The following is a 57,671-nucleotide window of genomic DNA, read 5'->3' on the forward strand; positions in this document are numbered from 1 at the left end:
GCGATGGCAGCGTGTGGGTGTTGGCGGCCGTCGGGTTGGCGATACCCGGGCTGCGGCGTCGGGCCGGTCGGTTGGCGTTCGGCTGGCACGGCGAGACCGCCGACCTGGACGCCGAGCTGCTGACCGGGTTCCTGGAACGGCTCCACACCATCGACGTCGACGCGGCGAACATCTGTAGTCGGCTGCTCGATGCCGGAGCCCGCGCCGTCCGGCGTGTCCGGACCTGCGCGCAGGACAACGACGCGATCCGGGTCCAGGACGCGTGGGGGCCGCCGCCACCACGGCCATGGGATCACCCCGACTGGGTGCTGACCCGTGCCCTGGCCGCCGCGGTGATCGATCCTGACGAGTGCCTGCTCATCAGTGCGACAAGACTGGACGACGTCCCGCTGAGTGTGGCCGCCGAGCGGCTGGGCATCTCCCTCGACCTCGCCTCTGCCTGGCGTCGCGCGGGTGAGCAACGCCTGGTTGCGGCGCTGCGCGCCGGAGAACTCGATTGGGTTGGCCTGTCCCCCAGTCGCTGACACCCCTCCCGGGCTGGTTGGCCAACGGTTGACCGTGCCCGTTCCGGCGAGACCTTCAGTTGGCCAACGCAGCACCCGTGGGTGAGCGGAACCTGTTCCCTGCCCCGGGACCGACCTGCCCTCCACCAGACCCGGGTCGGGCTTCTGGTTCCGGTGCCACCGCGTGGCGTGAGGACGGAGCCGTGGCCGGTGTCCGTGTTCGCAGCCCGCACCGCCAACCCGCTTGTCCTTCGAAGGGAGGCGCGGGTCTGCCCGAATCCGCCGAATGCCCGCGGTGGCACCCCCGACAGGCACATACAGAACACCTCCGCGAAGGGCAGGTGATCGACGTGCAGCACTGGTCCAGCGCCGTCTCGGCGACGGTGATGGTCGCTGATCTCCCCACGGTGATCAACAATGCGACGGCCTGGGTGGTCGGGATTCTGGCCACTGGCGACGTTCACCTCACCCTGGGCGGCCTGCGGTACATGGCTGCCGAGGGCAATCCTCGGATGTCGAGCGCGCCAAGAGTCGCTGCGCTCGGCGGGGATCGGGTATGCGTTGGCGTTGTTGGCGCCGGTGGTGTTGACGGTGCTGAAGAAGATCCTTGGTGTCTGATGATCGGCTGGATCTTCGATCAGGCCGTGGCATGGCTGTCGGCGTTCGCTCGCGAGAGCCTGAACACCATCTGGCACCTGTTGGCCACCACGCTGTTCCACCTGCCGGACGTCACCGGCCTGCCCCAGATCGCCGCACTGTCCGCGCGGTCGTTGACGGTGGTGAACACCGGCTTCGTGCTGGCCCTCATGGCCGCGGCGATCGTGGTCATGGCCGGCGACAGTCTGCCGGTCCGGTATGGCGTCGCGGATCTGTTGCCGCGGTTGGTGATCGGTCTGGTCGCGGCCAACTTCGCCACCCCGTTGTGCCGGGGCATCATCACCACCGCGAACACGCTGGTGGTGGCGTTGACCGGTGAGGGCATCGCCTCCGAACGCTCTCTGGGGCAACTGTTCCGCGTGGTCACCAGCGCGTTGACCAATCCGGTCTCGGCCCTGCTGACCACCCTGGTCGGTCTGATCATCAACGTCCTGCTGGCGATGTTGCTGGTCGGCTGGATCACCCGGTTCGCGGCCCTGATCGTGGCCGTCGGGATCGCCCCGGTCGCGTTGGCGTGCCACGCCCTGCCGTGGACCGAGGTCATCGCGCAGGCCTGGTGGCGCACCATGACCGGGCTGGCCGCGACCGTCGTCCTGCAGGCCGTGGCCCTGCACACCAGCCTGGCTATCTTCCTGGACCCGGCCGCGAACCTGCCGTCCTACGGTCTGCCCGCCGACCCCAGCGGTCTGCTGAACCTGATCATCGTGGCGGTCCTGTTGTGGGTCACCGTCCGCATCCCCGCGCTGATCCGCCGCCACCTCACCCACGCCAGCACTCGCCCGAACCTGGCCGCGGCCATGGTCCGCCTGGTCGTTGTCCACCAGATCACCCGTGGCCTCGGCCACGCGATGAGCAGAGCTTTCGGACGCCGCAGCGCAGGCGCCGGACCTGCCGCACCCGGACCTGCGTCACCGGGTCCCGGCTCAGCTGGCGCCGGTGGACGCCGCGGCGGTGGTCCCTTGCCAGGTCGTCTGCCCGGGGGTGGCTTGCCGCCACGGCCGCCGGCACCACCTGCTCCTGGGCCGCGCCCATCGGGCCGGCCACCTGGTCCTCTCCCGGGGCGCGGCCCAGCGCCGGCCCCAGCACCTCCGGCTCCCGCGACCCCGCCGCACCCACCGGCACCGTCACCTCCGTCACCGAGCCCGCGGCCCGCTCCGGGCACGCCCCGCACCTCGGGTCCGGCAATCCCTCCACCCACCACGCCGACCCGGACGCCGCCTCGGCGTCCACGTCCCGGGTCGTTACCGCCGCGACCGCTGCCGCCGTCCGTCCGTGGCTCGGCGCTGGCCTGAGAGGAGACCCTGATGAGTCGATCCCTGGCAGCTGATGCGTTGGTGCGGGCTCGGATCCCGGCCGATCTGGACACTCCCGACCGGGTGGTGATGGGCCTGACCGTCCGCCAAGCGGCCATCCTTGCCGCGGCCGCGGTGCCGATCTACCTGACTTGGCACCTGCTCGCCGGCCGTCTCCCGCTGCCCGTGCTCGCCGCCGCGACCGCGCCCCTGGCAGCCGTCGCGACTGCGGTCGCGGTGGGACGTCGCGACGGGATCAGCCTGGACGCCTGGCTGCTGGCAGCCATCACCCACCGCCGCACCCCGCGTCGCCTCGTCCCCGTCGCGCCGACCCGGGACGCCGCGCCCTCCTGGGCACCCGCCCACACCCCCGCCACCACGACGGGCCACCTGGGTGTGCTGCGGCTCCCCGCCTCCGACATCGACGGTGACGGTGTCCTGTCGCTCGGGTCGAGCGCGGTGGCGTTGGTTGCGGCGTCCACGATCACCTCGAACCTCAACACCGGCGCGGAGCAGGCCGCACAAGTCGCCGCCTACGGCCGCTGGTTGAACGCGTTGCCGGGGCCGGTGCAGATCGTCGTCTCGGCCCGCCGGGTCGATCTCGGTGAACGCGCGGTGCGGATCGCCGACGCCTCCCACGCGTTGCCGCACGAAGCGCTCGCGACAGCGGCGGTCGATCATGCCTGGTTCCTGCTCGACCTCGCCGACGCCCACGACCCGCTCGAACGCACCATCACCATCGCCTGCACCGCGACCACCCCCACCCCGACCGGCGACCGCCGAACGTCACCGCGGGTCGCGATCGCCCGCGAGGCCCACCGCCGAGCCGCCGCCACCGCGCAGGCGCTGGCCGACATCGGATCCCGCTGCCGGGTCCTGGACGCCGCCGAGGCCACCGCCGTCCTGACCGCCGCCACCGATCCATTCACCGCCACCGACCCCCGCACTCCCCGGACCCCACCGACGACACCGGTCACCGCACCGGACACGAGCTGGGACGACGACGCCACGACCGACCGCCTCGAGGAGGAGGACCCCTGGTGAACCCAACCACCTGGCGCCGCAAGGCATCCCGCCGGACCACACGCCGTCCCCACGACACCGCTCCCGCCACCACTCCACCCGAACCGCCGCTGGCGTCGGTGGTCGGCCCAGCCTCGGTGGTGACCGCACCGGGTTTCCTGCGGATCGGTGACGGCTATACCGCGACCCTGATCGTGCACGGCTACCCGGCCGAGGTCGGGATGTCCTGGCTCGAGCCGTTGCTGGCGTGGGCGGGCCGGCTGGACGTCGCGATCCACATCGACCCGTTGCCCACCGACCTGGCCGCGGGAAGGCTGCGCCGGCAGCGTGCCCGGTTGGAGTCCTCGCGGCGGATCGGCGCCGACCGGGGACGCCTCGACGACCCGCTGATCGAAGCCGCCGCCGAGGACGCCGCCGACCTGGCCGACCGGCTCGCCCGAGGCCAGGCCCGCCTGTTCCGGGTCGGGCTCTACCTGACCGTGCACGCCCCCACCCGGGCCGCGTTGGCCGACGCCGTCGCCGAGGTCCGGGCCGCCGCGGCCTCGGTCCTGCTCGACACCCACCCGGCGACCTGGCGCCACCTGCCCGGCTGGTGCTCCACCCTGCCGTTGGGTCACGACGGCCTCGGCCACCGCCGCATCATGGACACCGACGCCCTGGCCGCCGCGTTCCCCCTGGCCAGCCCCGACCTGCCCGGAGCCTTACCGGGCGAGGGACCCGCCCTCGGCGGGGTGCTGTTCGGGGTGAACACCACCAGCGGCGGCATCGTCTGGTGGGACCGTTGGACCCAGGACAACCACAACGCCGTCGTCCTGGCCCGCTCCGGCGCCGGCAAGTCCTACCTGGTCAAACTCGACGTCCTGCGCAACCTCTACGACGGCGTCCAGGTCGCGGTCATCGACCCCGAGGACGAGTACGCCCACCTCGCCGACGCCGTCGGCGGCACCCTGGTCCGCCTCGGGGCACCCGGCGCGCGCGTCAACCCATTCGACCTGCCACCCGGTGACCACCGAGGCGACGCGCTCACCCGCCGCGCCCTGTTCCTACACACCCTGATCGGGGTCCTGCTCGGCCAGCAGCCACCCCCGACCGAACGCGCCGCCCTCGACAAAGCCATCACCGCCACCTACACCACTGCGGGCATCACCCACGACCCCACCACCTGGCGCCGCCCCGCCCCCGTCCTGGCCGACCTGGCCGCCGCCCTCACCCGGGACGACGCGAACCCGGACGCCGCCACCCTCGCTGCCCGCCTGACGCCCTGGACCACCGGCGCGTTCAAGGACCTCTTCGCCGGAGCGACCACCGCCCACCCCACCGGCCACCTCGTGGTCTGGTCCACCCGCCACCTACCCGACGAACTCCGGGCCGCCGCGATGCTGCTCGCCCTGGACGCCATCTGGCGCGACGTCGACCTACCCGACCCGCCCGATGCCAACCGGCGCCGTCCCACCCGCACCGAGTTGGCCAACCCGTTGCCCAACCAGCACCACCCGGCACCCAACCAGCCCACCGACGACCACCGTCCCTGTCACGAGCCCGGGACTACGCCCGCTTCGACGACCCACCCCCCGAACCAGTACGCCGACTGGTCGTGGTCGACGAGGCCTGGACGCTGATGCGCGAACCCGACGGCGCCCGGTTCCTGGCCCGCATGGCCAAATCCGCCCGCAAACGCCACGCCGGGCTCACCGTCGTCACCCAGGACGCCGCCGACCTACTCACCTCCGACCTCGGCCAGATCGTCATCGCCAACGCCGCCACCCAGATCCTGCTCCGCCAAGCCCCCCAAGCCATCGACACCATCGCCGACACCTTCGACCTCACCAACGGTGAAGCCCGACTCCTGCTCACCGCACCCCGCGGCGAAGCCCTCCTCATCGCCGGAGACGCCCGCGTCGCCTACCGCGCCACCGCCTCCCCCACCGAACACCACCTGATCACCAACCCACCCCCCAACACCGACCCCGACGACCCACGATGAACCCGCCTCCCCTGCACCAGGTCCCGCTCCCGGCAGTCGAGCTGCTCGCCGTCCTGACCGCCCTCGCCGTCCTGACCACAGCCGGCGGACTGGCGCTGCACCGAAGGGTCCGTCGATGGCGGCACACCCAACTCCTGGACGGCGCGCAGCAGGTGCTGATCACCCCGCCCGCGCAGGTCGACCCGGACGGCGCCCGAGCCTGCTGGACGAACCTGCACGGCCTGCTCACCCGGACGCTGGCGGCGACTGCGCCAGGGCACACCGCACCTGGCCCTCGAATACCGCTGGACCGGACGCCACCTACAGATCCTGATCTGGGTCCCCGGCACCATGCCCGCCGGACCGATCGCCGCCGCCGTGTCCGCCGCCTGGCCCGGCGCCACCACCGTCATCGAACCCGCCACCCACCCGGTTCCGTTGGCGACGAGACCCTGCGACCGAGCCAGCACCGAACCCGAGCCGTCGATCAGCGTGGACGGCGGAGCCCTGGTTCTCGCCCGGCCCGACTGGCACCCCCTGGCCACCGACCACGACACCGACCCCCACCGCGCCCTGCTCGGTGCCACCTCCACCCTGAACGCGACCGAGACGGCCTGCGTCCAGGTACTCGCTCGACCCGCCACGCCCCGCCAACTCGCTCGGCTGCGCGCCGGAGCCGCCGCGCTCAAGGCCGGCCGCTCCACATCGACTGGGCTCCCCGAACGAGTGCTGACCTCCCTGATAGGTGCCTTGACGGCCATGCTCAGCTCTACCCGCACCTCGGCCCCCACCGGCACGCGCCCGGTCGGTGACCCCCACCGCGACCGCGACGCCACCGCTGCCCTGACCAAGACCACCACCGGACCGCACTGGGAAACCGCCATCCGCTACGGCGTCACCCACGCCACGGCCCGCCCGTCCCGGGCGATGCACCTCACGCGGAAGGCCTCTCGGCTGACGTGGCGGCGACGGCTGACCCACCGTGAGCTGGACGCCGCCACCCGGCGTCTGATCACCGTCTGCCACGCGCTCGCGTCAGCGTTCGCCGTCCACACCGCCGGCAACCGCCTGCGCCCCATCCCCGCGGCCCACCCGGACCAGCTCTGGCGAGCCGCCAAAGCGGCGCGGATTCCTGCTCACCACGACGGAACTGGCCGCCTTCGCCGGGCTGCCCACGGACCTGGCCGTGCCTGGGTTGGATCGGGCGCGCGCGAGAACCGTCCCCGCACCGATCACCGTGCCCACCGGTGGCCGGAACACCAAGGTCCTCGGTCGGGCAGCCGTCGGTGGCCACACCGTTGCCCTGCCCGTGGCCGATGCCCGTCACCACCTGCACGTGATCGGCTCCACCGGCGTCGGCAAGTCCACCTTGCTCGCCCAACTCGTCCTCGGCGACATCCGCGCCGGCCGCGGCGTCGTCCTGATCGACCCCAAGGGCGACCTCGCCCTCGACGTCCTGGCCCGCCTACCCGAGGGCATAGGCGACCGGCTCGTCCTGATCGACCCCGACCAGCCTGAGCGCAGCGCCACCTTCAATCCGCTGCAACGCCGCGGCACGGACGACGACCTGGTCGTCGACAACATCGTGTCGATCTTCGCCGCGATCTTCCAACGCCACTGGGGACCCCGCATCGACGACGTCATGCGCGTGGCCTGCCTGACCGTCATGCGCCACCCCCGCCCCACCCTGACCACCGTGCCGCCGCTGCTGAACGGCAAGCAGTTCCGGGCACCGTTCACCGCCGGCCTGGACGACCCCGAAGGACTCAAAGGGTTCTGGGAATGGTTCGAAGCCACCCCACCCGCGCTCCGCGCTCAGATCACCGGACCCGTCCTGGCCCGGCTGCGCTCGTTCCTGCTGCGCGACTTCGTCCGCGCCACCATCGGCCCCCACGAATCCAGCTTCGACATGACCCGCATCCTCGACCACGGCGGCGTCCTCATCGCCCGACTACCCAAAGGCCAACTCGGCGAGGACACCTCACGCCTCCTCGGCTCCCTGGTCTTCGCCTCCGTCTGGCAAGCCGCCACCCACCGTGCCCGCCAACCCGAATCCCGGCGCCGCGACGCCACCGTCGTCATCGACGAAGCCCACAACATCCTCAACCTCGCTGGCTCCGTCAACGACATGCTCGCCGAAGCCCGCGGCTACCGACTCTCCCTGGTGCTCGCCCACCAGCACCTCGCCCAACTCCCCGCGACACCCAACTCGCCATCTCCGCCAACGCCCGCAACAAGATCTACTTCACCTGCTCCCCGAAGACGCCCACCAACTCGCCCGCCACACCACCCCCGAACTTGACGAATACGACCTCACCCACCTCGACGCCTACACCGCCGCTGCAATCCGACGTGGTCGCGGCCGCGAGACCACCGCCTTCACCTTGACGACCAATCCCCTGCGGTGACCGTGAAACCACCTGAGAGCTCGTCAGGGACCAAGGTTCGCCACGCTGCGAATACCTTGGGCACGGCACCGGAAGGCTGGCATCATGTCTGCGCGCTTGGTTCGGTTACCTCCACACCGAGGAAACGGCACCGATGGTGAGTCTCGCCTCGAACGGATCGTCCCAACATTCGCCATGGGCTTACCCCGGGGACTGCACTGGCAGGGGCTGGCCGACTGCCGCGGTGGTCACGACGATGCTGGTCGCGGCATTCAGCTGTGCGCGCCGACTCGCGCTGACGACGCGAGGCGGAATTGCCACCGTCCTCGTGACCCGGTAGAACGAGGTCAAAGGCGGCCCGACTGCGAACGTGCGGTATCTGGCTGGACCGGTGGGCCCCCAGGCACTGCTGGATCGACTGCCGTCGCCACCACCCCAGGTCAACCGGTCGATCGAAGTGCGGTACGACCCGCGGAAACCCGACTCGGTTTCGGCCTCGGGCGTCGGGCTGTTCCGCGGGGGCACGGTGGCCATCGCTGTCGCGTTCGTCATCATCGGCAGCGTGGTGTTGCAGCAGGTGGCGGCCCTGGCGACGACCGCAGGCGGGAGCGACTGCCCGGCTCTGCAGCCACTCTGAGACCAGAGACGTGAGAGGAGTACGACGCCAAGCGACTCAGAACGGATCGATGCTGATCAGGATCGTCCCCGGGCGGTGACTGGTCCGGAAACCACGAGACAGTGACCCTGCGAATGATCCCTTCAGATTGTGCATCCGACGACGAGCACCCGAAGGCGCAAGGAGTCAGGACGTGGACTGGACGAATGTGGTGGCTCTCAGCGGGTCGAGCCTGCACTCCTAGGCGTCGCGATGGGGAGCTACTTCTCCGCTACCACCGAGCGGCGACATCGGTCCTACGGGCCAGATCGGCGCCTGCACGGCATTCTTGGCCGAGTTACGCCGCTGTCTACCTGGCGTACGCGAAAGCCGTGGGAACGCCTGCAGCGCTAGAAGCGCACCACTTGGGCTTCGTTAACTGGGACCCTTCAACGAGCGCTCGAGGTGCTGAACCTCAAGGCTGAAACGCACATCGTGCAGGCCGCCCACGACGCAGACCGGGCGCTTTGGGAGGTAGGCCTACGACCAGCACACGCTCCCCCGAAGACCAGTGGAAGGAAGCTCGCGCGTCCCTTAGGGCTGCCCGCCTCGCCTTTGTCAACGCCGTCGGAGGAACAACTGGGACAACGTGGTGCACCGCTGCGGTCGTTGCGACGGCAGACACAGCGCGACGAGGTCGTCGGCGGTGAGCTTGCGTCGTCCGGACTCGACGTCGCTGACTGAGGACCGGGGCCAGCCAACGCGCTCACCGAGCTCGGCTTGGGTCCATCGGCGGCGTGCGCGTTCGGCCCGCACGTTGGCCGCGATCACGTCTCCAATGGGCGCCATTTCCTCATCATCGACATGATCCCGGCACCCAGCGATAGACCGACAGCATGACGCCGTACATGCGTCGTCGTGCCGAATATTCGACATGATGACGCCGATCCGGTATCGTCGTTCGTGCTGGCCGGGTCGGGGTCGATGGACTCCCTCCCCCGCTCGGCCAGCATGCAGGCGCCCGGTGCGTCGGGAGAGCGTTGAGGGTTCGAACCGAAGCCAGCCGGGGCCACTGCGGTCCCCCTGGGGCCTCAACTCCCACCGCGGGGGCCGCAGTGCGCCTCCATCCCGACGCTGCCATCCATCTCGAGCCTCGGGCCAGACCTCCCCCGAGTCCGCCCCGATCCCCGCCCAACGCTCGCCCCACCGCCGACGCCCTCACCGCGCCGGCCGTTCGGTGCCTTGCCCAGGTAGGAGGCCCCAGCATGCCCAATCCCGAACCCGTCAGCCGACCCCGACAAGCCCCTCAGGGGCCTCCTCCCTGACGGGGGCCACCCGCAGCCCAACGCTGACCATGCCTGCCCGTCCTCACACTCGGACGCCCCCTCGCCGCCGGGATCATCAGGATCTGCTCACCGTCGTCCAGACCCTTCAACCACGCGACCAAGTACTGGCAGCGCTGCTCGTAGAGCACCGTGCACTGACCACCGCGCAGATCGCCGCCGTGCTGTTCGACTCCCTCGCCACAGCCAAGCGACGGCTGTACCGGTTGCGGCAGCTGGGCTGGGTGGACCGGTTCACCCCGATCCGCCCCGGACGGCCCCGCCAGACCCACTGGGTCGCCGGGCTGCTGGCAGCCCGGTTCATGGCCGTCCACCACGCCGCCCCACCGCCCACACCCCGCGCCTGGCGTGACCGGGTGGAGGCCATCGCGGCCAGCTCGCACCGGGACCACTCCGACGGCACCCACGACGTGTTCATCGCGTTGCTCACCCACGCCCGCCGCCACCGGCACACCCGGCTCGCGCGGTGGTGGGGACCAGCCCGCAGCGCCGCCGCCGTCGGGCAGCGCCTGCATCCCGACGGGCACGGCGTCTGGACCGAGCACCACCGCCAGGTCGGATTCTGGCTCGAATACGACACCGGGACCGAACCCCTGCACCGCCTGGTCACCAAACTCGACCCCTACGCGCGGCTACGCCGCGACGGCGGCCCCGACTACCCCGTGCTGTTCCGGCTGCCCAACCCCACCCGCGAGTCCCACCTGCACCACCGCCTGCGCGACCACGCCCGCGACCTGGGCACGACCGTCGCCACCACCCACCCGTCCCTTGCCGAGCAGGACGACGGCCCCGCCGGACCGATCTGGCAACTCACCACCGACCCCCCTGGGACCCGCCGTCGGCTGATCGACCTGCCCAGCGATCCCGGAACACCCGGCCCTTACCATCCCGGCCCACCCACCCCCGACCAGGACCCCCTGCACCTGCTCGACCCAAGCCCGGACGGCGCCAGTTGGGTTGGCACCCAACCCAACTGACCCAACCAGCCCAGACATACCCCCTGGCCCGGTTGGGTCCGAGCCATACGGTCGAGACCTCACATCACCACCACAACGCTCCACACCCCGCACAGGGCACCGGCCGGCGCGGCCCCCGCGTCCGAACCCCGCCCACCCGCCTACCCAGGCCGGTCGGCACGGACCAACCGCACCCACCACGCCCACCCCCAGCGGCCACCGCCGCCCAGCACTCCCGCGCGTTTCCACCGACGCGCATTCCCTTGGCCGGCTCTCGCCGTCCAGCAACCAGTTCGCACACCCGCGCCCGGGTGGGACGCCGTCCCACGCCGGCGCATCCGCATGCCCGCACCACCCACACCATGAAGGAGAACCGATCATGACCACACCCACCTGGCCGCCCGCGCCCGACGCCGCGTTCGAGACGGTCCAACTACGCAGCGAGGCCGACCTGCTGACCGCAGTCCCATTCCTGCTGGGCTTCCACCCCGACCCCGGCAGCATCGTCGTCATCGCCCTGCACCAGACCGGGATCGCCGTCACCATCCGCATGGACCTGCCCGCGCCCGGGTCCAACCCCGACGACGGCTGGACCAAACTGCTCGGCCCCCTGCTCGAAGTCGAGGCCCAAGCCCTGGCCGTCATCGGCTACGTGAGCCCCGACGACCTCGGATTCCTGCTCGCCCTGGCCGCCACCGCCCCGCTACCCGTCTTCAGCCTGCTGCGCGTGGAGGGCGACCGCTGGTGGTCCCTCGACCACCCCGAATCCCTCGACGGCCCAGGCCAACCCACCACCCCGACACCACCATGGCCGCCGAACGCCTTACCACCATCGGAGCCCCCGCCACCTCCCGCGCCGACCTCGCCGCCTGCCTACAACCCGGCCCCCGACCCCTGCTGGACGACGTCGCCCAGCACCTACCCATCGACCCGAAACCCGGCCCCGCCGACCTACGCCGAGCCCTCCAACAGGCTCACCACCAAGCCGCCGACGGCCCCCAAGCCCTGGCACCCGACCAGGCCGCATTGCTGCTGCAGGCCTTGCGGCACACCGCCGTCCGGGACACCTGCGTCGGCTGGCGCGACGACGCCGCGATGTGGCTGTGGACCGATCTGCTGCACAACGCCCCACCCGGCTGGATCGCCCCACCCGCCGCGATGCTCGCCGTCACCGCCTACCAACGCGGCAACGCCGTCCTGGCCACCCTGGCCGCCGAACACGCCCTGACCGACAGCCCCGGCTACGGCCTGGCCTGCATGGTCCTGGCCATGACCCACGCCGTCATCCCCCCGGACAAGTTCCGCGACGCCATCGACCACGCCGTCCAAGAAGTCACCCGCCAACACCCCGACCTGGCCCAGGACCCCACCACCGCCGACCACCCCCGGCACGACCACGACGAAGGTGACACCGATGAATGCCCGCCCCACGACCCCGCCCGCCGTCACGATCACCCCGGACGGCGCCATCTCGATCAGCACCGCCGCCTGGATCGCCCACCGCAGCCGCGGGATCCACACCGCCCTCACCGAAGACCTCCACCGGTGGGGACGACGCCCCACCCGCTGCCGCCTCACCCGCCGCCCGAACCGGCCATCGCGCCGCCCGAACCACTGGCCGGACCTGGCCCAGGCCTGGTGCCTAGCCCGCCGTCACCGCATCCGCCGCCCCGGCCTGATCGTCCACGCCCACACCCGCCTCGACACCCGACTGTGGGTCCTGCCCGCCGCCCCCGCCGACGGACGCGACATCGCCGTCATCGGCCACGCCCATCGGCCGCCCACCGTGCACGCCGACGGCTGCCCCGACCCCTGGACCTGGCACGACGCCGACAGCGTCCGGATCACCTGCCCCACCGGACACGCCTGGACCTGGTCCACCGGACGCGAACTGCTCACCAGCGCGGGACTGGCCACCACCGTCAGCGCCGTGTTCGGCCCCGACCTCGACGCCCCGTTCACCCCCTGCCCCACCTGCCGAGACACCAGCACCGATCAGGCCGCCTGCCGCTGCGACCACGACCCGTGGATCACCTGCCCGATCTGCGGACACCCCTGCACCCTCACCCTGCCCGACACCTGACCCACCACCCGACGACACACCCGCCGGCCCACCACCCCACCCCGGGGACGACGTGGCGCCGGCTTCTGCATGCCCCCGCAGCATCCCGAATTCACCCGCTACCCACCCCGGGAAGCGGCCACATCCCCACCGAGAGAAGGAACACACCGTGAGTCACGAACTGGGAACCATCAACGGCCGAACTGCTTTCGTCACCGCCCGCGTGCCGGCCTGGCACCAGCTCGGCACCATCACCACCGACGCCATGACCGCCCATGACGTGATCACCACCGCACTGCTGGCCAACTGGAACGTCCGCAAGATCCCCGTCACCGGCCACGAGACCACCGGCACCACGGCGACAGGGATCAGCGACCACACCATCGCCGCCCCCGACAAGGCGATGACCGTGCGGACCAACCCCGTCACCGGCACCACCGACTACCTCGGCATCGTCGGCCGCGACTACGTCCCCGTCCAGAACGAAGCCTGCGCCGAACTACTCGACCTACTCATCGACGCCTCCGGCGCCCACTTCGAAACCGCCGGCTCCCTGCGCGGCGGACGACGCATCTTCATCACCATGCGCCTACCCGACCGCGTCACCATCGCCGGCATCGACGACCTCGACCTCTACCTGGCCGTCTCCACCAGCCACGACGGATCCATGGCCCTGCGCGTGGACGCCACCCCCGTCCGCGTCGTCTGCGCCAACACCCAACGCCTCTCCCTCAAGCGGACCGTCGGTCACTACACCTTCCGCCACACCACCAACATCAAGACCAAGATCGCCCAAGCCCGGCAAGCCATCGGCATCAGCTACGACTACACCGACGCCTTCACGGCCGAAGCCGAACGCATGCTGAACACCACCCTGGCCGAGCAGAACTTCCGCGCCGTCTGCGAACAGATCTGGCCCACCCCACCCACCGACGCGCCAACACGAACCCGGACCAACCACCGCCGGCGCGCCGACACCCTGGACTACCTGTTCACCGACGCACCCACCCAAGCCAACATCCGCGGAACCGCCTGGGCCGGCTGGCAAGCCATCACCGAGTACCTCGACTTCTACGCCCCCGCCCCCAACCAGACCCGACGCGCCGAACGCACCCTCACCTCGGCCACCACCGCCGTCGTCAAACAGAAGGCGCACGACCTGCTGACCGCCGGCCGCTGACCCAGCTGCACCACCCCATCGGCACATCCCCGCGCGGGACAGACCCCCCGAGTGACATGCCGTCGGCACCACCGAGAAACATCACGCGGCGGGGCCGACAGGCCCCACCGCGGCCACCCACCCGGACGCCGCCGCGCACCTTCGCGCCCCCGCGGCGCTCTCCCGCGCTCGTAGCCGGTCACACGCGACCGGCCCTTTCTGCGTTTGGAGCCACTCCACGAACCGCGCCCTCACCGCTGCCCTCGCAGCCATCCTGGTCCCCCTGCTCAGCTTCGCCCTCGGAACCGGAATGCTCATCAGCGGCACCGCAACCGCCTGCCCCACCCTCACCGGCACGACGCCAACCCGGACGACGCCCAGCCTTGCCATCCCGGCGCACACCGCCATCAGCCCCACCCCCGACGGCGAACGCAGTCCGGCCGCCGGTCCCGGCACCGAGGCGATGCCCATCGAGCTCCGACGGCTCGCGGCCAACCCCGACTGCCTCACGGGAGCGGGCGACGGACTACCCGACGTCACCGCAGCACCTGTGGCGTCAAACCAGGTGTTGCCCCCCGACACGCCATCCACCATCCAGGTCGCGATCGCCTGGGCACGCGCCCAACTCGGGACGCCCTACTCCTACGGCGGAGACTGCACCGCCCCCCACTCCGGGAACCCCGCCCACCAATGCGACTGCTCCAGCCTCGTCCAACAGGCCTACGCCCACGCCGGTATCGGGATCCCCCGTACCACCTACCAACAAGTCAACGCCGGCGCACCGGTCACCGATCTCATCAATCTCCGCCCCGGCGACCTCATCTTCATCCCCGGAGCACATGGCACCCGAACCCGACCCGGACACGTCGGCCTCTACCTCGGAACCGCATTCATCATCGAAGCCCCCCACACCGGCGCGGTCGTTCGGATCACACCACTACGGAAATGGGGAAGCAGGTCACAGCGCGCCGGCTTGTCGCAAGCTTGTAGAGGGGTTAGCGCAATCGGGAACACCGGCGCGCCTGTCTCACGGGATTCCTCACCCTCAACGCGACAGCTGCGGGCGTGTGCACGACCGGACACGACGCCGGGGAACATTGCATTATCTGCCCGGGCAGATGCATTCATGACGACCAGTTGGGCGTTGAACTCGATTGGGCAGAGATTGAGAATAGACTCATGCATCCTCGTGCGGATGCCGCAGGTTCTCGGGCAGGGGGAGTTCGTACTTCTCGGCGAGGCGGAGTGTCTGGGCGTACAGCCGGGCCTGATGCACAACATCTCCGAGGATGTACGCGTTGGTACCAGCCCCGACAACGACCGCAATAACAGGGATCCCCTTCGCAACCTTGCCGATCGGAACAGCCTTGCCGTGGGCAGCCTGTTGCATCAGATTGTCGACCGCAGCCAGGATTCTGTGATCGTGGAGCAGCCTCTCGCTGCGACGCACCCGTTTCTTGGCCGCATTGAAGGCAGCGTTGGCTTGGTGGACGGCCCGCGCCTTTGGAGCCTGATTGAGATAAGCGCGACGAGCCATACGATCGACGGCATGCCTCACCGCCTCGTCCTTCACGTCAAACCCGTACGAGTAGGCAACCCTCGTCGCAAGGGCGGTGCTGAGAACGTGCATGACCACCATGTCGGCCCCGACAGCCGCGACGCCTCCCGCAACCGGCACCATCGCCAGCGCGCCCATCGCGCCGCCCTGAATCGCTCCGCTCGTCCTCCATTTCAGCGCCATGGTCCGCGTGAAGTCGTCGAGTTGTTCCAGATCCAGATCCCTGAGATCCGCGAGTTGCGCGACGTCCCGTCCCGCTGCCCGATGGTGCTCCAATACCTTCTCGAAATCCGTCAGTTCGGTGGTCCAGTCGGTCACGAGGTCAAGTAGGTGGACCGCTGCCTCAACCGCAGGAACCAAGGTCGCGTCGACCGCTCGCTCAAGCCCTTCCTTAACAGGTGTAGGCGTCACGGCCGAGACAGCCTCACCCGCCTTCCGCGCAGCAGCCCTGACTTGCCTCCCCGCTCCACCAAGCGCCGATCGGGCCTTCGGGGGAAGGGCCTGGCGGCGCTGAGCCTTCGTCGCCCAGTGCTCCTGTAGCTCTCCCCACCGCCGCTCCTCGTACGACGACATCAACGGGGCCTTCTCGCAACCTTCGGTCACGCATACCACCCCTCCGACCAGCAAGACCCACCGGGACTGAACCAGGGGACGACGATCACGACGAAGTCCGTTTCTCTTTGTCACATCGGTCGCTTTCGGCTCCGTCTGAACCACAGAAGCCGTCTCACCCGCGGATACGCCCAGGCCGTCATCACTATGTGTAACCAACGTTGCGCGAGTGAACGATCTTCGGAGGGCGGTACCGTGCGCCCCGCACGGACAGCGGCACGTCCGGAAGTCTGCACCCGGGGCACAAGGCGGGGCCATGGGTAGCTAGCATTGCCACCAGGTCGACCTTGGGGGTGCAGATGGACGCCGCGGTTGCCGCTCAGGTCATCACTGCAGTATCGACGTTAACGGGTGTTGTACTGACTCTCGGGGCGACGTCGTATCTGGAGCGGCGTCGAGCTGAGGACAACCGAGAGCTTGAGCAAGCCCGGCTCGCGTCGGAGCACACTACATGGCTCCGGGACCAAAGACTCAAGGCATATCAGGAGCTTTCGCGTGCGGGCGAGGACGGTGTCCAATTCGTACGCCAGACACTGCGGTCGGGACTATCGACTGATTCTTCCAAAGCCCTCGAGGAGGAATGGCGTGACTACTACATCACCATCCGCAAGGCATACAACAAGGTCATTCTCATAGGTACCCAACAGGTCCGCGCCGCAGCGGAGGCGCTCATGGAGGCGGCGCAGCACCGCACACGCGGTGTCATTGATCGCATGCAAATGGATGACTTGGCGGGGATCGACGATGACATCCGAACCCTTGGGCGTGATCTCGGCCGGCTCGGGGACGCTTTCCTTGATGCTTGCCGGTCCGACCTCCAGCACCCTGCATACAACTGATGCCTCTCTTCAATGGATCAAGCACCGGCAGCCGCCCAACTGCGGCCAGAGGGTGCGGGTCGCGCGCAGGGGCGGTATGAGTGAGGTGTCGCCAGGCGCAACCTTGACCGCAGGACACGTACTGTCGCTGGTTTGTTGCACGAACTCTGGGGTGAACCCCATGACGAAGGCCATGCTCATCGACCGCCTCGCCAGTCAATTCGGCGCCCAGGCAAGGGCGTTGCCGTCCGCCCGTGCCCGGCTGGTGTGGAGTGCCACCTATGCCAGCCACTTCGAGGCCATGACTCTACTACAAGCACCAGGGATGGGAGCGCTTACACAAACGCACAGGAGGTGGATCACCAGACTTACGCCGATTGGGCTGCAAGGAGGGGGTCTATAAGCCCGGATGTTGGCGCTGAGTACACCATTCAGGCCGTGCTGCTTTCAAATTCTGGAGCAAGCAAGATGAGGGCCGAGGTTGCGGCGCAGCAATCAAGCGGTTCGGTATTCCTGAACGTAGACTACCCTTCCGGGATCATCGCGATCGGAACTACCCGGGTTCAAGTTTCTAGATAATCATACTCCGCTTCCCATGCCGCTCCTCAAACATGGCGATCATTCGAGTGTCTGGGACTACACACTCATCTCGTCATGAGCGGGTGCGAATCTTTCATCCTTCTGCCAGCGGACCAACTCAAGGCTGCGCTAAATCGTATTTTCCGCTTCTGCGTTGGCTGGCTGGCATCGTCGGTGGATCGACTTGCAGATTGCATTCTCGACCAGAGCGACCGTGTCCTCCGAGAGCGCTTCGCCGATGTTTCCAAGGGCTGTGCGCAGCCGACGCAGCTGATCTCTAATCGCCTCGGCATCCCCTGTTCGGACGTGCGCTCGGATGGCCTGTTGGGCGAGGTCCTCGTTGGTGGGGTCCATGGCGGCGGCTGCCCTGATCAGGGTGGTCGCACGTTGAGGTTCAGCGTCCGAGAGCATGTCGGCCAAGCGAAGGTGTGCGTGGATGGCCGCGCGACGCGCCTGTTCCCTTACGGGTTCGAGCCAATGGTAATCGCGCCGGGAGCAGAGCTCTTCCGTGGCTGTGTCGATTGCGCGCTCCAGCGCCCGGATGCCGACCTGGAGATCCGTGGAGTTCCGGGCATCTTGGAGGTTGCCTTCGAAGGCCCAGAGGTCGACGTCCATGACGTCGGGGTTGAGGTGGTAGCGGCCACCGGTGTTGACCACGGCTGGGCTCGTCTGGTCCGTGGCGCCTTGTCGGAGGCATCGGCGTAAGTTGCCGACCTCGGTCGCCAGTCGTTCGGCGGCGCGGCGGACGGGGGCGTCGGGCCAGAGGGCTTCGAGGATGTCGTTCTTGTCGGCGCCTTTGCGGTAGATGGCGAGGTAGGCGAGTACGCCACCGGCGTGCTGCCGCAGACCTGGGATCGGCTGATCAGAGCCGTCCAGGACGGCGATCTTGCCGAACAGTCGAACGCGGATCTTGTTCCCTGCCTCCAACGACAGCGCCTCTATTCCAGGCGCTGCTACCTCCGCCGCAGGAACGGCTACAGATATCGGGCCGGCTCGAGACGGGCCTTCAACCTCCGGTGGTTCCGAGCGCGGGTCTGAGTCCGGTTGCGCTTCGCGCGCCACCTCAAGTAGTTGCGCGGCGGTGTAGGGATCGAATGTTGCGAGGCGGCCAGTCCAGTCCCCCTGTCGTACGTGCCCGTCCGTGCGGACTTCGACCGTCGCGCCGTCCGGCCATTCGCCCAGCAGGACAGCCGTGATCTCGACGGCATGACCTTGCTCGAGGACGGCGACCATGCGGGCACGAAGTCCCCCGGGCGGGATGTCCGTCACCAGCACCATCGGCGGCACCGGTGGGGCGGCGGGGTCGGTGCGCAGGCTGCGGACGTCGTCCGCATCGTGTTCGTCGAGGAGTCTCCGCCGGGTCAGGTAGGTCTGGTCGAGAAGATCGAGGGCTTCCGCCAGATCGTCGGTGATCTTCAGTCGATGGACTTCGGCGGGTGCTGTCCGCTCGCCGAGGAGTCGGTTCAGAGTGGGCGCCGGGATCACCAGCGTGCCGTGGGCGTCGACGTCGTGAGCTCCGCCTGCGGTGACCAGTGCGACGACGAGTGCCCGCGCCGCGGCATCGGCTCCGGGGCCGGTGAGGCCGAGGCCCATTGGAACCATCAGGTCGGTCAATCCGACCAGGTCGACTCCGTCAGGGATGGGAATGGAAACCCTGCGCTCGGTGGGGTTGGCGAGGTAGTCGGCGACGGTCTGGCTCTCTTCGGGTGGGGCGAGCAGGTGGGGTGCGCGTTCGCGGACGGTGCGGCGCATCCGGTCGATGATGACGGGCAGCGGTCGCAGGTCTGTGCCCTCGAGTTCGAGGTCGTCCCCGAGGAGATCGTCGTCGTCCAGTGGGGTGTATCGGTGTCGGCGGCGACGCCGAAGCCACACCATCGCTCCAGCGGCGCTGATCGCGGCGGCGAATGACAGGCTGACCCAACCGCCTGGGATCTCCACACCCGTGTCGGGGGTGGTTGCTCCATGCTGGAGCGCCCCGGGCTCCGTCCCAGGCGGTGAGCTCGGCGCCGGGGACACGGCGGGCGTGGAGGCGTTCGGAGGCTCCGTCGGCTCGGACGAGGAGTGCGGCTGCGCAGCCGGGTATTCCGGCACGGCTACCGCGTCGGAGTAATTGGGCACGGCGAGCACCCAGCCCGGTTGGATCACGTCGGGATCGGTGAGTCGCCGTCCGTCTGGTTGGGGCTTGCCTTCGTTCTCCTCGAACAGTTTCGGCCACGAGGCCCCGGTGCCGAGGTGGTCTTCGGCGATGGACCACAGGCTGTCGCCACGCTGGACCGTGACCGATTGCGCTGTCGTACCGTTCGGACCTGCTGGCGACGCCGCGGGCAGGACGACGGTCCACCCAGGCCGCAGCAGCCCGGGTGAGGTGAGCACGGCGCCGTCGTCCTGTCGGCGCCCGTCGTTGAGTTTCCAGATCTCCGGCCAGCGTTGGCCATCGCCCAGAAAGTGTTCGGCGAGGTCCCAGTAAGTACCAGGTCCGTCCTTCGTGATGGTGTAGCTCGTGGACGAGACGCCACCGTCATCCAGTTCGGCACGGACCGGCACGGCGACGGCTGACGCCGGCACCATGAGCGGCGCCGAGACCGTCACCGATACGGATGGCGGTCCCGTCGTCCCGGACGATGTGGTCGCGGGCGTGAGCAGGAATGCGGTGGCCACCATCAGGTGCACCAACCGGCGTTGGCCGGCCGGGGCGATCGGAACGTGCCTGAGGACGTCGAGCTGGGCCACCGCGGCCACGATCTCGACGATCACGGTGAGCGCGTACTGCAGCCAGGCGAGGTAGCGACGGCCGCCAGGACATCGATGACGACCTCGTCCGACAGGTCATCGGCCACCAGATCAGCCCAACCGTGGAGCGGGTTGCCCACGGTCAGCGCGAGCAGCACCGGCAGTCCCACCAGCGTGGCCAGCAGGATCAGGGTGGCGCCGAAGGCACGGGCGTAGCGCATCACGGACCTCCGATGGTGGTCGTTCCGTGCAGGACGGTTGCCGTGACGGTGGCGCTTCCGGTGAGGTCACTGACTCCGAGCGCGGACAGGATGACGGCGCTGCGTGCGACGTGCGCGGTCACCGCGACGTCCAGGCCATTGACGGTGACCTCGCCCGTCGCTCCCCCGAGGACGAGGACACGGTCGGCGGCCGCCTGGGCGCGGGCAGGGTCGACCCTCAGTTCGGCCGGGCTGAGTCCGCGCAGCGAGGCGGGCACCAGAGCATCCGCTCCAGCGCGCGCTGCTTGCCCCGCCAGGTCGGCCGCCCGCTCCCGCGCAGCGATCGCGGCTCCCCCGTCGATGACCAGGCCGGCCATGGCCATCAACGCCACCATGTACATCGCCATGTACAGGCTGACCGAGCCGGTGTCATCGCCTGTCCGCCAGCGGATCCGTAGTCTGCGTCGGGTCATGGCGCGTCAACTCCGGACAGGTCGCGCAGAACCTCAATGGGTGAGGTCGCGGACGCAACGAGCGCGATGCTCCCCGGCAACCCGGTCAGTGCCAGCTCGGACAGGTCCGCAGTGCACCTCACCGTGGCCGTGACCTGGCCGCCGGGTCGGAAGGCGCCCGTATCCACGGACACACTCGCGGCGCTGCACGACAGCCCTGCACGCGCGAGGGTGTCTTGCGCGGTCTGGGCGCCGTCCGCGCTGGCCTGACCCGGCGAGGCGGCCAGGGACGCCGCCCGGGCGGCCGCCGCGGCGGATTGGTCGACGAGCGCTCGCCCGTGGGTGACCCGGCCGAACGCGACCACGAGCAGGAGCATCACCAGGATCACCGGCGCGAGGATCGCCAGCTCGAGCGCCATCAACCCGTCGTCCCCGTGACGGAGGTTCCGGCGTGGTGGGCGGTTCATGGCACCCACGCCTCGACGCGGGCCGTGCCCGCTTCCTCGATCACGATGTCGCCGCCGGGCACGACCGCGAGGACCGTCGCCTGAATGTGCACGGTCACCGTGGTCGCGGTCCGGGACACCGAGATCTGGGGCTCGGTGAGCAGGTTCGGGGCGACGGCGTTCAGGTAAGCCTGGGCCGATTGCTGGCCTGAGGCGGCGGTCGACTGGTAGCCCCGCGCGGCACGGATGCCATCCTGCACGGCGGCTTCGGCCACATGGCGTCCGTGCCAGATCAGCGCCCACTGCACCACGAGCATCGTGAACAAGATCAGTGCCGGAAGCGTGATGGCTGCCGCCACCACCGAGTACCCGCCGTCCGCGTGGCAGCCACGGCGGGCGCAGGCGAGCCTGTTCCGGTGCCTGGTCATGTCGGCTCGGTTACTGGGTCCTGACCGAGTTCGCGGCGCTCATGGCCTTGGAGACCAGGATCCCCACGATGATGATGGTGGCGGCCACGAACAACGCGATCATGATGACGTTCTGCACGATCTCGCCTCGGTCGTCGCGCCGTTCGGCGTTCAGCAGGGTTGCGAGCCAGGCTCGCACCACCCGGAGTTGTGTTCGCATCGTGCCTCTCCTCTCACAGCGCCAGCACCGCGGCGATGGCCGGATACGCGATGAATGTGATGAACCCGAACCCGATCAGCACCTGCGCCAACTGCATCGACTGGTCTTGTTGGCCGGCGCGGCCTTCGGCCTCGGCCAGTTCGCGGCGGCGCATGGTCGCGGCCCGCGCGGTGAGGGTGGAGCGCACGCGGGCGCCGTCCCGGCCGACCAGACGCACCAACGTGCCCAGGTCGCGCAGCTCGCCGATGCCGAGCCGTTCACCGAGATCGGTCAGCGCTTGCCACGGGTCGGCGCCGGACAGGTTCGCTCGCCAGAGGGTGTCGCGCAGCAGGGCCAGCGGCCACCCGGTGCCGACGCGGGCCGCGTTCGGGAGCGCCTCGTTCGGCGCGGCCGAGCCGGCCATCTCCAACGCCACCAGGTCGAGGTAGGCGCCCAGTGCTCGCCGGAACTCCCTGCGCCGCAACGCCGCCCGGTGGTGCGCCTCCAGGTCGGTGAGGAAGGAGAAGCCCACCCCGGTCAACACCGCCAGCAGCACAGCGGTTCCGGCAGGGAGCCGCCACCCGGTCAACCGGCCGAAGATGCCGAGGGTGCCCGCGACGATGACGAAACCGGCTGATCCGGCGAGGAGTTTGCGGCCCATGGCCCACTCGATGCTGTGCCCGCTCAACGCGATGTCGCGGCGTAGGCCGGCCAGGACGACGCCGCGTCGTTCCAGCGCGACGCTCACCCGCGCGCCGAGGCGGGTCAACCACCCGGACGACGTGCTCGCCGACGGTGTGAGCCGGTGGGTTCCGTTGAGGTGATGGGCGTCGAACCGGCCCAACTCCACCAGCGGCGACGGCCGTGGGGAGGCCAGCCGCCAGATCAGTACGAAGATCACAGCGCCCAGGGCGGCACCGGTCGCCGCGAGGCCGATCACGATCGTCTTCCGAAGGCTGCGCCCTCGACTGCATCGGCCGTCAGGGCAGCGACCAAGCGGGCCTCGTCCGGATCCGCCCCGGCCACCCGACCCGGCCTCGCCAGGAAGGCCGCCGCCTCGTCCGAGGCCGACAGGCGTCTCATCCAGGCGAACCCGCTGGCGAACATCGCGACCACGACCAGCAGGGCCAGCTGCCCGGCCGGGGTGTCGTAGGGCCGCACATACGCACCGCCGAAGGCCACCAGAAATGCCGCGAACGCCACCGTGATACCCACGACGATCTGGACGCCGCGGCGCAGCCCCGCGCGTCCGGCCGTGATCCGGCGCCGCATGTCGAGTTCCTCGCGCGCTGCTGTCGCCAGACCGGTCAACACCTCTGCGAGGCGGTCACCACGCCGCCGGACGTTGAGGATCAGTGCAGCGCACACCAGATCCGCGCTGGGGTCGTCGAGTTCGGCTGCCAGGGCGAGCAGCGCGACGTCCAGCGGGCTGCGGGCGCGGATCTGCCCCGCCAACCGCAGAAGCGCCGGGCGCAGCACCGGCGGGCAGCTGCCGGTAGAGGCAGGAATGGCCTGCTCCAGACTGGCGTGCGCGGCGATGGTGTCGCGCAACGACTCGGTCCAGACCACCAACGCTTCCAGCCGCACGATCTGGGCTCGTTCTGCTCGGGATCCACCGAACAGATACGGCCAGAACACCACCAACGCCGTGACAGCCCCCGCCGCCACCGGCCAACGCGTGAACACGAACACCGCCAGCCCACCGAGGACTCCCCCGGCGATGCGGAGCAGGACACCAGGCTCGGACATTCGCCGCCGCAACGTCGTCCATCGCCCGGGCGGACGGTGCGCCTCGACGACCGTTCCCCGCAGCCCAGCAATGAGCAGCACTACGGCTCCGCCCAGCCCGGCACCGACGATCGCGGCGAGCAGCGCTCCCGGTTGCACGCCCACGGCCGCTCACCTGCCCCCGGCCGACCAGGACGGCGTTGCAGCCAGGCCCGTCCAGGTGCTGTCGTCGTAGCCGGCCTCGGCCAGCATCCGGCGACGGGCCAGCGCCACCTCCGGGTCGCGGGCCGCTCGCCCATCGAGACCTTCGGTGAACACCCGCGATCGGGTGACGCGGCCGTCAGCGCTGCCGGTGACCTCCAGTACCTCCATCACCGACCGGCGTCCGTTCTGCCGCGGGTTCTTGCGGACGAAGACGACGAAGTCCAGCGTCGAGCCCATCAGGGCGTGGCTCACCTCGAACGACAGGCCTTCGTACTGTGCGGCGTAGGTGGCGAGGCGATGGAACACGTCCGCGGCGTCCCGGGCATGGATCGTCGACAGGGATCCGTCGTTGCCCTGGGCCATGGCCGACAACATCTCGACCACCTCCGGCCCCAACACCTCACCGACCAGGACGCGTGAGGGGTTCTGGCGCCGGGTCCGTCGCACCAGTGCCCCGATGCTCACCCCGCCCCCACCGTCGGCCGAGGCCAGCACCTCTTCCATCTCGACCACGTCGGGATGCAGGTCCGGGTGGCGGCGCAGCCCCAGTTCCAGTGCCCGCTCGACGGTGATCAATCGTTCGTGCGGCGGGATGCAGTTGATCAGCGCGCGCAGCAGCGTGGTCTTCCCCGCATCGGTTGCGCCGGCCACCACGATGTTGCATCGCGCGAGGACCGCCGCACGCAAGAAGGCGGCCAACTGTTCATCGACCGATCCCAGGGCCAGCAGGTTCGTCGTACGGGCACCGCGTGGACGACGTGTCGTGTGTCCGTTGGCCGTCGGTCCGGCAGCTACCGGGCCGGCGTCGTCCAGGAACATCTGCGGGAACCGGTTGCGCCGGATCGAGACCGAGGGGCGTTCGCAGGCCACCATGACCGCGGACAGCCGCGACCCGTCCGGGAGCCGCAGGTCCAGCTCGGGCGTGGCGGGTGTGAACGGGCGGGCGTTGATGCCGGCGTAAGAGCCGAGCGTGCGGACCAGGTCGACCAGGTCTTCGTCGGTGGCCGCGACCGGGTTGCCGCGGACCTTGCCGCGATCGTCGGCGTAGGTCACCCAGACCTCGTCGCAGCCGTTGATGTCGATGTTCTCGACGTCCGGGTCGTCCAGCAGGTCCTGCAGCGCGCCGGCGCCGAACATGGCGGCGTCGATCGCCTCGACCAGCCGTACGTCCTGGGCGGCGTCCGGCAGGTCCAGACCTGCCACGATTTCGGCCTGTCGGTGCCGGGCCACCTCGTCCCGGGCGATGCTCAGGGCCAGTTGCCGTTCGTCGGCGACCGATAGTGGCAGGTCTCCGCCGAGTTCGCGTGTTTGTTTCGCCGACGTCATCCGATCGGCGACCCGCGCCTGCAAGCTGCGGACCAGCCCGTAGTCCTCGCCCGAACTCACCGCGCCACCGCCTCAACCGGAACCGCATCCGCGGGAGCCAGTTCGGGCCATCGCCGGATGCACGCCGCGGACACCTCAGCCGCCGAACGCAAGAGGGCGCCCCGAGCCGTTCGAGGCGGCAGCTGCCCCAGCCGAAGCCCCTGGGCCGCAGGCGGATCCACCGCGAAGTTGCCGAGAACCGGCACCGGAGAACCGATTCCTGCGAGCACCCGCTCCACCTGCTGCGCCGCGCGGTGTGCGTGACGGCGCGGAGCGCAGGTCACCACCGCGACCGGGTGCACCTCACGCGACGGGTCGCCGAACCTCGCTGTCAGCTCGGGCATGCGGTCCCTCAGGTGGTACAAGCTCTCTGCGCTCACCCGGGTCACCAGCAGGACGGCGGTCGCAGCCTGAGCGATCGCGATCGCGGGGCTCCCCGCGGACAACCGCCCCAGATCGGCGATCGCCACCCCGGGCCAGGACGCCGCCACACCCGCGACAGCCGGCCACAGGCTGCGCATCGGGACGTAGCCGTACACGCTCGCCGGAGCGACGATCACGTCGACGCCCCACAACGTCGGCTGGGCATAGCGGCCCAGAGCCTGTGTCGGCAGACCCGTGCGGGCGTCAGCCGCCAGAGTCAGCAGCCCGGGGTCAGCGGCCAGCAATCCGCCGGTCGCCGGATGGCGTGACCTGAAGGCCAGATCCCCACCGGAGGGGTCCGCCTCGAGCACCACCCGTTGCCCGGGCCAGGCCATCGCCAAGGCGAGCGTCGCCGTGGTCACGCCGGGCGATCCCTTGTCCGCGCACAGGGCCACGATCATCGCGGTGCCACCCTGATCACCGCGGCGCGGCCCGCGCCGCTTGCCGCCGCCACCGACACCGCCTTGTCCACGGGGACGACGAGGGTCAACAGCGTGCCTCCCGCCAGGGCCGGGTCCTCCCGTGAGGCGAACACCCCGGCACGCTGCACCAGCACCATGGCCGACCCCGCCGGGCCGGCGTCCGGCGCAGGCAACTGGACGACCGTGACCACGTCGCCCGGCACCACGCCGTCCGCCGGGATCTGGCCCGGTTTCACAGCCACCCCAACCTGAGCCTGCGTCGACGACAAGCCAGGATTCGCGCTGATCATCGACCGCTGCAACAGCATGTTCGGCAGCAGATGGACGGAGGCGGTCTGCCCCACCACCTCGTCCAGGCGTTGCCCGGCGATCGCGGTCACCGGCCCCGCCACCGCGACCGTCGACAGATCCGTGCGCGCGATCGACCGCCCCGCCGGTACCTCCCGGGCCACCACGATCACGGAAGTCTTGGACCCCGCCGCCGAGTACAACCACGCCCCGACGGCTCCCAAACCGATGATCAACGTCAGGGCGAGCGCCGTCCACCCGGGACGCCGCTGCCGCGTGGGCAGCGGCATCCCTGCGCGCGCCGCCGCATTCGGTCTGGTCGGGGTGGGTGGCGCCGAAGTCAGTCCCATCACGCGCTCCCCTCGGTGACGCTCATCGGTTGACCACCTGCACCTGTTGGACGGCGAACGTCGACGTCGCCGAGGTGACCAGTGGCGGCAGCTGCCCGGAGGTGCCGTTGCTGCCCGTCCACGTGACCGTCCACTGGATGGCCACCGTGGCGGTGACGCCGTTGCTGACGTGGCGATAGACGAGGCCGCACCCACCCGCGGACGGCGCGCTGTCGCCGTCCGCTTCACGCCAGGGCCGACCCGGCCCGGGGCAGTTCACCGAGGCGGCACCGGTGCCCGGGTCGAACACCAACGCCACCGGCCGGGCCGTGGCCGTCGCGGAGATCGCTCCCGCGCTGACCGTCTTCGACTGCACCGTGAAGGTCTGCGGGGCAGTCCAGAACCAGGTCCACAGGTTGACCCACGTGTAGGGCCTACCGGCGTCCCGGTTCTTCGCGTCCGGGGACCGCTCGATCGTCGGTTTCGGCAGGCGCAGCAGGCGATACGCACGCTGCGCCAGCATCGCCGGAGTGATCACCGGCATCGTGGGCGCGCAACCCACGCCCTGCAGCAACGGGCCGATCCCAGTCGCGGGCAGACCGGCCTCGGTGAACGTGGTTCCCCACGCCCAGCAGTACAAGGCGTGATCGGACGCCGCGCAGGCACTGCCGGTCGGGTTGGTCGAGCACGGATCCACCAGCGGAATCTCGGGGTCAGCCGCGGAACCTGCCCCCGGACGGGTGCCGCCCGGCGCACCTGGCGAACGCACCTCGATGCCCACCGTGCCGCCGGCACCGCCCGGCGTGACGATGATCGGAGGCGGTGTAGGAGCCGCCACGGCGTTCGTCATCCCGGTCGACAACGACATCGTGACCAGCGCAGCCACGGCCCACCCGATCCGCGCCGGGCGTCCGAGACTGCGCTGGGTCAACATGGCGTGTCGACCAGGTACTCGATCATCTGGACCCGCCAGGTGCCGTCGTCCGCTTTGGTCAGGGTGGCGCGCGTGTTGTTCTGGGCCACGCCCACGGTGCGCTTGACGCCGGTCTTGGCGACGAGAGTTCCGTAGCGGCTGGAGTCCATGCAATCGCCCATGACCGCGACGGCACGACCGTTGATGGGTGCCTGCCAGTAGGGGTGATTCACCACTTGGCCGTAGAACCGCAGGCCGGATTTCGCGAACGTGGCGGCCTCGTCGAGCACCTGCTGACGAGTGGGATCCACCGCGACGGCGCCCACGGCCGACGGCCACTGCGACGACTGCAGGTCGAGGAGGCCCTGATGAACTCGCCAGTACGCGACCCACGCCTGCTCCACGGCGGTGCGATCGGTGGCCTCCCTCTCGGCGGTCGAGAGTGGGGTCGGACTGATCGAAGCCGTCGCCGCTGAGGACGTGGACGAGGTGGAGCTCGAGGACGCGGCGCCGTCCGGCGAATCACCACCGGAGCAAGCGGACACCAGCACCGCGGACGCCGCGATCGCTACGGCCGCGACACGACGGCGAGCGCCACCACGATCTCGCGCGGTGGCGATAGCCCGCCCTGCTGACGTTCCGGTCACCGTGCCCCCTGCCGGGTGGAGGGTTCTGATTCCGACCTCGGGGCGTGCAGCGCCCCGATGCACGCCCTCGGGCTACGACACCGAGACCGGGCCAATCATCTCGGTGCCGAGCGACGTGCTTGCTGTCATTTTTTTCAGAGGAAGAACTCATTGGTACTGTAGACTGCCAGCAAGAGTCAACGCTTTGGCCACCCTGAATCGCCACAGCGGAGGTGGACATGTCGGGCAGCACGTCCCCGGCGTCGCGCTCGCTGGCGCAGAAGATCGACCGCCTCTTCGAGATCGTGCGGCCTGCCAAGGGCGAGTACACCTACGACCAGGTCGCCAGGGCGATCGAGGAACGCGGCGGCCCCACGATCTCGGCCTCCTACCTCTGGCAGCTGCGAAAGGGCTTGCGAGACAACCCGACCAAGAAGCATCTGGAGGCTCTCGCGGACTTCTTCGGCGTTCCACCTGCGTACTTCTTCGACGACACGGCCACCGAACGCGTCGACGCCGAACTCGATCTTCTCGCCGCGCTGCGCGAGACCCCGGTACGCCACATGGCCTTGCGCGCGTCCGGATTGTCCGATCAGACTCTGAAGGCCATCACCGAGATGATCGACCGAGCCCGGCAGCTCGAGGGACTGGACGACGACTGACGCTTCACATCTGAGCAGAACCCCAGGGAGGGGGTGGCCGTGAACTTGAGGGCGTTGCGCCAGCACTGCGAACGGCTCCTGCACGACATCGAGATCCCCGAGCCGTTCAGCATTCAAACCTTCGCGGATGCCGTGAGCCGGCGCCGACGGCGTCCCCTGCACCTGTTGGCCAAGACTTCACACCTCGGCCCCTGCGGCCTGTGGCTGGCCCTGCCCGAGGTCGACTACGTGTTCTACGAATCGGCGACCAGCCCCCTGCACCGCGACCACATCATCGTCCACGAACTGGCGCACCTGCTGGCCGACCACGAGCCGACGGACCACCTCGACCCGTCGCTCTTGCGCGGCCTCCTGCCCGACCTCGACCCCGCCGTGGTGCAACGCGTTCTCGCCCGCTCGATCTACTCGGCCGTCCAAGAGCAGGAAGCCGAGATGATCGCCACCCTCGTGCTGCAACGCTCCGGACGGCAGGCGAGTGCCGAGCACCCGGTGTCCAGCGACCCCGGCGAGTCGGCACTGCTCGAGCGCTTGGAGTCGACCCTCGGCGCACGGAGATCGCCGCGTGGTTGACCATGCCGTCGCCGCGATCGCGGCACTGCTGTGGCTGACTGCTTTGATCGAGGCCGTGGCCGTCGTCCGACGAGATCAGCCTGAACCGGCCCTGACCATGCTCGTGGTCACCTTTGGCTTGCTGGCCGTCTCAGCGACGTTCTTCGTTCCGGCTGTCTACGTCGCGGCGGGCCGCCTGACCGGGGTGGCCAACATCGGTGAACCGATCGCCCGGACGGCGTTGGCCGGCGCAGCCTGGGCGGTGCAGGTCATGCTCGAACGCCTCGTGGACGACAAAGGCGCTCCCCGACGCGCCAGCCGCCGTGTCCCGGTGCTGGCGGTGTTCGTGGCCGCGTTGTGGGTGTGCTTCATCGTGGCGCCGGTGGACCGGCCGACACGCATGTTCACCCGCGACTACGGCGACGAACCAGTCGTGGCCGCCTACCTCGTCATCTCGTTGGGCTACCTGGCCCTGGGACTGACCGCGGTCGTCCGAGACACCCGCCGCTACGCGCGCACCGCGCGCCAAACCCTCGCGATCGCGTTGCGCCTGATCGGGTACGGCTGCTTGTTCGGGCTGGCCTACATCTCGGTCAAAGTGACCTTCCTGTTGTTGCTGGTCACGGCGCATATGAGCGATGCCAGCGCCCTCGAATCGGCGCTCGGGCGGTCCCTGGCCATCGTGGGCGCCCTGCTCGTGATGACTGGATCGGTACTGCCGCTGCTGGCTTCTGCCGGACCGAGACTGCTCGGCCCGCTTCGGTCGTATCGGGATCTGCGACGCCTGTATCCCCTGTGGGCGCTGATGTATCGCAGCACTCCCGACATCGCCATGGACCCCACCGCTTCGGTCCTCGCTGATGCACTGCGACTCCGAGACCTCGAGATGCGGCGGTATCGCCGCGTCATCGAGATCCGCGACGGGCGACTAGCGCTGGCCCCCTACATCGACCCGACGCACCCCAGCTGCGTGCCTGAGGGCGCAGCCGCACCCGAACTCGGCGACTGGACCGCGGCCGTCGAGGCAGCCCGGCTGCTCGACGCTGCGGCACGCAAGGCTCGCGGTGCATCACCGAGCCGAACCCCGGCGCCCTCCCCCGACAAGGCGGCCACGCTGGCCGACGAGATCGACTGGCTTGCCCGCGTCTCGCGACACCTCCGCTCCCGATCACGGGTGACGCGCCGCCACCGACCTGAGGAGAATCGAAGCAGCGCCCCGACCCCGAGGACCAACCCGTGACCACCACCGCACCTACTCGCCCGCATCCTGCTGCGCTCAGGCTCGCGCGGGTCCTCACTGAAGTGTTCGCACCGGTTGTGCTGGTCATCGGACTGCTGTTGGCCGTGGCCATCCACGCCAGCCCCACCCTCGGCAAGGGCCTGCTCTACGGCGCCATCACCGCCTTCTTCGCCGGCGGGCTGCCCTACGCCATCCTGCTGCTCGGCATCCGCCGCGGACACCTCGGCGACCGCCACATCACCACCCGCCAAGAACGCCCCGCCATGATGGCCATCGGCCTCGTTTCGGTCACCACCGGCCTCATCCTCACCTGGTGGCTCGGCGCACCCCGAGCACTCTTCGCCCTCGTCGCCGCCATGGTCGCCGGCATCGCCGCCTCCCTGGCCATCACCCTCTTTTGGAAGATCTCCATCCACGCCGCCTGCGCAGGCGGCACCCTCGCCATCCTCATCCTCGAATTCGGACCCTGGATGTGGGTGGTGCTCCCCCTCGTCGCAGCCATCGCCTGGGCACGAGTCACCCTCCGCGACCACACCCTCCTCCAAGTCCTGGCGGGCGCCATTTGAATTGAGCCCGAACCTGGCTTCAGCTTGTTGAGCGTTGGGCTGGCCACCTGAGGCACGCCGCCTCCCGGTACCCGGAACATGTTCATGTGGTGCGTAACTGGGCATTCAATTCATCCGGAAGGGCCACACACTTGAGCGCGGAGCCAACATCACGCCGTGCGGCATGCACAGGCCTCCGGACGCCGAAGACTCCCGACGCCCGAGTTGAGTGTGCGCACATCCAGGTCTCGACTTCTCAACTCAAAGACGCTCAGTTACCACCAGCGATCATGCTGTTACGGCAGACTTGCCCCCGTGGGCCACACCGCCCTGTTGGTGGCGACGATTAGAAAGGTTCCATGGACGAAGAAGGCTCCTCCGCGTTCCCCGACCCGGTGGTGGATCTCCGGCCTGCTCGGTGCTGGCTCGATGCCTTCCCCTGGATCGAAGTCTGCGCAGTCGATTCGAGTGCCGCAATCGAGCAACTCCCCTGGTGGCAACACCCGATTGACGAGCTGGGGACCCCTGGTCGAGAACTTAGGCTGGCACAGATTGCCGAACTGGCCCTTGAGCGGCTGTCGCGCTGGACGATTGGCCAGATCTTCCCCGGTCTGCCCTCGAGCATCGCCCTCGCTGATCTGCCCCTACCCACTCGTGCTCGCAATGTGCTGAGTCGAGGCAACTGCTACTTGGCAGGAGATCTCCAAGGCGAAGAGCTTTCCGACATCCTCGACTGGCCTCAGGTTGGTGTCGGCACGGTTGACTCGATCCTCCGTGCTCTCGCGGATGCCGCCACCGAATCGGCATCTCCTGTACTGACTACCAGGCGAGAGCGCGGGCGCCACAGGCAAGCGTCTGCCCCAGGCGCGGGCGGAGAACCACGCGAAACGGCGATCATTCGTGACCTGCACGTGATCGCCAACTGGTACGCCGCCCTCGGTCAGCCGGGGATGCCGCTGCTCGGCGGCGACCTGCCAGTCGATGCGCCGACCGAAGTCGCCGAAGCGAGGCACCGGCTGGAGCAGGTGACCGCTCGGGACGTGTTCGATCATGACCGAGCGGACCTGGACGTGGCCGAACTGCTCCAGCTGTCGATCAGCGCCCTCGATGAGCGGGCTCAGGAGATCTTGGCGCGGCGCTTCTTCGCCGACCACCCCGAGACGCTGGAGGAGCTCGGCCGGTCCATGGGCGTCACCCGGGAGCGGATCCGGCAGATCGAGGGCAAGGCGCGGGCCAACATGGTGGAGTTCCTCGAACCGGGCGACTCCCTGCTGGAGCCACTGAGCACGCTGGGCCTGGTCGCTGGGGCCGTTCGAGATGCAGTCGGCACCGTGACACCGCTCGATGAGCTGATCGCCCGCTTCCCCTCGCTGGCGCGACGGGTGAAGGCGACAGCGCAACCGGCCTGGCGGGTGCTCGACCGGCTGGATGACGCGTACGAGATTGAGGACGGGTGGTGCGCGGCCCCGACGATCGCCGGCGCCCAGGCCGTGACCTTGGCCCGGCTGCAGGAGTCGGCCGACGCGCACGGCGTCGTGCAGCTGGATGATGTTGAGGCACTCAACCCCCGCCGGACCGGTGGCGGTCCGGAGCGCTTCCTCGGGGAGTGGCTGACCTACTGCGGCTACCAGCTGAGGGGCAACCATGTGTTCACTCGTACCTCCGTCGTCGGTGATTGGGCCGCGTCGATCTTGTCTGCCGGGGTGCGCCGATGGCCTCGCAGGAGATCTTGGACACGCATCGGTGTCGACCGGTCGCTGGGCTCGCTCAAGAACGCCATGGGTATCGATGACCGATTCGAACGGGTCGACCGGGACCAGTGGGCGCTTGCGTCGTGGGGGCTCGATTCGTATATCGGTGTCCGGGCGCCCGTAAGGGAGGAAGTGGCCCGCAGCGACGGGCGGATCCCGCTCGACGACCTAGTGGCGCGCATTACCGGCAAGTACAGTGTGACCGCCAACAGCGTGGTGGCCTACGCGAGCTCGGCACCGTTCCGGGTGAAGAACGGGATGGTCACGCTCGACACGGCCGGGCGCTGTGTCCGCAAGACCCCCGAGCGGACAAGGCGCCTGTACCGGCGTCGGTCGGCGTGGGTGCTCCGACTCAAGATCACCAAGGAACACCAGCGCGGCAGCGGGTTCGTGGCTCCCATGGCTGTGGCCGGGCTGCTGCAAATGCAGCCGGGCGAGACCCTGATGCTTGACTCCGAGCTCGGCCCGCAGTCTGTAAACTGGAACGGCAACCAGCCGTGCTTCGGCAGCATTCGCCGGTTCCTGGTGGCGGCAGATGTAGCCATCGACACCGAGGTGTTCTTGGTGTTGCGCGATGACCGAGTCTTCGAGGTGGAGGTCATCCCAACTCCGACCTGCGAGGCCTTGGCGGACGCGCTGACGCTCGTGGGAGCTGTGGGCGGCGACGAGCGCCAGGCACTCGTGGTGCTGGCCGCCGCGATTGGGCTGCCGGAAGACTCGCCTGCGTCCAGCGTCATCGGCGGGTACCGAGAACGCGGTGACGCGGATATAGCCGACCTCTTGCTGGCCGCGCGCAGCGAGCTTGAGGGAGCGGTGTCCGTCGAGCGGCCGGCGGTTTCGGCCGACATTGACGACATCATGGATCTGCTGTGAGCACCGCGCCGGCTCCCCGAGGATTCCGGTCCCTGTCCTTGGGCGGACGGTACCGAAGCGACCGCCATGACGTCGTCGCTGAGTTCTATGTCCCGACACTTACGGTGGCGCAGAGCTACTCGCGGGCGGTTGGCTACTTCACGTCGACCAGCCTGGCCCTGTTTTCTCGTGGCATCGATGCGTTCACGCAGCACGGCGGCTCGATGCGGCTCATCGCCTCTCCCCACCTGAACGCCGATGACATCGTGGACATCGAGCGCGGCTATGACGTGCGCGCCGTGATTGAGCGAGCCACGCTCCGGGAGCTCGAAGACGAAAACCGCGAGAGTGTGCTGGCTGGCCTTGGCACCACGGGGCGCCTCATCGCGGACGGCAAACTCGACATAAAGTTGGCCTTCATTGAGCAGGCCGGTCGCGTCGGGATCTACCACGAGAAGATTGGGGCGCTGCGGGACGGCACCGGGGAACTCGTGGCTTTCACCGGCAGCGCCAACGAGACGCTCGGCGGGCTGCTGGCCAACTTCGAGTCCGTCGAGGTGTACCGGGGCTGGATTGAGGGCGACGGCGAACAGGCCTTGCGCATCGAGGAGGACTTCGAGGACCTCTGGAACGACCGCACCCCTAACCTGCGCATCGAGGCCTTCCCCGAGGTAGCCAAGGACCGACTCGTGGCGATGAGCGGCCGGCGCCCCAAGGTGGACGTGCCTGGCAGGGACGACGCGCTCGATCCGCCACCCGTGCGGACGAATGAACCGGCGCAGCTGGCCATCCCTGGGTGGGTCGAGGTCCGCGACTACCAGCGCGACGCTGTGCGCGCGTGGCTTGGTAACCGGGGCCGCGGCATCCTCAAGATGGCGACCGGCACGGGCAAGACGAAGACCTCGATGATGGCAGCCTGCCAGTTGGCCCAGGTCCTGCGGCAACGCGAACAACCACTTGTAGTCTTGGTGCTCGCGCCCATGCAGCACCTGGTTGACCAGTGGATCACTGAGGTCGAGGGCTTCGGCGTGCGGCCGGTGGCCGTATACGAGTCCAGCCAGCGGTGGCTGCCTGTGGTGGAGGACCAACTCGCCGAAGCACGATTGGGGCAGCGCCCGGTGGTGGCGATGGTGGCGACAAACGCCTCGTTTGCCGGCGAGCGGTTCCAATCCGTCATGTCGCGCATCACGCAGCCACTGCTCGTCATCGCGGACGAGGCGCACAACCTCGGCTCGTCGAAGTACCGATCGGCGCTGCCCCAGAACGCCACCTATCGCCTGGCGCTGTCGGCCACTCCGGAGCGGTGGTTCGATGACGAAGGCACCGACGCCCTATGCGACTACTTCGGCCCGGTCATCTACGAGCTCGGACTCGGGCAGGCCATCGAGATGGGCGCGCTTTGCCGCTACCGGTACGTTCCGCGCCTCATTGAACTGACCCATCAGGAGAGTGAGCTCTACGTCGAGCTGACCACGCAAATTGCCAAGCGACTGGCCGCCGGGGACAGCCTTAACGCTGACGACCCTGACTCTCCGATGGGTTACCTGCTGCGCCGTCGGGCCGGCGTGCTCGGCCACGCCGAGGGCAAGCTGGAGCAGCTGCGGACTGACCTGGACGCGCGACGGGCAGCATGGTTCCAGCTCGTCTACTGCGCCGAGGGCAACCGCCCGAGGGAGGCTGGTGAGCCACCCGGACCGAACCAGGTGGCAGAGGTGATGGGTCTGGTGGGCAACGACCTTCGCTTGGCGGCGCACTCATATGTTTCGGAGACACCGCGCCCGGACCGTCGGGTGCTGCTGCGTCGGTTTGGAGCTGGAGACGACCTCCGCGTCCTGGTAGCCATGCGCTGCCTCGATGAAGGCGTGGACATCCCGGACGCGCGTACCGCCTACTTGCTCGCGAGCAGCAGCAATCCTCGACAGTTCATCCAACGCCGCGGCCGCATCTTGCGGCACGCTGAGGGCAAAACGATGGCAGAGATCCTGGACTACATCGCCGTTCCGTCCGCGGGCACGCCGATCAACTTCGATGTCGAACGAAGCCTATTGAGCCGTGAGCTGGAACGGGCCAACGAGTTCGGCAAGCTCGCGGAAAACTACGAGACGACGCTGGGACTGCTTCGGCCGCTTAAAGAGCAGTACCAGCTTATGCACCTGTGAAGCCACCGCGTGATCATCACCTGAAGCGAAGGAGCACAACCACGTGACAGCCGCGCACCGCACCGAGCAGGAGGTGCTCCGAGCACTGTCTGACGAGGAGCGAGCACTGCTGAAGAAGGTCTTGGAGATCGAACGCGCACGCCTCCACATCAGCGCAGCGGATCCGACCGAGGATTTGTTGGCGGCCGTGAAGGAGATCCTGCCGTGAGGATTCATTCGATCAGGCTAAGGAACTTCCGACAGTTCAGTGGTGAGCAGACCTTCGACCTTCGCTCCGACAGCCAACGGCCGGTTTCGTTGATCTTTGGCGGGAACGGTGCTGGCAAGACGACGTTCCTCAACGCGTTCATGTGGGGCCTCTACGGCACGATGACCGAGGACATCGAAGAGCCAGAGAAGATGATCACCGATGGCGTTTGGCGCGCACTCTCAACGGGATCGTCCGCTGAGGTGTCCGTCGAGCTGGCCTTCGACCATGAGGGGCACGACTACCGACTGCTGCGGCGCGCGGAGCAGCGCAAGCAATCCGACGCTCAGCAACGATGCAGCCCCCAGGTGCAGCTGTGGCGAACGTCCTCGGATGGCTCCTCAGAGATCATGGAGGCGCCGCAGGAGAAGATCTACAGCATCCTGCCTCAGGGCATCAGCCGGTTCTTCTTCTTCAACGGTGAGCGCATCGAGAAGCTCGTGCAGAAGGGCGCCTACAGCGAGGTCCAGCAGGACATCAAGGCGCTGCTCGACCTGAAGCAGGTAGAGCGCGCGCTGGAGCATCTACCCCGCGTCGACCGGCGGCTCACCGCGGACCTCAAGAAGCACGGCGGTGAGAAGGCCAGCGCCATCCAGACGGCTATCGACGATCTGCGCGAGGCCGAAGCTACTAGCCGCGAAGAGCTCAAGGTCCTTGAGAGCGATCTCGCGACACTCCGCGAAGAGCGCGAGAGCGTCGTAGAGCTCCTGCGGCAACACGCGACCGCAGCACCCATCCAGAGGCAGCGGGATTCCGTCACCGAAGAGCTCGAAGAGGCTCGCAAGGCCAAGGACGAGGCCACCTTGGAGCGGGCGGCGCTCATCGCCTCGCGCGGCTTCTTGGCGTTCACCGATGACCTCGTTAAGACGACGACCGCGGCGGCTAGCTCGCTGTACCAGCGGGGAGCGTTGCCCGCGCCGCTGAAGCGCGAGTTTGTAGACCAGCTCCTCGCCGATGGTGCGTGCATCTGCGGCACGCCGCTGGTGGAGCACGAAGGTCCCTGGAATCACGTCAAAGAGTGGCGGCAGCGCGCTGGGCTGCAGGCCGTTGAGACCGGCTGGCAAGAGCTGAGCGGCCAGATGGCTCTCATGGCAGGCGCGCGTCTGGAGCTGCAGGAGACGCTCCAGGCGATCCTGAGGCGCATCACGACCGAGCGCGACCGGGTGGCTCGTCTTGAAGAGCGCAAGTCCGAGCTTGATGGCCAGCTCCGCGGCGGCCGCATGGAGGGTGTGCAGGAACTAGAGACCAAGAACATCGATCTCGACTCGCGGATCGGCATCAAACAGCAGCGCATCGGCTCCGTCAGAACGTCGCTGGAGCAGATTCAGAAAGAGATCACCCGGAAGACCTCGGACCGCAGCAAGGCCGAGGTGACGGACGAGCTGGCCGACAAGGCCAGAACCCGGTCCGACCTGGTGCAGTCGGTGCAGCGCGCGCTCGAGGAGATCCTCACTATCCGGTCAGACGACATGCGCCGCAGGCTCGACGCGGAGCTCAAGGCGGTGTTCAGCAAGATCACGATCAAGCGATATATCCCGCGCCTCAGCGAGGGCTTTGAGCTCGCGCTGTACCAGGACGTCAACGGCGTCGAGTTGGCGGTTCCGAAGTCGACGGGTGAGAACCAGATCTTGAGTCTGTCCTTCGTTGCGGCGGTATCCAAGCTGGCTCGCGAGAACCGCAGGGAGCGGCGCGCGGAGGGCGAGCTCCCTCCGGATGCAGGGACCTATCCCATCGTGATGGACGCAGCGTTCGGCTCGCTCGACGAGAACTACCAGCGCGAGGGGTCGCCAGCGCACTGGCCCAGATCGCACCACAGCTCGTCGTCTTGGTGAGCAAGAGCCAAGGGCTAGGCCAGGTGGTGGGTCAGCTCATGCCATACGTCAGCCACCTCGGTGTCATCGTCACGCACACGAGCGCCGACGGCGATGTCAGCGAGGACATTGAGCTGGAGGGCGTCAACCACCCATACATTCGGTCCGCTGCCGAGTCCGACCACGCAGAACTGCAGGTGATCAAGTGAATGCCCCGGCAGGTGACGTTCGGGTCCGGCGGCCTCAACACCATGAGGCACTCATGGTGGAGCTGCGGGACGAGGCAGCCTTCGCCACGTTCCGGGACACGCTCCTGCTCGCCGCCGCGGTCGGAGCTTACTTCCAGCGCCGTACGCCGTTCACGAGCGCCAGCGGAGACCCCATCCGGTACGAGACGTTGACCGGCCCGGACTTCGCTGAAGCCCTGGTGAGAATGATTGCCGCCCATGAGGACGAGGATCCGGAGATCATGGATGACGCCCGTCTGGAAGAGCGGGTGCGCATCTTTGAGGAGTACGCGAGCGGCGGCCTCGACTATGTCCAGGAGCAGGTCAACGTCCGCCACCAGCCGGCGGCACATGTCGTTGCTGCTCTGGTGACCGAGGCACTGTCTCGAAGCGGGGGAGCGGAGCCGGTGTCCGTGGAGGAACTTCTCAGTTCGGTGAGTTGGTAGCACCCCGGCAAGCCGCAATGAGCGACACAGCCGCTGTTGTGTCACGACCAAATGCGCCGTGTTCCTCAGACAGCGACGCGACCGACCTCCGACGCCTTACACTAGGTCGAGCATCTCCATCCATCGCAATACAAGCCTCGCTTGGGTAACGCTAAGGCCTGCCGTGGTGACGAACGCAATTGATCTCGCAGCTCCCCAAGTGATCGATTGCCAGCCATTTGTGCTATTTCCGACGTACCACGGATGCGCTCTAGCATTGCTTGTTGAAGCAGTTCTAGGCGTTGGTCCGCCACTAGCGCCCGTCCAGTCGACGTCAATTCGACTCGCTCGTTGGAAACACTCGCAAGCCCGAGAGCAAGCAGTACTCTCATCCGACGACGAGCTATCTCAGGCAATGTGATCGACGGAAACCGATCTTGAAACCTAGCCACAAAGTCATCGACGCTGGGTGAGCCTTCGGCCAGCCTAGCCATTTCGATCACCGTATTGAGGTAGTCACCCCGGCGACCATCCGGCAATTTATCCAAGAGGTGCCGGCCAATGGCCTATATTCCTTCTCGTGCGGCTCTTGGGTCGAACGGTCAACACGTTCAATATCCTGGACTGAAGCCTCGCTGACTTGCACCTGAAGAACTTCCTTGGCATAACTAATGAATCGGTCGGGTCGCATCATGAACAGGTGAGTTCCTGCCCGATCCAGCATCTCTTCCACGAGCTCAGTCTCGGTCCGCGAGTTTTCCCGCGTTCCTGCGCCACCAGTCTTCCTTGACATCTCCGGTAACGAGAAGAACATCACATTGCCTTCGCTTCGCTTCACGTATTATTCCTTCCCAAAGGAAGTAGTCGCCAGGTTGTGATCGCCGGACTTAGTCTTGTCCTTGTATCCCGGCGGAACTTCATCGCCGAGTCGTCTTCGACCTTCGCTGACGATATGATCATACTCTTCAGGGTCGAAGGGATCCCCCACTCTGGACGAAAGCGTACCTTCAAGAACCAGCAATACTGGGTCTCGATTTGTGTCGCCAATTTGCTCAAGAGCCTCCGAGTTCACAAGCTCAGCTATCTCTTCCACTAGATTATCGAATGCTCCCTCAAGAGCCAGGCGCATCGTGGCGCGACGCTCGCCAGGAAGGGCGATTCGATTGAGCCATGCCTGTAACTCCGAGCTCGACTGCTCGCGCAGTTTCTCAAGCGAAGCGATTGTCCGGTCGGCAGTGTCTTGTAGATCCCTAGAGGCAGATTCGCGGTTACGCCAGAACTCAACAACAACTTGGTGGGGCACCCATAGGCGATCTCCGAGTCTTGCAAGAACTCGGAAGAGATCCTCTCGAGTTTGGGTATTGTATCGATATAGATTCAAGAGAACGTTAGCGTCGGGGATCACCAGCCCGGACGTGAGTACAGATTCGTAGCGCTCGGGGGTTGGTGTTCTGTAGCCCTCGAACCCATCAAACATGCCCTCGAGTCACCCGACTACCTGGAGTCGTCCATGCCACCCATGATGGACTATGCGCGTGTAGTTCCGCTCGAAGCTCGGCTGACCGCGATGCGTCGCCGAGTCCGAGGGTGCCTTAGCGATCAGGTTGGATCGTTCTCTCGACTGGATGTATCGGTCAAGACCTTCTCCAAGCGGTGCCCGCGAACCCGGACCGCATTCGCTTGGAGAGTTTCCTGCCAACCGTCCATGGTGCCGATCCGCTCGGGGTGCTCGTAGAGTCCGGCGCGCATTTCTGCGCGCGTGAGGCGGGCGTACAGCTCGCGGCGCGGGTCCTCTCGACCCAGGAACTCTTCCCTTGCGGTGGAGCAGCGGAGGGTTGTCGGAACGGCTGTAGTCGCGCCAGTCGACGCTGAGCTTGGTCAGGTTGACGGTGACCGCCGATGCCAGCGTTGGATGCGCGTCGCGGTCGAAGCGCGGGTAGCTGAGGTATGAGACCTGAGGCTGCGTGACCGACAGCTTTATCATGTTGGCCTGGTCCACGGTCCCCGAAAGGACTTGCGCGCAGCCCTCGTAGACCTGCAGCAGCGGTGGCAATTGTCCCAAGGCGCTGCGGTGAACATACAGAGCGGATGGCGTCTGCTTGCCGACGGGCGAGCTACGCGCTGACACGTAGAGCATGGCCTGGTCTCCGCAGGCGAGCAGCAGCCGATCCCCCTGCAGGCAGGCCGATTGATACGTGCCGAAGAGTGACCGTATGTCGGCGGCCAAGGTTGACCTGAGTTCGCTGAAGCGCGGTCGCCGCCCGAAGCGCGATAGGGCAATGTAGACAAGGAGTTCCGCCCGTCGCTGGACCGCAACTCGGTCCCAGAAGCTCGCCTCAGTAACTTGGCGAATGAGCTGGGTCGCTCGGCCAAGGCTCCCGAACCCGTCACGGATTGCAGCCTCGGCGAGGGAGTCGAGCTCCCCGCCCCTGGGAGCACGGGCGTGCGCCGTCAGGAAGTTGAGCAGCGGCGCGAGTCGCTCGCGGTGGGCTTCGTAGATCTCGTGTGGGTCGATGTGTACGCGCGGACGGTATGTGTAGACCCGGGTGGCAAGGAACTGCTGAGCCAGTCCAGGATCGCGGAACACGTAGAAGATCCCGGGGAGGCCGCGTGTGGGCGCACACCGAGTGTCGTTTCGATCCAGGACGCGAGCTCGGCCTGCTCGTAGAACCTCTGGAACGTGCCGGTTCTCGTCAGGATGCCGTCACCCATCGGGCTGCCGAGCAGGCCTCGGGCGTCCCACGTGAGCCGTCCCGAAACCACCAGAACGGACTTCGCGAGCTGCCAAGCGCTCCGCAAGGTCTCGGCACGTTCATCGGGTCGCTCGATGACGTTGATGACGTAGCCGAGATTGACGACATCCGCGGGCACTCGGTCAGCCTCGGGCCGGTGGGTGGGATCCCAACCAGTCGCGGCGTAGCCAAGCGTCGCTAGCTGGCGGAGGTCATCGCCCCGGCCGCAACCGTAGTCGAAGACTGACGTGTTCGGCGGCAGCAGCTCATCGGCAAGCGCTGTCGCCAGTGGACGCGAGAGCGCAGATCGGGACAGCGCCGTCTTGTGCCGCGCGACCTCGGTGGTCATGCGGCTGGCGACTCAGCAAGTGCGAGGCTGGCGAGCCCGGGAAGGTCCGTCACGCGCAGGTCACCGACGAGGTAGCCGACGCCCCGGTGAAGGTGCAGTCGGAACTGTTGGGCGAGCGTCTCTTCATCGAGCGGCAGTCCATCGACGTGGCAGCGATAGCGCATGAGCGCCCACAGGGTGTCGCCGTGCTCGCCGGCGAACACGCGCCATGTCATCTCCACGTTGCTATCAAGAGTGAGCTTCAGTACCGGCGGGGGCGCAGCCTCAGCGAGCGACCGGCAGAGCGCCCAGCGGCACAGGACGTTCCAGTGCGGGATGCCCGTCCGCCGCTTGAGCGTGATGAGCTGATCTCGGGCGGTCTGGGACAACCGGATGTGTTCAAGGGGCATGGTTCTCACTCCCAGAAGTAGCCAGGCTCGACAGTGGTGGCGTTTGCACTCGTATCGAACTCCAGCCGATACGAATGCCCAACGTAGGCGGCGATGCGGTCGTAGGCCTGCTCGTCGATCTCAGTGTCCGTCGACAAGAGGATCACCTGGTGACTGGCGTGCGGGAAATAGCGCTTCAGGAGGTGCTCACGGTGGGAGCCGTCGAGTCGTCCCAGCGGAGTGTCGATGACTATCGGGAGCGGTTGTCCAGCCGCTCGGGCGAGCCCCCATAGCATCGCGACCGCGAGCAGCTGCCGTTCCCCCGCCGACAGCTCCTGAGACGGAAGCGGTCGCCCGTCGATTCCGGTCAACTCGACGGTGTACGAGTCGGGGTCGATACGCACGCCCGTGACGAGCTTCTCCTTGCGGAGAAGCTGGGCCAACGCCTCAAGTATCAGCTCGGAGATGCGGTCGAGGTGACGGCGAGTCGCCGCACCGCGCAGCCCTTCCAGCGTCGTCCGAACCCGGTCGATGTGCTCTACGAGGCGGCGGTCATCGTCTGCGGCCAAATTGGCTTGGGCTGCCTTGTCCATCGCCGATTCATAGGCGGCATCTGCGCGAGCACGATCATGGCGCAGCATCAGGAGCCGCTCGTCTGCATGAGACGTGGCAGCCTGCAGCCGAAGCAGCTCGGCGGACGCTTCGGCACGGGCTGATTGCAGCGGCGCGAGTGATTCTGGGTCTGGAATGGCGACCACGATGCGTTCAGCCTGATCGAGCCTAGCGTGTGTCGATTGCTGGAGTTCCACCAGGCCACGCAAGCGACGCGCCGCAGCCGGCAGCGTGGAGGCCGTTAGGAGGCCGACGACTCCCGGATCAGCCAACCCTGTGACGTCAGTGATTGCGGCGGCCGCGTCCCGTTCGGTACGGTCAGCGGCCAGGAACTGCTCGATGCTCGCGATCGTCGCTGCGCGGACCCTTGAGGCCCTGAGCTGCTCCAGAAGGGCCGCGTCGCGACCGGCGACCACCGCAACCACAACACGCTCGCGACTCGCCGTCGCCTCCAACTGTGCCTGCTCTTGGAGCCCAGCAAGCAACGCGGTGACCTGGAGGAGAGGTGCCGCTTCAGCCATCTCCTCACGCAGCTCGTCCTCGATCCGAGCGTGCTCGCTCCGGAGCATGGCGAGACTTGTTTCAGCGGACTCTCGTTGCTCCAGCAAGTCACCGCCAGCCGACCGGTATTGTTCGGTCAGTTCAAAGTGCCGCTTCTCGGCCCGCTCGAGCTGAACGCGCAGGCTGGCCGCAGCATCGGAGGCGGACTCCTCGGCCTGTCGGATGGCTGTGACGGTCTGCTGACGTTCCTGGACACTCTCGCGTAGCGCGTCAGGGACGTGCTCGCTGCGGTGGCGCCTGCGTAGCACAGCGAGATCCGTGGTCAGGCGCTCCACGAGATCGAGACCGAGCAGAGCAGCAAGCGCAGATCCGAGGACCTGGCGAGACCGGTCCATATCCGCCAGGGCCTCGATCTGCTCTCCGTCGAAGAAGAACAGACCGGCGATCCCCCGCGGCAGGAACGTCTCGACGTGTTCGTTCCACGTCGATGTCAGAGCGGGCTGAGGCTTCCCATTGACGTTGATCAGGAGAATCTCCCTGATCGATGCCCCGGTGCTACGCCAACTGCGCCGCACCCAGTACTGCAGTTCGGTGCCCTCCTGATGGGCGTGGAAGCGCAACTCGACGGCGGCCCCCTCGCTCTCTGGCACGCCCCGATGGATCAGGCCGCGCAGGTAGTTGTCGTAGCTGCCTGAGCGTCGGCCCGAGAGCTGCGCAAGCGAGCCATACAGGGCCAGATGAATAGCCTCTAGCACGGTCGTCTTACCCGCACCGTTAAGCCCACCGATGAGGACGATCGGCTTCTTGGCCGATGGCGGCGTCAGCTTGATGCGGTGGTGCCCAGCGAAGGTGCCGACGTTGTGCAGGGCAAGTTCGTCCAGGATCACGGCGTGACCTCCACATCCACCAGCTTGATGAACCCGTCAGCCAGGTCGAGCGGGTCCGGTTCAGTCTCGTCCTCGGCGGGCGGCGTCCGGTCCATGGCCGACCGGCGGTAATGCGCCCGGGCAGTCGCATCGGCCTCGTCGTCGTAAAAGCCGCGCTTGAACGCCTTCTCCAGCGAGTCGAAGAGGCCAGCTCGACGCGCTTGAGCACGGTGGCGCTGCTCGATGTCGAGCAGCTCTCTGACCAGCTCGAAGTGCAGACGATCGTCACCGACGACGCTGCGAAGCACCTCAACCGTCTCGGGTCCGAGGGGTAGGTGCTCATCGAGGGCACGACCTGGATACGGCTCGCCCATCGCTGCGGCATAGATGCCGGGCAGGTGGTCTTCGAACTCATGCTTGTCGACCACCCACAGGCGCCGGATCTCCTCGAGCTCAGCCAGTGTGACGAGCTCGAGCCGGTTGACGTAATCCGGCCCGTTCGTACGTATCCAGGCCTGGGCCTCCAACAGCCGGCGAAGCCAGTCCTCGCGCGCATCTTGGGTGTACGGACCGGGGATGGGACGGTCGTGGAAGAGCTGAACCGAGCCGTTCATACGCCGGAAATCACGCAGGTGCCGATCATCCGCGACATCGAGCGCGTTGCGCAGGTCGAGGAGCGGCAGCATCCACTCCTTCTCCTCATCGTTCTGGATCATGGCCGACATGGACTTGTCCTTGTCGACGAGCGTGCAGGTCCAGCACCCGAACCGGCTGTCACCGCAGCTCGGCGTCGTGGCATCCACGACCAGCGGGCACTCACCGTCGGGCGATGCTCCCTGATACATGGTGAGCAGCTCCTTGTTGGAGTAGCCCCACGGGTTGGGGCTCTGCATCAGGAAGGTCCACACATCGTCGTTGGACCAGTTCTCCACCGGCGAGTACACGAGACAGTTCGGCAGTGCGTCATTGGGACTCAGGAGGTCCCGGACCCGACGCGACTCCAGCTCGGTCATGCGATGCGAACGACCTGAGCTCTCGGCCTTGCGGGTGCCGAGCACCAAGATGGCCTCGCCGTGCGAGCGCACCATATCGCGAATGAAGGTGTTCGACGGCTTGATCTTGAGGCGCTCGGTGCACCAACGGAACTTCGGCCGAGGAGCTGGGTATCCCCTGCCGATGAGGTTGACCCAGAACGTGTCGGTCACCGCGGGAGTCAGACGATGCGGCTTGATGGGCAGTCCCTGGCTGGTGGCTGCCACTTCTAGCACGTCGAGTGAGTGAGTGACCCAGGCAGCGACGACCGGGTTCTCGACCAATGTGTCCGTGCTGATGACATGCACTTGCTTGGAGCGCTGTTCTGGAGCCAGCTCAGCGAGGGCCATCCACACGAGTTGCAGGACAGCGGTGGAATCCTTGCCGCCTGAGTAGCCCACGACCCAAGGAACGGTGTCGGCGAAGTAGAGCGCCTGGGTCTGCGCCACGAGGGCGTCGATCGTGCCCGCGAAGCCCGCCTCGTCGAACGCTGAGCGGATGCGGGGACGGATCGGCAGCTCGCGGATCATTTCTCTCCTCGGTTGAACGCGTCTTCGGCTCGCTGCTCTTCGGGAGGCAGCGGCATCCCCAAGGCCGTACGGATGGCGGCGGTCGTGAGCAGCACGTTGGCAGCGCTCTTGCTGACCTTGCCGCCGAGGATGGCGCGACCCTCCCACGTGGTGGCGTTGGCACGATGCCAGTCCAGGTCACGCAGCTTCCCAAGCGTGCGTTGCCACGTGACGGGCGGCTTCTTGGCGACCAGCAAGCTGTTCCCGACCTTGCCGAGCGCGTGCAGGACGATTCCATGGCTATGGATGAAGTCGCGGCGGATCTCGCCGGCACTCACCTGGCGGTTGTGTACCTGATGCCACTCGGGGAACTGGTCAGCAACCAGGTGCCAAAATTCAGTGGCGAGGTCGACGCGCCGCTCAAGCGAGTCCGGCTCGACGCCTTCGAGCAGCGCCTTGTCGGCGTTGTAGAAGGCGGAAAGCGTGAACAACTTGCGGGAGCGCGCCGCCAGGTTGCTCGTCTCCAGCTCGGTGAGGTCGTTGAAGAAGGTGGAGCGGAAGATCACGAGCTTGGCGATAGCCGACATCTCATCGCGGTGGTCATAGAGCACACCGATCGACTTGGACGGCCGGATGGCGTACCGGTTGAGGTCGGCGAACATCTGCTGGCACCGATCCAGGCCGACATCGAGGAACATGACGATGGCGATGCTCTCGTCGCCCAGCTCAGGGTTGTCGACCAGGGCCTGCTGGATAGCCGCACGGCGGTGCTGGCCATCGTTGATCACAAACTTGGCCGACATCGGGATCTTGAGCGTGCCGACCCGATCGGCAGGGCCTCCCCCACTCCCGATCGGTTCGAAGTCGACCTCGGCATCCACCGAGGCTGTTAACGCCGAGAAGACATAGCTGTCCGAATTGTCGAGGATGTAGCGCGTCATCTCAGGGATGCGGGCCTTGTTGAGGCTTCGCTGCGCGCGCATCTCGGGCACAAGCTCCTCCTCGTCGAAGACGAAGAGTCGGGGTATGAGCCGGAGCGGGCACATCGTCACGTAGTACTCGCGACCGGCCTGCACGCCACGGATGGCCGGGAACACATACTCGAACATGCCGGACCGGGAACGAGGTCGGGCATCCGTCAGGTTCTTATCGATCTTGGTTTGCGCCACCATCTACCCTTACCAGCCTCCGGCCCCGTACGGAAGGGGAGATCCGTACACTGGTCCGCGATTCTCCATACTCATGTCCGAACCTACGCGTAGGATCCTGGTCATGACGGTAGCGACACCCTCCGACGTTCTCCCCCCGGACGCCACCCGGACGGGACCGGAGCGGCCGATCTACCTGGACTGCAACGCCACAACGCCGGTCGATCCGCGCATCCAGGCGGAGGTACTGACCTACCTGGCGCTGGAGTTCGGCAACGCCGGCAGCCGGACGCACATCTACGGTCAGTCTGCAAAGGAGCGGGTTAACCGGGCGCGTCAGGTGGTGGCTGACGTCGTGGGCGCCGAGCCCACGGAAGTGATCTTCACCAGCGGCGCCACCGAAAGTGACAACCTAGCGATCCTGGGCCTGGCCGCACATGGCCTCAAGACCGGACGTCGGCACATCATTAGTAGCCAGATCGAGCACAAGGCGGTGCTAGAGCCGCTTGAGGAGCTGGGGCGGCGAGGGTTCGACGTCACGCTATTGCCCCCGACAACCGGCGGTTGGGTCGACTCCCATGCCGTTCAGGCGGCACTGCGTCCCGACACGTTGCTGGTATCGATCATGGCTGTCAACAACGAGACGGGAGTCATCCAGCCTCTAGACGAGATCGCTGCCGTGCTCGCCCATCACGAGGCGTACCTGCATGTAGACGCCGCGCAGGCCTTCGGCAAGCTCATTGAGCCACTGCGGGATCCACGCATCGACTTCTTAAGCATCTCGGGACACAAGATCTATGCGCCCAAAGGCATCGGCGCGCTCGTCGCTCGCCGACGCGGCTACACCAGGGCTCCACTACAGCCTCTGATGTATGGCGGCGGTCAAGAGCGGGGATTACGTCCGGGGACCCTTCCCGTGCCGCTCATCGCCGCCTTGGGGTTGGCGGCACGATTGGCACTCGACGAGCACAATGCGTGGGCGCAGCGGTGCGAAGAGATCAAACTCGAAGCACTCAACGGACTCGCCCCGCTCGAGATCACTATGAATGGAGACCCAGCCCGAACGATTGCCAACACGATCAACTTATCGGTGCGTGGAGTTGATTCGGAGGCAGCAATCGTTGCACTCAAGGAAGTTATCGCGATTTCTAACGGCTCAGCCTGTACTTCTCAGAGTTACGAGCCGAGCCACGTATTGACATCCGCTAACCTGCCCGAAGACCAGGTTGCCGGAGCCCTCAGACTCTCGTGGAGTCACCTCACTCCCGCAGTGCCGTGGAGCCTTGTATCCGAACGGCTGAAGCGGCTAGTTCCCGATTCTGGTGGCGATAGGGGCTAGATGGTGACCTTGCATGTGGTCAGAGTTGGTTGGCCGGTGAAACGTGGACTGGAATGCCATTGAGGGTGTAGGCATTCGCTCTGAAGGGTGGACGAGATACGTCGTTGCTTAGCGGGTCTGTAGGCTAACGCTGTTTCCGGCCCGATACGCGGTCGGGGTTTTTGGGAGTATCCGCCACAACGCATCAAGATGTGCCCAACTCCAGTTTGAATCTGTCCAGGGTCCACGTCTCAAATGGAACCCCCAACAGGGCATCGACCTCAGCGACCAGGATCGGGTGCGCGACGCCGCCGGAGCTCCAGTCCGGCTTAGTGTCTTCTGTAATTAGGACCACTGAATCGAACTCATCACCTCCAGTTCGAGCCTCTAACAAGCCCAGAAGGAAGTCCGCCCAGACGAAGAAGTCACCGTCGCCAGCGTCCTTGAAGCCCGGCGGCGTCTTGGTGCTGTTCCGGATCTGCACCAGGCGCTCGAACCTGCTCCGCGGAGCATATGAAACAACCGCCTTGATCTCAAGCATCGACCACAGCTCTGCAAATCGCTTGGCGGTCTTGGGGTCATAAAGGTATCCATATCGACGCTCAAACTTCGCGAAGAAGTTCACCGAACCGGTCGTGAATATCGTCGGCAACCTCAGTCTTAGGAAGTTCTTTCGCGAGTTCGTCATACTTTCTCTGGACTGACCGCGAGACTGTGTCAATCACCGAGATGGTGTTGTTCCAGAACTCTTGGACAACTTGACCCGGAAGTACTAGGGGTCCGAGGTGAGAGGTTGCGAGATAATCCCTCAAGTCTGTGGTCTTGGATTCGGCCCTGGCCATTCTAAGAATGATGTTGGTGTCGAGCCCGAACGCCGTATGGGAGAGGTCGCTAGATTTGAACACGACGGTGTTGCGGCGAGCGAGCGATAACCGCAGCGCTTTAATCGATGGTATCGGTTCAGATCGATCCAAGACGCGCTCAAGTCGGTCGATGTTGGAGTCAGCGTTAGGCGAGCCTGGCGCCTCAGGAGGCTGTTCAGTACCAGACATCGGCTGCCGAATTCGCTGCTTGCCGTCCCAAGTCAGCCACGGTCTCAGCGTCCCATTCCTCGACCTGAGCCATTTGAGCGACCCACTCGCCTTCGACTCCCGTGGGAAGAAGCAGGTCTCGCGCTCCAGCCCAGGTGGACGCTTCCTTTGGCCGGCGGTAGGAAGTGCTGAGGAAGGTGTTTCCTATGGTGGAACCCCAGTACGCTAGGTCATCTTCATCGAAGCCTGGCCAGCCGGTCGCACTGCGAGGTCTTACCAGATGCAGAACGCCGGTCATCTCCGGCGTGATTGACCCTTGCACGAATGATCGTCGCAGAAACTGGAGCGTGCTCTTGTTGAAGGACCGCTTGCGCAGTTGTTCGACAAAGTCATCGCGAGTTGCATCAAGCGCTGACAGTTCGGCGAATGCGACAGGCCAATTCCCGGTGGTGGAGGTAATGTGGGCGGCGTCGCTGAATCGGCGCTCGGCTCCGCTGGTGCCGAGATTGCCTACGACGGCTCGACGGGTCACGACCTTCAGCACCTCCTCCATCGATGAATCGCCAGCCGGGAGCCTCGATGCAGCCATGAGCAAGGGCGCACCGCTGCGACGTTCAGCTCATTGAGCGACTCGAAGATCCGCAATTGAACTGGCGTAGCTGGTCCATCGACGGTGGGGTCAATCATTTGAAGGTAGATTGGCAGCCAATCCTCAAGTTGTTCGAGGAGATCATTGACTGAGGGCGCTTGCGTCGCGCCACGGCGTTGCGCCAAGTAGTCGTACAGGTCTTTCGGGAGAATGTAGCCCGCATGCAAACTGACCACGTGTCGAATGAACTGAACAAAGCTGTTGGAATGACCGGTCGCAAACTGCGAAGAGAGACTCCTCCAACGCTTGTAGTGATCTGAGCGAGACTCCTGAGAGGTTTGACTTAGTAGATAGTTCTTAAGCAAGTCTGCAGTCGTCAGTTCCCGTCCTCGCGTATTGATTACCTCAAAGACTTGGTAGGCAGCGCCTGGATCGGGATGCACGAATACGGCAAAGTATAGTCGATTGGTCAGGAACTGGGTCCACAGACTAAGTCGACGAAAGGGATCGGCAGAAAGATCTTCTTGAACCATGTCCAGCAAGAAGAGATACGACTCGAGTAGACGCGTGGAACTGCTCGGCTGTCGTGGGCGAGGATCGATGGTAGGGACCGTGTCTGAGGCGACGATCCTCTGCAATGTGGCGTTGTCTGAGGGGTCACTCAAGCTGATCCGCTCAACGTAGATGTCCGAGTCGTAGTCGAGAACCTTGAGAAACGTCGACTCGATCTGATCGGCCAAGCCGCGGCGGCTATGCCTAACCGCTTCGCGACGCAAGGCTGCTGCCAACAAGGTGATCGTCAGCAATCTTTGCTGTCCGTCGACAACTTGCATGCGGTTCTCGCCCGCGGTCAGGATGACCAACCCAAGGAAGTACGACTCGTCTCCGAGCCCGGAGCGGAGATCGTTCCAAAACTCGATGTACTCGTCCTTTTGCCATGCGTACTCGCGCTGAAATTCCGGAACCAGGAAGCGCGCGTTGGAGATTAGGGCGCCTGCTGTCGTGGCCGACGCCGTCAGTTGGCTTTGCAGCTGGTCTGCTAACTGTGAGGGCCAAGCAGTGCAGAGAACGGTACCCGAGCCGGGTAGCTCCATGTGCTGTAAGGCCGCCAGTGCGCGTTGCTCGTGTCTGGACTACTGATAGATCCGCGGTCGCTGAGCGTGGCGTGCGGGCCGTCGACGCTGAAATCGTTCACCAGCTGTGCCCGAGTGACCTCGACCTGGCCGTGTTCGCCGTCGTTTAGCGTGCCGATGTTTGCGTCGTTCGGGTTGCCGATGTCGGGGGTGTGAATTGGCCCCGCCGCGGGGGTGCGGCGGGGCCGTTGGTCGGCGGGGTGGTGGCTGGTTCGGCAGGGTGGAGGTGCCGGTCTGGTGGTTTCTGTCAGTCGGTGGTGATCTCGGTTATGGCTGTGCGGGTGGCGTTCTCGTCGACGATTGCTTTCCCTGCGGCGTAGGTCGAGGTGAGGGCGTGGACGGCGAGGTTGTTCACGGCGCGGGGGTAGCCGCGGCTGGTCTGGTGGATCAGGGTGATCGCGTCGTCGGAGAACAGGGTGTCCTTGCGTCCGGCGAGGGCGAGGTGGTGGGCGAGGTAGTGCCCGGTCTCGGTTGGGGTCATGGGTGGCATCGAGTAGCGCAGGCCGATCCTCTGGTCGAGGGCGGCCAGGACCCCGAGTTTCATCCGTCGCCGGAGGGTCGGCTGGCCCACGAGCAGGGCAGCGAACGGTGAGGTGGAGTCCATGTCGTGGTTGGTCAGCATCCGGATCGATTCGAGTTGGGCGTGGTCGAGGAGGTGGGCCTCGTCGATGACCAGGACCGGGGTCCGGCCGCGTTCGGTGGTTTCCCCGGCGAGGGCGTCGCTGGCCTGGGGGATCAGTCCGGCGGCGTGGAAGCGTGGCTCACCGCCGAGGGTGGCAACGATGTGGGAGTAGATGCCGCGGACTCCGACGGCGGGGTTGCCGAGGTAGATGATCGTGTGGCGGGCCTGGTCCAGGCAGGCCAGGGCTGCCCGCACGGCTACGGTCTTCCCGGCGCCGACCTCGCCGGTGATGACGCCCAGGGCTCGTTGGGTGATGCACCAGCTGATCCGGGCGACGGCCTCGGCGTGGGAGGTGTGGCGGTGCAGCATCTGCGGGGCGAGGTCACGTCCGAACGGCATCCGGGTGAAACCGTAGTGGGCTTGAAGTCGTTCGATGCTCACAGCTGCTCCTTGTGGTCGATGCCGGTGACCGGTTCGGGATCGACAGGCAGCAGCCCGGGCAGATCGAGATGTCCGGGAACTTGGACCGGTAGCGCGCAGCCGGGGTGATCGGTGCTCTGAGGGGGTTCGGCCTGCGGTCTCGGATCCGTTGCGGTGCCTGCCATGTCGGGCAGCCCCGGCAATGGTTGATCCGGGCTGGTCGGGCTGGTCGGGCTGGTCGGGCTGGTGAGGGCGGTGTAGTTCACGCCGGCGGCGAGGTGTTCTTCGTGTCTGGTGACGATCAGGTCCAGGTAGTTGATCCCAGACGGTGCGGGCGGGACGCCCTGTTCGATGAGGTCGTTCTCGGCTCGGGCTCGGGGGTGGGAGTGACGGGCGATCCGATAAGGGACCGCCAGGCCCATCGGGCGGCCTTGATGGCGGACCTGGATGCGGGTCAGGTCGAAGGGGTCGAATACGAGTTCGACCTTCCGCCCGATGAGGGCGTCTTCGACCTGGTAGGTGTTGGAGTGCAGGGACACGGTGGCGTTCTTGCGGACGGTGCGCTGTGTTTCCCAGAGGAACGCCTCGCTCAACGCTTCGGCTGAGGGCTGCGCCGGAAGGCTCTGTGCCCAGCCGGCGGCCCATCGCCCCAGCGGGGTCTGACCGGTCTCGGAGTGCCAGGCCCGGTGATACACCTGCTCGAGCCAGGCCCCGAACAACCGGTTCAGCTCCAGCAGCCCCGCCACCGGATCAGCCACCGGATCGGCGCCCGGACCTGCGCTGCTGGTGAGGGCTTCGGCGGTGGCGCCGATCTCGACGAGGAACTGCTCGTTCACGGTCCGGAAGAACCGTTCGATCTTTCCCCGGCCTTGGGGACGGCCTGGGGTGGAGTGAGTCGAGACTGTGCGGGCAACGGTGTAACCGGCGGTTGTTGATCTAGAGGTTAGCGGTGGGCATGCGGTCGGCGAAGACGATCGCCAGGACGTTCAGGACGGGCTTCCAGCGGGTCATCCAGCGCTGTTGTCCGGTGCCCTTGGGGTCCAGGCTGCGGGTGGTCAGGTACAGGGTCTTCAGGGCAGCGTTCTCGCTGGGGAAATGACCCCTGGCATCCACGGCCCGCCGGTAGCGGGCATTCAGCGACTCGATCGCGTTCGTGGAACACAACACCCGACGGATCTCGATGTCGTAGTCGAGAAACGGAATGAATTGTTCCCACGCGTTGCGCCACAATTTCGGGATCGCGGGGTATGTCTTTCCCATTTCTCCTCCAGGGACTCGAACGCCGCCCACGCTGCTTTCGCGTTCGGGGCGGTGTGAGATGTCCTTGACGTCCTTGGCCAGTTCACCCCAGTACCGTTTGGAGGCGTACTTGAACGTGTTCCGGATCAAATGGATGATGCAGGTCTGCACGACCGTGTCGGGGAAGACGACCCCACCGAGTCGGGCATGCCTTTCAGGCCGTCACAGACCAGGTAGAAGATGTCGACCACGCCCCGGTTCTTCAGCTCGGTCAGGATGCCCAGCCAGAACTTCGCCGACTCCCCGTGCCCGGGCGTGCCGGCCCACAGGCCCAGGACATCCCGACGGCCGCGCAGGTCCACCCCGATCGCGGCGTAGAAGGGCCGGTTGGCGACCTGCCCGTCACGGACCTTCACGTGGATCGCGTCCACGAACACCGCCACGTAGTGGGAGGCCAGTGGCCGACTCGACCACTCGGTCATCTCCTCGATGACCCGCTCGGTGATCGTCGAGACGACGCTCTTGGCGATACTGGCGCCGTAGACCTCCGCGAAGTGTGCGCTGATCTCACCGGTGGTCAACCCCCGTGAATACAGCGACAACACGACGGCGTCGACATCACCCAGGCGCCGCTGCCGTTTCGCGACGATCACCGGTTCGAAACTGCCCGCCCGGTCCCGGGGGACCTCGATCTCGACCGGACCGACATTGTCGGTGAGCACCGTCTTGCCCCGCCGACCGTTGCGGGAATTCCCGCCGTCACGGCCCTCGACGGCGTGTTTCTCATAACCCAGGTGCGCGGTCATCTCCTCATCGAGCGCGGTCTCCAGCACCGTCTTCGTCATGATCTTCAACAAGCCGTCCGGCCCGGTCAATGCCAGACCACGATCCGTGGCCGACTTCACCATCTCGCGGATCGCCGCCCGTTCGGCCTCGCCAGGCTTGCTGAAGGTCTTGTCGATCGTTCGTCCCAGGTCAGTCACGTCCTGGATCATCTCGGTCATCATCGGACCTTCCCGGCAGACACACTGGTCCACCCATCAGGCCGGTTACACCGAAGCTCGAACAGACCCTGGTCGGGATCTTCCCCAACGAAGCCGCCGTGATCCGCCTGGTCGGCGCCGTCCTGGCCGACACCCACGACGAATGGCAAGTCCACGACCGCCGCTACTTCTCCGAAACCTCCATGGCATTGCTCGACCCAGACCGCGATACTGAACCCGCCGCCATCACCAGCGGCCCGTGAGCACCGAGGACCCTGTCCTCAAAGCCCACCACCCCGCGGGGCTCTTTCCCAGCTCAAAGCATGATCACCAGACCCGACTTGGCTCAGGCTAGTGTCGTCCGGTTGAGTTGATCTTGGTGATGATGTCGCGGATCTCGTGCGGGAGGGGGTCTTCGGGGGTGATGGTGTGGGCGCCGGCCTGGATGGTGATGGTGCGGTAGCGCCGCAGGGTCCGCACGAACTTCTTGATCGACCAGTCGGTGGTGGTCTCGATCCAGTGGGAGATGGCCAGGGCGGCGAACACGATGGTCAGGTGGGCTTGATCGATTCCTTCTTGTGGTGGTAGATCGGTCGGGCTGCCAGGTCGTGCTTGGACATGCGGGAAGGCCTTCTCGATCAGGTAGAGCTGGTGGTAGGCGCCGATCACGAAGTCGGCGGTGATCGCGGTGCCGTCGGGGCAGGCGGCCAGGTTGGTGACGTAGCCCTTGATCCCGGCCAGGGACCGGCCCTGGTTTCCAGGGCGCGGTTGAGCTCTTGTCGGCGCCGGTGAGTTTGACGAACCGGTTCCGTTTGATGGCGGTCTTGCCGGCTCCTGGTTGGCCGCGGAGATCATCCCGGCGTCGGCGACCACCGTCACGTCCCGGAGTTGGTGAGCGCGCATGAAGGCCTCGATGACCGGGAGCATGGTGGCCTTCTCCGCCTTGTTGCCCTCGAACGCGTTGACCGCCAACGGGAATCCCGATGCGTCGGTGAGCAGGCCGATCGTGATCTGTGGTTCCAGGCGGCGTTCCTTGGAGAACCCCGACTCGCGGAACCCGTCACCGGCATCGGTCTCGAAATACAGGGTGGACACGTCGAACAGGACCAGGCTGGCCGGACCCAGCCCGGCATGGGCGGCGCATGCCGCGGACAGCTTCTGCTGCCAGGACGCCTTGGCATACACCGGAAGTCGCCGCTTCAACGTCGCATAGGGCGTGTCATGAAGATCGTGTAAGCCGGCGGTGACCAGGATCGGCCTGGGGTTGTCCCGGGTCGGAGAGGAACATCGCATGGTGCGGAAAGTTGTGGTTGTCGATCAGGACGAGTCGGAGGCGGCGCGTGAGGCGTCGGCGAGGATTTCGGGGGCGTTTTCGCCGACGATGATCGATTCGTTGTTGGAGCGGGCGGAGGAGTCCGGGACGCCGTTGGATGGTCCTGGTGGGTTGCTCGCCCAGATGACCAAGGCGGTGTTGGAGCGGGCGTTGGGTGCGGAGATGACCTCGCATCTGGGGTATGAGCCTGGTGACCCGGATGGTGTGGGCACAGGGAATTCTCGGAACGGGTCGGGCCGTAAGACGGTGTCGACGGTGCACGGTCCGGTGCAGATCGCTGTTCCGCGGGACCGGAATGGGTCGTTCGAGCCGCAGATCGTCGCCAAGCATGCTCGCCGGTTGGGGAATGTCAACGACATGATCTTGTCGTTGTATTCGCGGGGCATGACGACTCGTGACATCGAGGCCCACCTGCTCGAGGTGTACGGGGTGAATGCGTCTCGGGAGTTGATCTCGAATGTCACCGATGTCGTGGTCGATGAGATCAAGTTGTGGCAGTCCCGGCCGGTCGATGAGGTGTATCCGATCGTCTATGTCGACGGTCTGCGTCTGAAGATCAAGGACAACGGTCTGGTCACCGTGAAGGTGGCTTACCTGGTCATCGGGGTGGACGTCGAGGGCCGCAAGCACGCCCTGGGCCTGTGGATCGCGGACAGTGAGGGCGCCAAGTTCTGGCAGAAGGTCATCACCGACCTGCGCAACCGGGGCCTGAGGGACATCCTGGTGGCCTGCTGCGACGGGCTGACCGGCCTGCCCGACGCGATCCGGTCGGCGTTCCCGGACACCACGGTTCAGACGTGTGTGGTGCACGTGATCCGTAATGCGATGAAGTTCGTCTCCTACGGCGACCGCAAGAAGCTCGCCACGAGCATGCGGGCCATCTACACCGCACCCGGCGTCGATGCCGCCGAGCTCGCGTTGGCGGCATTCGAGGAAAAGTTCGGCCCGCAGTATCCCGGTGCCGTCCAGGTATGGAAGAACGCGTGGAGCGATTTCATTCCGTTTCTGGACTACCCGGCCGAACTGCGCCTGATCGTGTATACGACGAACGCGATCGAATCCATCAACTTCCAATTGAGGAAGATCACCAAGAACAGGGGGCATTTCAACGACACCGATGCTGCCATGAAACTGCTCTACCTCGGACTACGCAACATTTCCTCGCATCGGGGAGGTGAGTCAGGGACCGGGACCCATGGCTGGACCAAGGCATTGAATACATTGGCGACACTGTTCCCCGGACGTTTGCCGATGTGATAGCGTCAGTCCTGAACGTGAAGATCAGCTGAGGAATTCATCGCTGGCTTACACGAAAATCCTGACGGGCTCGTCGCATACGACGCGGGCGGCACACCCGCCTGCTCCAACACCCGGGCCGCGTCGAGCTTGCTGGTCGGCTCGATGATCCGGGCCAGCACCAGATCCCGGAACACCCGTCCCCACCGGCCGCGGCATCGAACCCCAGGACCTGGTAGGCACGACTCAACGCCTCCCACAGATACCCCATCCGCGAGGCCGTGATCGGCAACGGAGCACCCCGACCAGCAGACCCACCCTCCAGGCCGAGGTCGAGCTCACCCTGCCCGGCCGCCACCTGCTGCCACGCCGCGGCCTTCAACACCTCCCACTCGGCATCGGTGTGCGCCGACCCGACATGAGTGATCTCCCGCGACCCCCGCCGCGACGAGTGCACGATCTGCACCGCCCGCGCACCCGAAGACGTCCGCACCGTCCGAACGTAAGGAGACACCCACCGAGCCTACGACCCACACCCCCCGGCTAGTGCACACCAAACCCATGATCAATCAACGTCGCCGCAGGTCACAGCCCCGCAACACACCAAGATCACCAAACGTGAGCCAAGTCGGGTCAAAGCCCACCACCCCGCGGGGCTCTTTCCCAGCTCAAAGCATGATCACCAGACTTTGCCTCAGCCCTGGTGGCCGACCCACGTCACGCACCAACACGAACCAAACCAGCAGGCCACAACATGATCAACAGCCAAGTGTCGCTGCCGTACTAGAGGGAACGCCCTGATACCTCGGCCTCTGCGACGGCCAGGCCATTCACTTCGGCAAAGTGCATTCGGAGCAGAATGAGCAACTCCGGAACCATCTCCTCGACCGGGAAAGTCCCAATAATGTCCCGGCACAAGCGGGCCACAGCCGGACTGCGGCTG

Annotated in this window: 52 protein-coding genes and 7 pseudogenes (2 of these 59 running past the window's edge); 26 read left to right on the forward strand and 33 right to left on the reverse strand. The window is 66.8% G+C overall.

Annotation, left to right across the window (positions count from 1 at the left end; genetic code table 11):
- From IPK24_23785 to IPK24_23815, 7 genes and pseudogenes are all read left to right on the forward strand, one after another.
- On the forward strand, positions 1 to 524 hold the 3' portion of the coding sequence (locus tag IPK24_23785; protein ID MBK8078484.1) for a hypothetical protein. It extends 142 nt beyond the left edge of the window; 524 of the gene's 666 nt are visible here — the last part of the coding sequence; its start codon lies beyond the left edge, outside the window; it ends in the stop codon at positions 522 to 524.
- 329 nt (positions 525 to 853) lie between these two features.
- Entirely contained in the window at positions 854 to 2,452 is a 1,599-nt protein-coding gene (locus IPK24_23790) for a hypothetical protein (protein ID MBK8078485.1), read from the forward strand.
- 12 nt (positions 2,453 to 2,464) lie between these two features.
- Complete coding sequence (locus IPK24_23795) at positions 2,465 to 3,496, forward strand: PrgI family protein (protein ID MBK8078486.1); 1,032 nt, start codon at positions 2,465 to 2,467, stop codon at positions 3,494 to 3,496.
- 89 nt (positions 3,497 to 3,585) lie between these two features.
- Complete coding sequence (locus IPK24_23800; protein ID MBK8078487.1) at positions 3,586 to 5,094, forward strand: DUF87 domain-containing protein; 1,509 nt, start codon at positions 3,586 to 3,588, stop codon at positions 5,092 to 5,094.
- Positions 5,070 to 5,459, forward strand: a complete 390-nt coding sequence (locus IPK24_23805; protein ID MBK8078488.1) for a hypothetical protein — start codon at positions 5,070 to 5,072, stop codon at positions 5,457 to 5,459. Before IPK24_23800 ends, IPK24_23805 begins: the two co-directional genes overlap by 25 nt.
- Positions 5,460 to 5,789: 330 nt before the next feature.
- Positions 5,790 to 7,846 (forward strand): annotated as a pseudogene (locus IPK24_23810) (type IV secretion system DNA-binding domain-containing protein).
- A gap of 349 nt (positions 7,847 to 8,195) precedes the next feature.
- Positions 8,196 to 8,462, forward strand: coding sequence for a hypothetical protein (locus IPK24_23815; GenBank protein ID MBK8078489.1), 267 nt, complete (start codon positions 8,196 to 8,198; stop codon positions 8,460 to 8,462).
- Between the two features lie 576 nt (positions 8,463 to 9,038).
- Here the strand turns inward: IPK24_23815 and IPK24_23820 are convergent.
- Positions 9,039 to 9,269, reverse strand: a complete 231-nt coding sequence (locus IPK24_23820; protein MBK8078490.1) for a helix-turn-helix transcriptional regulator — start codon at positions 9,267 to 9,269, stop codon at positions 9,039 to 9,041.
- Positions 9,270 to 9,774: 505 nt separating this feature from the next.
- Here IPK24_23820 and IPK24_23825 point away from each other — a divergent pair.
- The 5 genes and pseudogenes from IPK24_23825 (at position 9,775) to IPK24_23845 (ending at position 14,880) form a co-directional block, all read left to right on the forward strand.
- A complete protein-coding gene (locus IPK24_23825) occupies positions 9,775 to 10,740 on the forward strand; it encodes a replication-relaxation family protein (GenBank protein ID MBK8078491.1) in 966 nt (321 codons plus the stop codon).
- 358 nt (positions 10,741 to 11,098) lie between these two features.
- Positions 11,099 to 11,947 carry a DUF4192 family protein gene (locus IPK24_23830; protein MBK8078492.1) on the forward strand — a complete coding sequence of 283 codons (849 nt, stop codon included), beginning with the start codon at positions 11,099 to 11,101 and terminating at the stop codon, positions 11,945 to 11,947.
- Between the two features lie 186 nt (positions 11,948 to 12,133).
- Positions 12,134 to 12,802, forward strand: coding sequence for a hypothetical protein (locus tag IPK24_23835; GenBank protein MBK8078493.1), 669 nt, complete (start codon positions 12,134 to 12,136; stop codon positions 12,800 to 12,802).
- A 148-nt stretch (positions 12,803 to 12,950) separates the two neighbouring features.
- Positions 12,951 to 13,961: a DUF945 domain-containing protein gene (locus IPK24_23840; protein MBK8078494.1), complete on the forward strand. Its 1,011-nt coding sequence runs from the start codon at positions 12,951 to 12,953 to the stop codon at positions 13,959 to 13,961.
- A 442-nt stretch (positions 13,962 to 14,403) separates the two neighbouring features.
- Positions 14,404 to 14,880: pseudogene (locus IPK24_23845) on the forward strand (C40 family peptidase).
- A gap of 237 nt (positions 14,881 to 15,117) precedes the next feature.
- On the opposite strand, the gene IPK24_23850 reads toward IPK24_23845, so the two are convergent.
- A complete protein-coding gene (locus IPK24_23850) occupies positions 15,118 to 16,071 on the reverse strand; it encodes an EcsC family protein (GenBank protein MBK8078495.1) in 954 nt (317 codons plus the stop codon).
- A 338-nt stretch (positions 16,072 to 16,409) separates the two neighbouring features.
- Here IPK24_23850 and IPK24_23855 point away from each other — a divergent pair, with 338 nt between their 5' ends.
- On the forward strand, positions 16,410 to 16,949 hold the full coding sequence (locus IPK24_23855; GenBank protein MBK8078496.1) for a hypothetical protein: 540 nt from the start codon (positions 16,410 to 16,412) through the stop codon (positions 16,947 to 16,949).
- Positions 16,950 to 17,636: 687 nt separating this feature from the next.
- Here IPK24_23855 and IPK24_23860 read toward each other — a convergent pair.
- The 13 genes from IPK24_23860 to IPK24_23920 form a co-directional block, all read right to left on the reverse strand.
- Positions 17,637 to 20,051 (reverse strand): LysM peptidoglycan-binding domain-containing protein, encoded by a 2,415-nt coding sequence (locus IPK24_23860; protein MBK8078497.1) that lies wholly within the window; start codon positions 20,049 to 20,051, stop codon positions 17,637 to 17,639.
- Between the two features lie 206 nt (positions 20,052 to 20,257).
- A complete protein-coding gene (locus IPK24_23865) occupies positions 20,258 to 20,461 on the reverse strand; it encodes a hypothetical protein (GenBank protein ID MBK8078498.1) in 204 nt (67 codons plus the stop codon).
- Complete coding sequence (locus tag IPK24_23870; GenBank protein MBK8078499.1) at positions 20,458 to 20,910, reverse strand: hypothetical protein; 453 nt, start codon at positions 20,908 to 20,910, stop codon at positions 20,458 to 20,460. Before IPK24_23870 ends, IPK24_23865 begins: the two co-directional genes overlap by 4 nt.
- The gene (locus IPK24_23875; protein ID MBK8078500.1) at positions 20,907 to 21,308 is read right to left on the reverse strand and encodes a pilus assembly protein; all 402 of its coding nucleotides are present in this window, start codon (positions 21,306 to 21,308) and stop codon (positions 20,907 to 20,909) included. The genes IPK24_23870 and IPK24_23875 overlap by 4 nt, the downstream gene beginning before the upstream one ends.
- Positions 21,309 to 21,352: 44 nt before the next feature.
- Entirely contained in the window at positions 21,353 to 21,763 is a 411-nt protein-coding gene (locus tag IPK24_23880) for a pilus assembly protein (GenBank protein ID MBK8078501.1), read from the reverse strand.
- Positions 21,764 to 21,773: 10 nt separating this feature from the next.
- A complete protein-coding gene (locus IPK24_23885; protein MBK8078502.1) occupies positions 21,774 to 21,962 on the reverse strand; it encodes a hypothetical protein in 189 nt (62 codons plus the stop codon).
- 13 nt (positions 21,963 to 21,975) lie between these two features.
- Complete coding sequence (locus IPK24_23890; GenBank protein ID MBK8078503.1) at positions 21,976 to 22,881, reverse strand: hypothetical protein; 906 nt, start codon at positions 22,879 to 22,881, stop codon at positions 21,976 to 21,978.
- On the reverse strand, positions 22,878 to 23,828 hold the full coding sequence (locus IPK24_23895) for a type II secretion system F family protein (GenBank protein ID MBK8078504.1): 951 nt from the start codon (positions 23,826 to 23,828) through the stop codon (positions 22,878 to 22,880). Before IPK24_23895 ends, IPK24_23890 begins: the two co-directional genes overlap by 4 nt.
- A gap of 12 nt (positions 23,829 to 23,840) precedes the next feature.
- Complete coding sequence (locus IPK24_23900) at positions 23,841 to 25,199, reverse strand: CpaF family protein (protein ID MBK8078505.1); 1,359 nt, start codon at positions 25,197 to 25,199, stop codon at positions 23,841 to 23,843.
- A gap of 56 nt (positions 25,200 to 25,255) precedes the next feature.
- Complete coding sequence (locus tag IPK24_23905) at positions 25,256 to 26,062, reverse strand: hypothetical protein (protein ID MBK8078506.1); 807 nt, start codon at positions 26,060 to 26,062, stop codon at positions 25,256 to 25,258.
- Positions 26,059 to 26,721, reverse strand: a complete 663-nt coding sequence (locus tag IPK24_23910; protein ID MBK8078507.1) for a hypothetical protein — start codon at positions 26,719 to 26,721, stop codon at positions 26,059 to 26,061. Before IPK24_23910 ends, IPK24_23905 begins: the two co-directional genes overlap by 4 nt.
- A 22-nt stretch (positions 26,722 to 26,743) precedes the next feature.
- A complete protein-coding gene (locus IPK24_23915) occupies positions 26,744 to 27,634 on the reverse strand; it encodes a hypothetical protein (GenBank protein MBK8078508.1) in 891 nt (296 codons plus the stop codon).
- Positions 27,628 to 28,017: a hypothetical protein gene (locus IPK24_23920; GenBank protein ID MBK8078509.1), complete on the reverse strand. Its 390-nt coding sequence runs from the start codon at positions 28,015 to 28,017 to the stop codon at positions 27,628 to 27,630. Before IPK24_23920 ends, IPK24_23915 begins: the two co-directional genes overlap by 7 nt.
- Before the next feature lie 461 nt (positions 28,018 to 28,478).
- Between IPK24_23920 and IPK24_23925 the strand changes: the two genes are divergently transcribed.
- From IPK24_23925 to IPK24_23970, 10 genes are all read left to right on the forward strand, one after another.
- Positions 28,479 to 28,901, forward strand: a complete 423-nt coding sequence (locus tag IPK24_23925) for a helix-turn-helix transcriptional regulator (GenBank protein ID MBK8078510.1) — start codon at positions 28,479 to 28,481, stop codon at positions 28,899 to 28,901.
- A gap of 39 nt (positions 28,902 to 28,940) precedes the next feature.
- Positions 28,941 to 29,471 carry a hypothetical protein gene (locus tag IPK24_23930; GenBank protein ID MBK8078511.1) on the forward strand — a complete coding sequence of 177 codons (531 nt, stop codon included), beginning with the start codon at positions 28,941 to 28,943 and terminating at the stop codon, positions 29,469 to 29,471.
- Positions 29,464 to 30,690 (forward strand): hypothetical protein, encoded by a 1,227-nt coding sequence (locus IPK24_23935; protein MBK8078512.1) that lies wholly within the window; start codon positions 29,464 to 29,466, stop codon positions 30,688 to 30,690. The genes IPK24_23930 and IPK24_23935 overlap by 8 nt, the downstream gene beginning before the upstream one ends.
- On the forward strand, positions 30,687 to 31,256 hold the full coding sequence (locus IPK24_23940; GenBank protein MBK8078513.1) for a phosphoesterase PA-phosphatase: 570 nt from the start codon (positions 30,687 to 30,689) through the stop codon (positions 31,254 to 31,256). The genes IPK24_23935 and IPK24_23940 overlap by 4 nt, the downstream gene beginning before the upstream one ends.
- Before the next feature lie 338 nt (positions 31,257 to 31,594).
- Positions 31,595 to 33,859, forward strand: coding sequence for a hypothetical protein (locus IPK24_23945; protein MBK8078514.1), 2,265 nt, complete (start codon positions 31,595 to 31,597; stop codon positions 33,857 to 33,859).
- Positions 33,856 to 35,997, forward strand: coding sequence for a DEAD/DEAH box helicase family protein (locus IPK24_23950; protein MBK8078515.1), 2,142 nt, complete (start codon positions 33,856 to 33,858; stop codon positions 35,995 to 35,997). Before IPK24_23945 ends, IPK24_23950 begins: the two co-directional genes overlap by 4 nt.
- Positions 35,998 to 36,040: 43 nt before the next feature.
- Complete coding sequence (locus IPK24_23955) at positions 36,041 to 36,205, forward strand: hypothetical protein (GenBank protein ID MBK8078516.1); 165 nt, start codon at positions 36,041 to 36,043, stop codon at positions 36,203 to 36,205.
- The gene (locus IPK24_23960) at positions 36,202 to 38,076 is read left to right on the forward strand and encodes an AAA family ATPase (GenBank protein MBK8078517.1); all 1,875 of its coding nucleotides are present in this window, start codon (positions 36,202 to 36,204) and stop codon (positions 38,074 to 38,076) included. Before IPK24_23955 ends, IPK24_23960 begins: the two co-directional genes overlap by 4 nt.
- A complete protein-coding gene (locus IPK24_23965) occupies positions 38,073 to 38,264 on the forward strand; it encodes a hypothetical protein (GenBank protein ID MBK8078518.1) in 192 nt (63 codons plus the stop codon). The genes IPK24_23960 and IPK24_23965 overlap by 4 nt, the downstream gene beginning before the upstream one ends.
- A gap of 53 nt (positions 38,265 to 38,317) precedes the next feature.
- Positions 38,318 to 38,728 carry a hypothetical protein gene (locus IPK24_23970; GenBank protein MBK8078519.1) on the forward strand — a complete coding sequence of 137 codons (411 nt, stop codon included), beginning with the start codon at positions 38,318 to 38,320 and terminating at the stop codon, positions 38,726 to 38,728.
- A gap of 478 nt (positions 38,729 to 39,206) precedes the next feature.
- On the opposite strand, the gene IPK24_23975 is transcribed toward IPK24_23970, so the two are convergent.
- The 8 genes and pseudogenes from IPK24_23975 to dndB form a co-directional block, all read right to left on the reverse strand.
- Entirely contained in the window at positions 39,207 to 39,440 is a 234-nt protein-coding gene (locus tag IPK24_23975; protein ID MBK8078520.1) for a hypothetical protein, read from the reverse strand.
- A 4-nt stretch (positions 39,441 to 39,444) separates the two neighbouring features.
- The gene (locus tag IPK24_23980) at positions 39,445 to 39,552 is read right to left on the reverse strand and encodes a hypothetical protein (protein MBK8078521.1); all 108 of its coding nucleotides are present in this window, start codon (positions 39,550 to 39,552) and stop codon (positions 39,445 to 39,447) included.
- Positions 39,549 to 40,184, reverse strand: coding sequence for a hypothetical protein (locus IPK24_23985; GenBank protein MBK8078522.1), 636 nt, complete (start codon positions 40,182 to 40,184; stop codon positions 39,549 to 39,551). The genes IPK24_23980 and IPK24_23985 overlap by 4 nt, the downstream gene beginning before the upstream one ends.
- A gap of 122 nt (positions 40,185 to 40,306) precedes the next feature.
- Positions 40,307 to 41,788, reverse strand: a pseudogene (locus tag IPK24_23990) (DNA phosphorothioation-associated putative methyltransferase).
- Positions 41,785 to 42,177, reverse strand: a complete 393-nt coding sequence (gene dndE / locus IPK24_23995; protein MBK8078523.1) for a DNA sulfur modification protein DndE — start codon at positions 42,175 to 42,177, stop codon at positions 41,785 to 41,787. The pseudogene IPK24_23990 and the gene dndE overlap by 4 nt, the downstream one beginning before the upstream one ends.
- Positions 42,178 to 42,182: 5 nt before the next feature.
- Positions 42,183 to 44,156, reverse strand: coding sequence for a DNA sulfur modification protein DndD (dndD, locus tag IPK24_24000; protein ID MBK8078524.1), 1,974 nt, complete (start codon positions 44,154 to 44,156; stop codon positions 42,183 to 42,185).
- Positions 44,153 to 45,697 carry a DNA phosphorothioation system sulfurtransferase DndC gene (dndC, locus tag IPK24_24005; GenBank protein MBK8078525.1) on the reverse strand — a complete coding sequence of 515 codons (1,545 nt, stop codon included), beginning with the start codon at positions 45,695 to 45,697 and terminating at the stop codon, positions 44,153 to 44,155. Before dndC ends, dndD begins: the two co-directional genes overlap by 4 nt.
- The gene (gene dndB, locus IPK24_24010; GenBank protein ID MBK8078526.1) at positions 45,694 to 46,785 is read right to left on the reverse strand and encodes a DNA sulfur modification protein DndB; all 1,092 of its coding nucleotides are present in this window, start codon (positions 46,783 to 46,785) and stop codon (positions 45,694 to 45,696) included. The genes dndC and dndB overlap by 4 nt, the downstream gene beginning before the upstream one ends.
- Positions 46,786 to 46,948: 163 nt before the next feature.
- On the opposite strand from dndB, the gene dndA reads away from it, so the two are divergent.
- A complete protein-coding gene (dndA, locus tag IPK24_24015) occupies positions 46,949 to 48,163 on the forward strand; it encodes a cysteine desulfurase DndA (GenBank protein ID MBK8078527.1) in 1,215 nt (404 codons plus the stop codon).
- A 184-nt stretch (positions 48,164 to 48,347) separates the two neighbouring features.
- On the opposite strand, the gene IPK24_24020 is transcribed toward dndA, so the two are convergent.
- The 7 genes and pseudogenes from IPK24_24020 to IPK24_24050 all read right to left on the reverse strand — a co-directional run bounded on the left by IPK24_24020 (position 48,348) and on the right by IPK24_24050 (position 54,138).
- Complete coding sequence (locus tag IPK24_24020; GenBank protein MBK8078528.1) at positions 48,348 to 48,767, reverse strand: hypothetical protein; 420 nt, start codon at positions 48,765 to 48,767, stop codon at positions 48,348 to 48,350.
- Complete coding sequence (locus tag IPK24_24025) at positions 48,745 to 48,984, reverse strand: hypothetical protein (GenBank protein MBK8078529.1); 240 nt, start codon at positions 48,982 to 48,984, stop codon at positions 48,745 to 48,747. Before IPK24_24025 ends, IPK24_24020 begins: the two co-directional genes overlap by 23 nt.
- Positions 48,985 to 49,180: 196 nt before the next feature.
- The gene (locus IPK24_24030) at positions 49,181 to 49,726 is read right to left on the reverse strand and encodes a hypothetical protein (protein MBK8078530.1); all 546 of its coding nucleotides are present in this window, start codon (positions 49,724 to 49,726) and stop codon (positions 49,181 to 49,183) included.
- Positions 49,711 to 50,856 (reverse strand): DUF262 domain-containing protein, encoded by a 1,146-nt coding sequence (locus tag IPK24_24035; GenBank protein ID MBK8078531.1) that lies wholly within the window; start codon positions 50,854 to 50,856, stop codon positions 49,711 to 49,713. The genes IPK24_24030 and IPK24_24035 overlap by 16 nt, the downstream gene beginning before the upstream one ends.
- Before the next feature lie 286 nt (positions 50,857 to 51,142).
- Entirely contained in the window at positions 51,143 to 51,916 is a 774-nt protein-coding gene (locus IPK24_24040) for an ExeA family protein (GenBank protein MBK8078532.1), read from the reverse strand.
- 38 nt (positions 51,917 to 51,954) lie between these two features.
- Positions 51,955 to 52,773 carry a Mu transposase C-terminal domain-containing protein gene (locus IPK24_24045; GenBank protein ID MBK8078533.1) on the reverse strand — a complete coding sequence of 273 codons (819 nt, stop codon included), beginning with the start codon at positions 52,771 to 52,773 and terminating at the stop codon, positions 51,955 to 51,957.
- 100 nt (positions 52,774 to 52,873) lie between these two features.
- Positions 52,874 to 54,138, reverse strand: a pseudogene (locus IPK24_24050) (IS256 family transposase).
- A gap of 110 nt (positions 54,139 to 54,248) precedes the next feature.
- On the opposite strand from IPK24_24050, the pseudogene IPK24_24055 reads away from it, so the two are divergent.
- Positions 54,249 to 54,422: pseudogene (locus tag IPK24_24055) on the forward strand (transposase).
- Between the two features lie 88 nt (positions 54,423 to 54,510).
- Here the strand turns inward: IPK24_24055 and IPK24_24060 are convergent.
- A pseudogene (locus IPK24_24060) lies at positions 54,511 to 55,371 on the reverse strand (transposase).
- Positions 55,372 to 55,540: 169 nt separating this feature from the next.
- Between IPK24_24060 and IPK24_24065 the strand changes: the two are divergent.
- On the forward strand, positions 55,541 to 56,749 hold the full coding sequence (locus IPK24_24065) for an IS256 family transposase (protein MBK8078534.1): 1,209 nt from the start codon (positions 55,541 to 55,543) through the stop codon (positions 56,747 to 56,749).
- 71 nt (positions 56,750 to 56,820) lie between these two features.
- Here IPK24_24065 and IPK24_24070 read toward each other — a convergent pair.
- Positions 56,821 to 57,242, reverse strand: a pseudogene (locus IPK24_24070) (IS1634 family transposase).
- 269 nt (positions 57,243 to 57,511) lie between these two features.
- A protein-coding gene (locus tag IPK24_24075) for an FAD-dependent oxidoreductase (protein ID MBK8078535.1) crosses the window boundary here: on the reverse strand, positions 57,512 to 57,671 show its end. 1,316 nt of this gene lie beyond the right edge of the window; only the last 160 of its 1,476 coding nucleotides appear in the window; its start codon lies beyond the right edge, outside the window; the stop codon is at positions 57,512 to 57,514.

Source organism: Kineosporiaceae bacterium (assembly GCA_016713225.1).
GTDB lineage: Bacteria > Actinomycetota > Actinomycetes > Actinomycetales > Kineosporiaceae > JADJPO01.

What these genes read in the sequence shown, in the direction of transcription:
- IPK24_23970 (MBK8078519.1), top strand. Translation starts at nt 38,318, where the DNA reads ATGGTGGAGCTGCGGGACGAGGCAGCCTTCGCCACGTTCCGGGACACG.
- dndE (MBK8078523.1), bottom strand. Translation starts at nt 42,177, where the DNA reads ATGCCCCTTGAACACATCCGGTTGTCCCAGACCGCCCGAGATCAGCTC.
- IPK24_24025 (MBK8078529.1), bottom strand. Translation starts at nt 48,984, where the DNA reads ATGGCCAGGGCCGAATCCAAGACCACAGACTTGAGGGATTATCTCGCA.
- IPK24_23880 (MBK8078501.1), bottom strand. Translation starts at nt 21,763, where the DNA reads ATGACCAGGCACCGGAACAGGCTCGCCTGCGCCCGCCGTGGCTGCCAC.
- IPK24_23915 (MBK8078508.1), bottom strand. Translation starts at nt 27,634, where the DNA reads ATGTTGACCCAGCGCAGTCTCGGACGCCCGGCGCGGATCGGGTGGGCC.
- IPK24_23945 (MBK8078514.1), top strand. Translation starts at nt 31,595, where the DNA reads ATGGACGAAGAAGGCTCCTCCGCGTTCCCCGACCCGGTGGTGGATCTC.
- IPK24_23925 (MBK8078510.1), top strand. Translation starts at nt 28,479, where the DNA reads ATGTCGGGCAGCACGTCCCCGGCGTCGCGCTCGCTGGCGCAGAAGATC.
- IPK24_23795 (MBK8078486.1), top strand. Translation starts at nt 2,465, where the DNA reads ATGAGTCGATCCCTGGCAGCTGATGCGTTGGTGCGGGCTCGGATCCCG.
- IPK24_23850 (MBK8078495.1), bottom strand. Translation starts at nt 16,071, where the DNA reads ATGTCGTCGTACGAGGAGCGGCGGTGGGGAGAGCTACAGGAGCACTGG.
- IPK24_24030 (MBK8078530.1), bottom strand. Translation starts at nt 49,726, where the DNA reads ATGGAGGAGGTGCTGAAGGTCGTGACCCGTCGAGCCGTCGTAGGCAAT.
- IPK24_24035 (MBK8078531.1), bottom strand. Translation starts at nt 50,856, where the DNA reads ATGGAGCTACCCGGCTCGGGTACCGTTCTCTGCACTGCTTGGCCCTCA.
- dndA (MBK8078527.1), top strand. Translation starts at nt 46,949, where the DNA reads ATGACGGTAGCGACACCCTCCGACGTTCTCCCCCCGGACGCCACCCGG.
- IPK24_23835 (MBK8078493.1), top strand. Translation starts at nt 12,134, where the DNA reads ATGAATGCCCGCCCCACGACCCCGCCCGCCGTCACGATCACCCCGGAC.
- dndC (MBK8078525.1), bottom strand. Translation starts at nt 45,697, where the DNA reads ATGATCCGCGAGCTGCCGATCCGTCCCCGCATCCGCTCAGCGTTCGAC.
- IPK24_23885 (MBK8078502.1), bottom strand. Translation starts at nt 21,962, where the DNA reads ATGCGAACACAACTCCGGGTGGTGCGAGCCTGGCTCGCAACCCTGCTG.
- IPK24_23985 (MBK8078522.1), bottom strand. Translation starts at nt 40,184, where the DNA reads ATGTTTGATGGGTTCGAGGGCTACAGAACACCAACCCCCGAGCGCTAC.
- IPK24_23820 (MBK8078490.1), bottom strand. Translation starts at nt 9,269, where the DNA reads ATGGCGCCCATTGGAGACGTGATCGCGGCCAACGTGCGGGCCGAACGC.
- IPK24_23830 (MBK8078492.1), top strand. Translation starts at nt 11,099, where the DNA reads ATGACCACACCCACCTGGCCGCCCGCGCCCGACGCCGCGTTCGAGACG.
- IPK24_23870 (MBK8078499.1), bottom strand. Translation starts at nt 20,910, where the DNA reads ATGACCCGACGCAGACTACGGATCCGCTGGCGGACAGGCGATGACACC.
- IPK24_23900 (MBK8078505.1), bottom strand. Translation starts at nt 25,199, where the DNA reads ATGACGTCGGCGAAACAAACACGCGAACTCGGCGGAGACCTGCCACTA.
- IPK24_23910 (MBK8078507.1), bottom strand. Translation starts at nt 26,721, where the DNA reads ATGGGACTGACTTCGGCGCCACCCACCCCGACCAGACCGAATGCGGCG.
- dndB (MBK8078526.1), bottom strand. Translation starts at nt 46,785, where the DNA reads ATGTTCGAGTATGTGTTCCCGGCCATCCGTGGCGTGCAGGCCGGTCGC.
- IPK24_23825 (MBK8078491.1), top strand. Translation starts at nt 9,775, where the DNA reads ATGCCTGCCCGTCCTCACACTCGGACGCCCCCTCGCCGCCGGGATCAT.
- IPK24_24040 (MBK8078532.1), bottom strand. Translation starts at nt 51,916, where the DNA reads ATGCCGTTCGGACGTGACCTCGCCCCGCAGATGCTGCACCGCCACACC.
- IPK24_23875 (MBK8078500.1), bottom strand. Translation starts at nt 21,308, where the DNA reads ATGGCGCTCGAGCTGGCGATCCTCGCGCCGGTGATCCTGGTGATGCTC.
- IPK24_23905 (MBK8078506.1), bottom strand. Translation starts at nt 26,062, where the DNA reads ATGATCGTGGCCCTGTGCGCGGACAAGGGATCGCCCGGCGTGACCACG.
- IPK24_23855 (MBK8078496.1), top strand. Translation starts at nt 16,410, where the DNA reads ATGGACGCCGCGGTTGCCGCTCAGGTCATCACTGCAGTATCGACGTTA.
- IPK24_24065 (MBK8078534.1), top strand. Translation starts at nt 55,541, where the DNA reads ATGATCGATTCGTTGTTGGAGCGGGCGGAGGAGTCCGGGACGCCGTTG.